The 57,671-nt window shown below is 49.8% G+C and carries 42 protein-coding genes (1 of these 42 running past the window's edge); 19 read left to right on the top strand and 23 right to left on the bottom strand.

Annotation, left to right across the window (positions count from 1 at the left end; translation table 11 throughout):
• From M2133_RS00210 to M2133_RS00200, 3 genes are all read left to right on the top strand, one after another.
• Positions 1-1,243, top strand: partial view of a RagB/SusD family nutrient uptake outer membrane protein gene (locus tag M2133_RS00210; protein ID WP_277463928.1) — the 3' portion only. Its footprint begins 269 nt before the window's first position; only the last 1,243 of its 1,512 coding nucleotides appear in the window; its start codon lies off the left edge, out of view; it ends in the stop codon at positions 1,241-1,243.
• A gap of 148 nt (positions 1,244-1,391) precedes the next feature.
• Complete coding sequence (locus M2133_RS00205) at positions 1,392-4,502, top strand: glycoside hydrolase family 2 TIM barrel-domain containing protein (protein ID WP_277463927.1); 3,111 nt, start codon at positions 1,392-1,394, stop codon at positions 4,500-4,502.
• Between the two features lie 65 nt (positions 4,503-4,567).
• Positions 4,568-6,484 carry a trehalase family glycosidase gene (locus tag M2133_RS00200; protein ID WP_277463926.1) on the top strand — a complete coding sequence of 639 codons (1,917 nt, stop codon included), beginning with the start codon at positions 4,568-4,570 and terminating at the stop codon, positions 6,482-6,484.
• Positions 6,485-6,898: 414 nt separating this feature from the next.
• On the opposite strand, the gene M2133_RS00195 is transcribed toward M2133_RS00200, so the two are convergent.
• Genes M2133_RS00195 through M2133_RS00180 form a run of 4 tightly spaced genes read right to left on the bottom strand, consistent with a single transcriptional unit; the run spans position 6,899 to position 11,143 of the window.
• The gene (locus M2133_RS00195; protein ID WP_277463925.1) at positions 6,899-7,414 is read right to left on the bottom strand and encodes a low molecular weight protein-tyrosine-phosphatase; all 516 of its coding nucleotides are present in this window, start codon (positions 7,412-7,414) and stop codon (positions 6,899-6,901) included.
• A gap of 10 nt (positions 7,415-7,424) precedes the next feature.
• Complete coding sequence (locus tag M2133_RS00190; RefSeq protein WP_277463924.1) at positions 7,425-8,042, bottom strand: hypothetical protein; 618 nt, start codon at positions 8,040-8,042, stop codon at positions 7,425-7,427.
• A gap of 45 nt (positions 8,043-8,087) precedes the next feature.
• Positions 8,088-10,553, bottom strand: a complete 2,466-nt coding sequence (gene priA / locus M2133_RS00185) for a primosomal protein N' (RefSeq protein ID WP_277463923.1) — start codon at positions 10,551-10,553, stop codon at positions 8,088-8,090.
• Positions 10,553-11,143 (bottom strand): porin family protein, encoded by a 591-nt coding sequence (locus M2133_RS00180; protein WP_277463922.1) that lies wholly within the window; start codon positions 11,141-11,143, stop codon positions 10,553-10,555. Before M2133_RS00180 ends, priA begins: the two co-directional genes overlap by 1 nt.
• A 122-nt stretch (positions 11,144-11,265) precedes the next feature.
• On the opposite strand from M2133_RS00180, the gene M2133_RS00175 reads away from it, so the two are divergent.
• Positions 11,266-12,384, top strand: a complete 1,119-nt coding sequence (locus tag M2133_RS00175; RefSeq protein ID WP_277463921.1) for a DUF1887 family CARF protein — start codon at positions 11,266-11,268, stop codon at positions 12,382-12,384.
• A gap of 370 nt (positions 12,385-12,754) precedes the next feature.
• Here the strand turns inward: M2133_RS00175 and scpA are convergent, their stop codons facing one another.
• Together scpA and mutA are read right to left on the bottom strand one after the other, a co-directional pair.
• A complete protein-coding gene (gene scpA / locus M2133_RS00170) occupies positions 12,755-14,902 on the bottom strand; it encodes a methylmalonyl-CoA mutase (RefSeq protein WP_277463920.1) in 2,148 nt (715 codons plus the stop codon).
• 11 nt (positions 14,903-14,913) lie between these two features.
• The gene (gene mutA / locus M2133_RS00165; protein ID WP_277463919.1) at positions 14,914-16,767 is read right to left on the bottom strand and encodes a methylmalonyl-CoA mutase small subunit; all 1,854 of its coding nucleotides are present in this window, start codon (positions 16,765-16,767) and stop codon (positions 14,914-14,916) included.
• Between the two features lie 157 nt (positions 16,768-16,924).
• Between mutA and M2133_RS00160 the strand changes: the two genes are divergently transcribed.
• Both M2133_RS00160 and M2133_RS00155 read left to right on the top strand, forming a co-directional pair.
• Positions 16,925-19,843: an ATP-binding cassette domain-containing protein gene (locus M2133_RS00160; RefSeq protein WP_277463918.1), complete on the top strand. Its 2,919-nt coding sequence runs from the start codon at positions 16,925-16,927 to the stop codon at positions 19,841-19,843.
• A gap of 32 nt (positions 19,844-19,875) precedes the next feature.
• Complete coding sequence (locus M2133_RS00155; protein ID WP_277463917.1) at positions 19,876-20,706, top strand: hypothetical protein; 831 nt, start codon at positions 19,876-19,878, stop codon at positions 20,704-20,706.
• A gap of 287 nt (positions 20,707-20,993) precedes the next feature.
• Here the strand turns inward: M2133_RS00155 and M2133_RS00150 are convergent, their stop codons facing one another.
• The 5 genes from M2133_RS00150 to M2133_RS00130 are packed head-to-tail and all read right to left on the bottom strand — an operon-like array spanning position 20,994 to position 24,876.
• The gene (locus M2133_RS00150) at positions 20,994-22,160 is read right to left on the bottom strand and encodes a SpoIIE family protein phosphatase (RefSeq protein WP_277464308.1); all 1,167 of its coding nucleotides are present in this window, start codon (positions 22,158-22,160) and stop codon (positions 20,994-20,996) included.
• 14 nt (positions 22,161-22,174) lie between these two features.
• The gene (locus M2133_RS00145) at positions 22,175-23,008 is read right to left on the bottom strand and encodes a HAMP domain-containing sensor histidine kinase (RefSeq protein WP_277463916.1); all 834 of its coding nucleotides are present in this window, start codon (positions 23,006-23,008) and stop codon (positions 22,175-22,177) included.
• Entirely contained in the window at positions 22,998-24,140 is a 1,143-nt protein-coding gene (locus M2133_RS00140; protein WP_277463914.1) for an ATP-binding protein, read from the bottom strand. Before M2133_RS00140 ends, M2133_RS00145 begins: the two co-directional genes overlap by 11 nt.
• Before the next feature lie 2 nt (positions 24,141-24,142).
• Positions 24,143-24,562: an ATP-binding protein gene (locus M2133_RS00135; RefSeq protein WP_277463913.1), complete on the bottom strand. Its 420-nt coding sequence runs from the start codon at positions 24,560-24,562 to the stop codon at positions 24,143-24,145.
• 14 nt (positions 24,563-24,576) lie between these two features.
• Entirely contained in the window at positions 24,577-24,876 is a 300-nt protein-coding gene (locus M2133_RS00130; RefSeq protein ID WP_277463911.1) for an STAS domain-containing protein, read from the bottom strand.
• Between the two features lie 522 nt (positions 24,877-25,398).
• On the opposite strand from M2133_RS00130, the gene dapA reads away from it, so the two are divergent.
• A complete protein-coding gene (gene dapA / locus M2133_RS00125; protein ID WP_277463910.1) occupies positions 25,399-26,292 on the top strand; it encodes a 4-hydroxy-tetrahydrodipicolinate synthase in 894 nt (297 codons plus the stop codon).
• 8 nt (positions 26,293-26,300) lie between these two features.
• Here the strand turns inward: dapA and M2133_RS00120 are convergent, their stop codons facing one another.
• Complete coding sequence (locus tag M2133_RS00120) at positions 26,301-26,504, bottom strand: hypothetical protein (RefSeq protein WP_277463908.1); 204 nt, start codon at positions 26,502-26,504, stop codon at positions 26,301-26,303.
• Between the two features lie 86 nt (positions 26,505-26,590).
• Between M2133_RS00120 and clpB the strand changes: the two genes are divergently transcribed.
• From clpB to M2133_RS00105, 3 genes are all read left to right on the top strand, one after another.
• Positions 26,591-29,179, top strand: coding sequence for an ATP-dependent chaperone ClpB (gene clpB, locus M2133_RS00115; RefSeq protein ID WP_277463907.1), 2,589 nt, complete (start codon positions 26,591-26,593; stop codon positions 29,177-29,179).
• A gap of 362 nt (positions 29,180-29,541) precedes the next feature.
• Positions 29,542-29,865 carry a hypothetical protein gene (locus M2133_RS00110; RefSeq protein WP_277463906.1) on the top strand — a complete coding sequence of 108 codons (324 nt, stop codon included), beginning with the start codon at positions 29,542-29,544 and terminating at the stop codon, positions 29,863-29,865.
• 76 nt (positions 29,866-29,941) lie between these two features.
• Positions 29,942-30,619 (top strand): OmpA family protein, encoded by a 678-nt coding sequence (locus M2133_RS00105; RefSeq protein WP_277463904.1) that lies wholly within the window; start codon positions 29,942-29,944, stop codon positions 30,617-30,619.
• Here M2133_RS00105 and M2133_RS00100 read toward each other — a convergent pair.
• The 4 genes from M2133_RS00100 to M2133_RS00085 all read right to left on the bottom strand — a co-directional run bounded on the left by M2133_RS00100 (position 30,616) and on the right by M2133_RS00085 (position 37,254).
• Positions 30,616-31,719, bottom strand: a complete 1,104-nt coding sequence (locus M2133_RS00100) for a helix-turn-helix domain-containing protein (protein ID WP_277463903.1) — start codon at positions 31,717-31,719, stop codon at positions 30,616-30,618. The two genes, M2133_RS00105 and M2133_RS00100, sit on opposite strands and share 4 nt — an antisense overlap.
• 7 nt (positions 31,720-31,726) lie before the next feature.
• Positions 31,727-32,536, bottom strand: coding sequence for a hypothetical protein (locus M2133_RS00095; protein WP_277463902.1), 810 nt, complete (start codon positions 32,534-32,536; stop codon positions 31,727-31,729).
• 378 nt (positions 32,537-32,914) lie between these two features.
• A complete protein-coding gene (locus tag M2133_RS00090; RefSeq protein ID WP_277463901.1) occupies positions 32,915-35,446 on the bottom strand; it encodes a GLUG motif-containing protein in 2,532 nt (843 codons plus the stop codon).
• A gap of 1,436 nt (positions 35,447-36,882) precedes the next feature.
• On the bottom strand, positions 36,883-37,254 hold the full coding sequence (locus M2133_RS00085) for an MmcQ/YjbR family DNA-binding protein (protein WP_277463900.1): 372 nt from the start codon (positions 37,252-37,254) through the stop codon (positions 36,883-36,885).
• A gap of 84 nt (positions 37,255-37,338) precedes the next feature.
• On the opposite strand from M2133_RS00085, the gene M2133_RS00080 reads away from it, so the two are divergent.
• A complete protein-coding gene (locus M2133_RS00080) occupies positions 37,339-39,033 on the top strand; it encodes a DUF6377 domain-containing protein (protein ID WP_277463899.1) in 1,695 nt (564 codons plus the stop codon).
• 310 nt (positions 39,034-39,343) lie between these two features.
• Here the strand turns inward: M2133_RS00080 and tsaB are convergent, their stop codons facing one another.
• Positions 39,344-40,057 (bottom strand): tRNA (adenosine(37)-N6)-threonylcarbamoyltransferase complex dimerization subunit type 1 TsaB, encoded by a 714-nt coding sequence (tsaB, locus tag M2133_RS00075; RefSeq protein ID WP_277463898.1) that lies wholly within the window; start codon positions 40,055-40,057, stop codon positions 39,344-39,346.
• 160 nt (positions 40,058-40,217) lie between these two features.
• On the opposite strand from tsaB, the gene M2133_RS00070 reads away from it, so the two are divergent.
• From M2133_RS00070 to nadD, 3 genes are read left to right on the top strand one after another with little or no spacing between them, the layout of a single operon-like run.
• Positions 40,218-41,090 carry a YicC/YloC family endoribonuclease gene (locus M2133_RS00070; protein WP_277463897.1) on the top strand — a complete coding sequence of 291 codons (873 nt, stop codon included), beginning with the start codon at positions 40,218-40,220 and terminating at the stop codon, positions 41,088-41,090.
• The gene (gene gmk, locus M2133_RS00065; RefSeq protein WP_277463896.1) at positions 41,080-41,649 is read left to right on the top strand and encodes a guanylate kinase; all 570 of its coding nucleotides are present in this window, start codon (positions 41,080-41,082) and stop codon (positions 41,647-41,649) included. Before M2133_RS00070 ends, gmk begins: the two co-directional genes overlap by 11 nt.
• Complete coding sequence (nadD, locus tag M2133_RS00060) at positions 41,646-42,209, top strand: nicotinate (nicotinamide) nucleotide adenylyltransferase (protein WP_277463895.1); 564 nt, start codon at positions 41,646-41,648, stop codon at positions 42,207-42,209. Before gmk ends, nadD begins: the two co-directional genes overlap by 4 nt.
• Before the next feature lie 182 nt (positions 42,210-42,391).
• Here nadD and M2133_RS00055 read toward each other — a convergent pair whose 3' ends face one another.
• The 5 genes from M2133_RS00055 to M2133_RS00035 are packed head-to-tail and all read right to left on the bottom strand — an operon-like array spanning position 42,392 to position 49,920.
• Entirely contained in the window at positions 42,392-44,071 is a 1,680-nt protein-coding gene (locus tag M2133_RS00055) for a hypothetical protein (protein WP_277463894.1), read from the bottom strand.
• Positions 44,072-44,099: 28 nt separating this feature from the next.
• Positions 44,100-45,239, bottom strand: a complete 1,140-nt coding sequence (locus tag M2133_RS00050; protein ID WP_277463893.1) for a DUF4249 domain-containing protein — start codon at positions 45,237-45,239, stop codon at positions 44,100-44,102.
• Positions 45,240-45,264: 25 nt separating this feature from the next.
• Positions 45,265-46,401, bottom strand: a complete 1,137-nt coding sequence (locus M2133_RS00045) for a DUF4249 domain-containing protein (RefSeq protein WP_277463892.1) — start codon at positions 46,399-46,401, stop codon at positions 45,265-45,267.
• A 41-nt stretch (positions 46,402-46,442) separates the two neighbouring features.
• Entirely contained in the window at positions 46,443-49,193 is a 2,751-nt protein-coding gene (locus M2133_RS00040) for a TonB-dependent receptor (RefSeq protein ID WP_277463891.1), read from the bottom strand.
• Positions 49,194-49,197: 4 nt separating this feature from the next.
• Positions 49,198-49,920, bottom strand: a complete 723-nt coding sequence (locus M2133_RS00035; protein WP_277463890.1) for a hypothetical protein — start codon at positions 49,918-49,920, stop codon at positions 49,198-49,200.
• Between the two features lie 316 nt (positions 49,921-50,236).
• Between M2133_RS00035 and lysS the strand changes: the two genes are divergently transcribed.
• The 5 genes from lysS to M2133_RS00010 all read left to right on the top strand — a co-directional run bounded on the left by lysS (position 50,237) and on the right by M2133_RS00010 (position 56,039).
• A complete protein-coding gene (lysS, locus tag M2133_RS00030) occupies positions 50,237-51,967 on the top strand; it encodes a lysine--tRNA ligase (protein ID WP_277463889.1) in 1,731 nt (576 codons plus the stop codon).
• An 11-nt stretch (positions 51,968-51,978) separates the two neighbouring features.
• Positions 51,979-52,974 carry an NAD(P)H-dependent glycerol-3-phosphate dehydrogenase gene (locus tag M2133_RS00025; protein ID WP_277463888.1) on the top strand — a complete coding sequence of 332 codons (996 nt, stop codon included), beginning with the start codon at positions 51,979-51,981 and terminating at the stop codon, positions 52,972-52,974.
• A 30-nt stretch (positions 52,975-53,004) separates the two neighbouring features.
• Complete coding sequence (locus tag M2133_RS00020) at positions 53,005-54,348, top strand: glucose-6-phosphate isomerase (protein WP_277463886.1); 1,344 nt, start codon at positions 53,005-53,007, stop codon at positions 54,346-54,348.
• 83 nt (positions 54,349-54,431) lie between these two features.
• Entirely contained in the window at positions 54,432-55,112 is a 681-nt protein-coding gene (locus M2133_RS00015; RefSeq protein ID WP_277463885.1) for an HAD-IA family hydrolase, read from the top strand.
• A 15-nt stretch (positions 55,113-55,127) separates the two neighbouring features.
• Positions 55,128-56,039 (top strand): type II CAAX endopeptidase family protein, encoded by a 912-nt coding sequence (locus tag M2133_RS00010; protein WP_277463883.1) that lies wholly within the window; start codon positions 55,128-55,130, stop codon positions 56,037-56,039.
• A 439-nt stretch (positions 56,040-56,478) separates the two neighbouring features.
• Here the strand turns inward: M2133_RS00010 and M2133_RS00005 are convergent, their stop codons facing one another.
• Positions 56,479-57,060 (bottom strand): ORF6N domain-containing protein, encoded by a 582-nt coding sequence (locus tag M2133_RS00005; RefSeq protein ID WP_277463882.1) that lies wholly within the window; start codon positions 57,058-57,060, stop codon positions 56,479-56,481.
• Positions 57,061-57,671 lie beyond the last annotated feature (611 nt).

The raw sequence follows: 57,671 nt of genomic DNA, 5'->3' as shown, positions 1-57,671 counted from the left end.
CTGGATCGAACTGGCCAACTTCACCTATACCAACGGGAACTCCCAGTTCTCGGCCTACTGGCGCGATAATTACTACGGCATCAACTACAGCAACCAGGTGATCGAAAACGTGCCCCTGATTCCTGCCGGTAAGATATCCGAAGAAGACCGTACCACCTTCCAGAGCGAAGGCTATTTCCTGCGGGGATACTACCACATGAAGCTCTTATTGAACTGGGAAAGAATCGTGATCCGCGACAAATACATCACCTCGACGGACGAACTCGACAAAGCCCTGGCCAGCCGCTCGGAAGCCTGGGATTTTATCATCGACAACTTCACGAAAGCCACCCAACTGCCCGTTACCCGCAGCGCTGAAGCGACCGGGCGTGCCACCCGTGGCGCCGCGTATGCCTTCCTGGGCTGGGCACACCTGACCCGCGCCTACGAAGAAGCCGACAAGAAAGACGCCGAACTGAACGCGGCGCTCAATGCCCTCAACAATGTGACCGGATATTCATTGGTCAAAGAACTCCGTTCCCTGTTCGACGCCACGAATAAGAACTCTTCCGAAGGCATCTTCGAACTGCAACTGACGCTGGACACCTCCAACGGCGCACGCTACCGTACGCAGTTGCACCGCTTTATCGGTTGTGGTGAATTATGGGGCTGGGAAGAGATCCTGCCGACCGACCGCCTGGTGGAAGAATACAAAAAAGAAGGTAAGATCGCCACGACCGGACGCTACGACAGCCGCCTGTACGAGACCTTATTCATCCGCGATGAGTATTTCAACGATCCCGAAGCCGGACGGGTCTACGGTTATACCTACGACGATTGGTTCGACGGTGCCGACAAACCTGCTTTCCGCAAATACATGCCGGCCGACTTCGCAGGGATGAACAACAACTACTTCGGTCCGAACATCGTATTGATGCGTTATGCCAATGTCTTGTTGATGAAAGCGGAAGTCCTGAACGAACTCGGACGCCCGGCCGAAGCTATTCCGTTGATCAACGAAGTACGCGCCCGTGCCGATATGCCGGCGATGACCGGAACCGCACAGGCCGAAGTGCGCGCCCAGATCGAACACGAACGCATGATCGAATTCCCGTTGGAGAATATGCGTTTCTACGACCTGCGCCGCTGGGGTAAGGTGAAAGAAGCATTGAATGCCGTCGGACGTACCGGCTTCGATCCGGCGAAAAACAACTTCTACCCCATACCTATCCAGGAAGTGAATACGAATAATGCGATCGATTAAGTAGTATTTGACACGCCATGCGGTTGAATGATTAATAATTACCGGGAATATTCTATCTTTGGCAGCTGTGAGACTTACAGTTGGCAGCTGTCAACGATAGAATAGTTCCATATATCATCTGAGTAAAACGAATTAAAACACCTAAAACATGAGACAACTTATCCTTGCCGCATCCCTCCTGATCCTGTCTGCCTCTGCGTTCGCGCAAAACAAAGAATGGGAAAACGAACGGGTCAACCAGATCAATCGCGAACCGATGCATGCCCACTTCGTACCCTATGCTTCGGAGAAAGCCGCGCTGCGCAAAGATCTTTCGCAGGAAAGGCGCCATTCTCTGAACGGCACCTGGAAATTTCAGTTTTCTAAAAACCCAGAGGCACGGCCGGCTTCGTTTTACGAGGTGAATTACAATGTATCCACCTGGGCAGATATCCAGGTTCCCGGCAGTTGGGAACTGCAGGGCTTCGACGCGCCGATCTATACGGACACGCGTTATCCTTTCCCACCCGAACCGCCCCATGTACCGAAAGATTATAATCCTGTCGGTTCGTATGTGACCACCTTTACCGTACCGGAAAACATGAAAGAGATGGATCTCTTCTTGCATTTCGGCGGAGTGGAATCAGCTTTCTATTGCTGGATCAACGGCGAACAGGTCGGATACAGCGAAGACAGCCGCCTGCCGGCAGAGTTCCGGATCGGGAAATACCTCAAACCGGGTGAGAACCGCCTGGCTGTCGAGGTCTACCGTTACAGCGACGGGTCGTATCTCGAAGCGCAGGACTACTGGCGGTATAGCGGGATCGAACGTAACGTTTGGCTGATCGCCCGCCCGCAAACCCATATCAAAGACTTTGAAGTCATAGCCGACCTCTGCGAAGACTACCGCAACGGTCTGTTGGACCTCTCTTTCACACTCGACAACCGTCAGAACCTTAAAGGCACTTCCGTCCAGATAAAGATCATGGACGGTGAAAAAGAATTAATCTCCTCCCGACTAAATGCTACATCAAACAAAGACACCCTTTTACGTTTCCATAAAGAATTTCCGGATGTCAAGACCTGGACAGCCGAAACGCCCCACCTGTACACCTTGGTGGTGAATACCCTGAATCGCAGTGGAAAAGTAACCGAATCATTCGTGCACCGCTTCGGATTCCGCAAAGTAGAGATCCGCAACGGTATGTTATTGGTCAACGGCACACCGATCCTGATCAAAGGTGTGAACCGGCACGAACACGATCAACACAACGGACGCACGGTCACTACCGAGGGTATGATCGAAGATATTCGCCTGATGAAACAGTTCAATATCAATGCCGTTCGTTGCTCGCATTACCCGAACTACGAAGAATGGTATGAGCTCTGCGATGCCTATGGCATCTACCTGGTGGACGAAGCCAATATCGAATCGCACGGCATGACCGATCATCCGACCACCCGCACCCTGGCCAACTGGGACGGTTGGGAGATTCCCTATATGGAACGTATGCAACGCATGGTCGAGCGCGACAAGAACTTCACGTCGATCATCACCTGGAGCATGGGTAACGAATCGGGCTACGGCAAGCATTTCGAAACGATCTATCACTGGACCAAAGAACGTGACCCGCGCCGTCCGGTGCAATATGAAGGCGAACGTGGACGCGGCCTGTCGGACATCTACTGCCCGATGTACGCCCGTGTCTGGGCCTTGCGCCAATGGGTCAACCAGCGACAGCCCAAACCCCTGATCCTGTGCGAATATGCCCATGCGATGGGGAACAGCGTGGGTAACCTCAAAGATTATTGGGACCTGATCTATAAGTACGACAACCTGCAAGGAGGCTTTATCTGGGACTGGGTCGACCAGACCTTTGCCCGCCAGGACGAAAACGGACGCGACATCTGGGCGTACGGTGGCGATATGGGCTTTGTGGGTGTGGTGAACGACTCGAACTTCTGTGCCAACGGACTCGTTGCCGCCGACCGCAGCCTGCATCCGCACATCTGGGAGGTGAAGAAGGTATATCAATACCTGCACTTCGAAGCTGTGCCTTTCTCGCAGAACACCATCCGCATCACCAACCGGCACGACTTTATCCGTACCGATGCCTATACCTTCCACTGGATGATCAAATCCGAAGGAGAGGTATTGTACGAAGGCGATCTGCAGGTGCCCGCCTTGCTGCCGCACGCTTCGACCGAGGTGTTATTGCCCCTGCCCGCCCTGGCCGGCAAGTCGGAAACGGAATACTTCCTGCATCTGCAGGCACGCACGAAAGAGGAGCAGCCGCTCGTTCCCCAAGGCCATCTGGCTGCTTCGGAACAATGGCAATTGCCCGTAAAGGCAAGGACACTGATCGGACAACTGCCCGTCACCGCGAAAGTGAACCGCACGGAGACCGATCAGGAGATCCGGTTGGCAGCCGACCGGGTGGAACTGACCTTCTCCAAAATCAACGGGGAGATTACCAGCTACCGCGTGGCGGGAAAAGAATACCTGTTGGAAGGGCTGCGTCCGAACTTCTGGCGACCGATGACCGATAACGATGTGGCCAACAAGACCGGTGACCGGTGTCGCACGTGGAAGACCGCCGGTGACGACCTGCAACTGCAGGCACTGACCGTCAACGGCAAAGACAACGCGAGCCGGATGGAAGTGATCGCGCAATACGATATGCCCGAACAGGAATCAGCTTGCCGCGTGACCTATACCTTCGATGGCAATGGTGCGTTGGAGGTGGACTTCACCTTTACGCCCGGCAACAAACCGCTGCCGGAGATGCCTCGCCTGGGTATGCGCATGATCCTTCGGAGCGAATACGACCGGATGACCTGGTTCGGACGCGGACCGCACGAAAACTACTGGGACCGCCACACGAGCGCCGATATCGACCGCTACAGCGCCACCGTCTGGGAACAGTTCCATCCCTACGTCAGGGCTCAGGAGACGGGCAACAAGACCGATGTACGCTGGGTAACCCTGCAAAATGCGGAAGGCCAAGGCATAATGATCCGTACCACCTCCGAGCCGATGCACATCAGTGCCTGGAACTTCCCGATGCAGGATATTATGTATATCCCTTCGACCGTGAAGAATATCCACGGCGGCAGCATCACGAAGAAAGATATGGTCTGGCTCAATATCGACCACAAACAGATGGGAGTCGGTGGCGACAATACCTGGGGCGCGCAAACGCATCCTGAATATACGCTCACGCCGGTAAAGACAAACTATGGGTTTCGGATTTTGCCGGTGAGTGATAAGGAGCTTTAAGTCTTTTAGGGCTTTTAGGGCTTTTAGGTCTTTTAGGAGCTAAAAGGGATAAAAACAGAATAATCATGAAATACTTTTCTTTTTTCCTGGCCTGCCTGGCAGGCTGGGTATGCTTTGCTTGTGGGGTAGATTCCCGACAGGAAACCGGTCGCTTGGCGCATCAGTTCGGCAATGTATTGGATATCCATTATACGCCGACGTCCGGCAAACGATGCACCGGCTGGTTTACCGATGCCGGGGCGTGGTATGGATTCACCCCGCCGGCAGCCGACCGATGGATCAATGGCTTCTGCGGTCCTTATCACCTGGATATGAACCGGCGGCAGTGGATCTCGGATGCCCTGGTCCAGGTTTGTTTCGAAGACGAAGAGACCTCGACGGTGTATCAACCGGATACCGTGATCTACTATCCGGGCGAATTATACCTGGCGGCCTCGTCCGACAAAGGCAAGATCGAGCAGCAATTGATCTTTATCAATGCCTCGACAGCCCTGTTGACCTGCCGCTCCGATCGGAAAAGCCGGTTTCAGTTCTTTGGCGAGACACGGTTGGAAGGGATGCGGAGTGAGACCGTCAAGAACTCGTTCCTCTTGACCGATGCCAACGGCGAAGGCATCGCATTGACCTTCCCGCCCGAGACCGGCATCCTCTCGAACGGGAAAGGCTACCAAACGCTTTCGCCACAAACGGGCGAGACACATGTGGTGATCTCTTTCTTTACCGATCAGGCGTCGCAACGCACGGCTTTGCAAAAGGCAACCAACGTACTCGTTTCGACAGCAAGTTACAAAGAACGTACGGCCCGGCGCTGGGAAGAGTATTTGCAGAAATCGCTTCGCCCGGAGATGCCGCAGGAATATAACCGGCTGGCGGTGAAAGCGGTGATGACCCTGATCGCCAACTGGAAAAGCGCGCGCGGGGATCTCTTCCATGACGGCGTGGTGCCCAGCCATGCGGTGGGTTACTTTATGGGTTTCTGGGGCTGGGACTCGTGGAAGCATGCCGTCGCCTTGGCGCGTTTCGCTCCCGAGCTGGCAAAGGATCAGGTGCGTACGATGTTCGACTACCAAACGCCGGAAGGCATGATTATCGATTGTATCTATAGCGATGCTGCCGAGAATAACGACAGAGACAGCAAACCACCCCTGGCGGCCTGGGCGGTCGACGCGATCTATGAAACAACGCGTGATACGGCCTTCGTACGCGAGCTCTATCCCAAACTATTGGCGTATCATCGCTGGTGGTATGAATTTCGGGATCACGATGGTAACGGCATCTGTGAGTTCGGCTCGTGCGACGGTAGCCTCGAAGCGGCAGCTTGGGAGAGCGGTATGGACAATGCTATTCGTTTCGACCAAACCGTTATGGTGAAAAACAAACCCGGCGCCTGGAGCATGAACCAGGAGTCGGTCGATCTCAATAGCTTCCTGGCCCTTGAATACCGCCTGTTAAAGAAATTGGCAGCCATCGCCGGGCAGGCTTTCGACGCGCCTGACCGGACCGATCTGATCCGGGATTATTTCTTTGTGGAAGACCCCGGTTTTTATTTCGACAAACGCTTGGACGGCACATTGGTGCGGGAAGAAGGCACCGAAGCCTGCATCCCTTTGTGGGCGGAGCTGGCCAGCCGGGAGCAAGCGGCGGCCTGTCATAAACTCTTTACGGACACGACGAAGTTTGCCACCTACATTCCTTTCCCCACCATCGCAGCGGATAACCCGAAGTTCATGCCCGCCGGCTACTGGCGTGGCCCGATCTGGCTCGATCAGGTCTATTTCGGCATCTCCGGCTTACGCAAACAGGGATACACCGAGGAGGCCGACCACTTCACCCGCCAGGTCTTCGACCGCCTGCAAGGCCTCACCGGCACCGGCCCGATCCACGAGAACTACGCCACCCACAACGGCGCGCCCCTCAAAGCCCCCCACTTCAGCTGGAGCTCCGCGCATTTGTTGATGTTGTATTGGGAGTTAGGGGAGTAGAAGAAAATTTGAACCCCACCACCCCCCTTTTTTAAAACATTGCACTTTGGGCGGAAAAACATTGCGCTTTGGTTGAGCAAAGTGCAATGTTTTTTGGGGAAGGCCTACACATAAAAGTTTCACACCTCCTTTCACCTTTCACCCAGTCGCCAGATCCCTGTATTGATCAGCGTTTCGGGTGAAGGCTGGAGGCTCCCCAAAAAAGGCCGGCAGGGTTTTCCAAAAGGCTGCCGGCCTTTTCTAAAAGGCTGCCGGAGTTTTCCAAAAGGCTGCCGGCCTTTTTCGGGAAGGTCTGTCGTTTTTTAAGGTATGCCTTTACCTTTCACCCGAAACGCTGATCAATACGGGGATCTGGTGACCGGGTGAAAGGTGAAGACCGGACTAAAAACTTTTATGTGGTAAGGCTACCGGTACTTAAAACCCCTCCCCTATCTCTGGATCTTGATCCGGGTCCGGATTCAGGCAATAGTCCAATAAGCCCTGGCAGGCATCTTCCAAAAGGTCGAGCACCAGTTCGAAGCCCGACGCGCCACCATAATAGGGGTCGGGCACATGGTCGTAAGTCTTTTTTCGGGAGAAATCGGTCATCTTATGGATTTTCCGTACCGATTCCCACTCGGGCGCTTTGCGTTTGAGCGCGTCGATATTCTGATTGTCCATGCCGATGATCAGGTCGAAGTCGTAGAAATCATCCATTGTCACCGGGCGGGAGATGGAATCCAGGACGATGCCCCGGCGTTCGGCATGGGTACGCATACGCGCATCCGCCCGCTGCCCGGCATGGTGGCCGATCGTGCCCGCCGAATCGATCACGAAACGATCTTCCAACCCTTTATCTTTCACTAATTTCTTCATCACGGCCTCTGCCGACGGCGATCGACAGATATTTCCAAGGCAGACAAAAAGCAGCCTGATCTTTTCTTGCTTCATTCTTTCGTTTTTACTTTATTAGGTCCGTATCGAATACGTAGTTGGTATATTCTCTTTTACGTCCTTCCCATTTCCCCTCGACAATCAGCTGCGTCTTGGTGTTCTCACCGATAAAATACGCATGGAAAGAGGTTCTGATAATATGGGTAATAATCTTACGTGCCACGACTGTCTCGCATTTAGGACCTATAGACCATTCATACGCATGAAATCCACCGGTAAAAAGTTCTTCTTCTTTATTATTCTGGAACGACCATAGTTCATCCTCCCCCATATAAAGGATATTGTTTTTCAACAAAGCCGGAACCTGGATCTTCTGTTCCGGATCAAAAGCCAGAGTATAGGATTGCTCGTCTTCAAAACGAAAGACTGAAGCAAACGTATCTTCATCTTTAAAACCCACCTTGATTGTTCCGGAAGTTTCATTAACATAAGTCCCTCGCCTTACTCCCGGTAGTTCTTCCACCGAAAGGCCATCCTGATCACTAAGGAAAAACTCCACTTTATCCAGGTGGTACGTATCATCCAAACGCGCTTGTTCTTCTAATTCCTCCCGGTCAATACCGCTATCGCAGGCGGCAAACGAAAATAAAACTGCCAGACAAATAAAAACTGTATACCTATTCATATCGCTTAATTATCTTGGTTAGACATCGTCCACAAAAGTAATAAATCAAACCGGATCCACATCGTAATGCAGAATCAATTGTTTGAATGTGGGGTATTGCCGTTGCATTTCTTTATGGGTTTGATCCAATAACTCCCGCACCGGACTGATGGAAGCAGAGGTCTCGATCTTCAAGAGGATCTGACGAATATACAAGGTTTGGATGCGGGTGATCACCGGCGTGACCGGACCCAGGACGCGATCGCCCAGGTGTTGTTCCAGTTTGCGGGCATAGACTTCGGACAACTCCCGCAACACCGTTTCATTGCGGCTGCGCAACACCATAACGATCAGGCGGTAATAAGGCGGATAGCGGAACATGCTGCGCTCGCTAAGCTGCAGGCTGACCATTCCTTTGTAATCGAGTTGCCCGACCATCTGAATCAACGGGTGCTCGGGCTGCGACGTTTGCAGGATCACCGTGCCCTGCTTATCGCGCCGTCCGGCACGGCCACTCACCTGCACCATCAGTTGAAACGCCCGCTCGTGTGCCCGGAAGTCCGGGAAGTTCATCAGGCTATCGGCATTGAGGATACCCACCACACTGACATTCTCGAAGTCCAGGCCTTTGGTCAGCATCTGTGTACCGATCAAAATATTCGTTTTCCCCTTTTCATAATCCGAAAGGATACGCTCGTAGGCCGAACGCGTGCGCGCCGTATCCATATCGAGCCGTTCCACCCGCGCCGAAGGGAAGAGGGCATTGATCTCCTCCTCCACCTTCTCCGTGCCAAAGCCCAACATCCGCAGTTCCTGCCCTTCGCAGGCGGGACACTGATACGGCACATACTGGGTATAGCCGCAATAATGGCAAACCAATTGATTCTTAAACTTATGGTAAGTCAGGCTCACATCACAATGTACACAATGCGGAATCCATCCGCAATGGCGGCATTCCATCACCGGAGCAAAGCCGCGGCGGTTCTGAAACAAGATCACCTGCTCGCCCCCATCCAATGCCTCTTGCATCTTCCGGATCAACAAGGGAGAGAACAACGTATCTTTCATGATCTTCTTGCGCTTCAGTTCTTTGACATCCACCGGAATAATCTCCGGCATCAGGCAGTTGCCATAGCGGGTCTTGAGCTCCACCAAGCCGTATTTGCCATTGGTGGCATTGAAATACGAATCGATCGACGGGGTAGCCGAGCCCAACAGGGTCTTCGCCCCATGCATATTCGCCAATACCGTAGCCGCCGAGCGGGCATGGTAGCGGGGTGACGGGTCTTGTTGTTTGTAACTCGTTTCATGTTCCTCGTCGACAATGACCAGGCCGAGGTTCTTAAAAGGAAGGAAAAGCGACGAACGCACGCCGAGCACCACCAGGGGTTCGCCTTCATGAAGCAGTTTGTTCCAGATCTCCACCCGCTCGTTGTCTGAGAACTTGGAGTGATAGACCACCAGTTTATCGCCAAACAGGCGTGCCAACCGCTCGGTGATCTGTGTCGTAATGGCAATCTCGGGAAGCATATACAATGCCTGGCGCCCCGAACGCAGGGCGTCGGCGATCATGCGCACATAGATCTCCGTCTTGCCGCTCGACGTAACGCCGTGCAACAGGCAAATATCTTTACTCTTAAACGCTTCGTGGATCTCATCGTACGCCTTTTCCTGCGCCTCGGTCAGGGGCGACAAAGGACGCAAGCGGGAGACGGGCACCTGCAAGCGCCCCACTTCTTTTTCATAGCTTTCCACGATACCACGCGACAAAAGTCCCGTCAGTACCGCCGGAGCCATCTGGCTATATTCCAATAATTCTTTTTTGGAGACTTCACGCGCCAACGCCGGATTGAGCGCATGGCTGAGTTCCAGGAAAGTCATCAGTAAGGTCTCCTGCTTTTTCGCCCGGCGGAGTTCGTCAAAGGCAGCGTGCAAGACCTTTTCGTCCTGATATTCCGGTGCCAACCGGATAAACGTTTGCATCTTGGGCACAAATCCTTTTTTGATCTCTTCATTGATCACCACCGCTCCCCGACTCATCAACGAAGTAACCACCGGCATCACATTGCGCAGGCCGGTCTTCCGTTCGATCTCCGACACGGTCAGGCGAACCGTTCCGGCGAAAGCGTCCAATACCGATTGTTCATTGGGGCGCAAGGGACCGTCGGCTTCAAACGCTTCGTTATAGGTTACCGCCGTTTCGCTCTCCAGTTTCAAGCCCGAAGGCAATGCCGCCTTATACACATCGCCCAAGGCACAGAGATAATAAGAAGCAATCCACCGCCAGAAACGCAGTTGCGGCCGCCGCAGGATCGGCGCGGCATCCAACAGGGCAAAGATCTCCTTGGTGGCATAGTCGGACTGCGGCGCACGCGTATGCACCTCCGCCACAATCGCCGTATAATACCGTTTCTTTCCGAAATGAACAATCACCCGGCACCCTACCGTCACCGCCTTCTCCATATCCGGCGGTATCCGATAAGTATAAGTCTCTTCCAACGGAAGGGGGAGAATTACCTCTGCATATGTCATCAGAAAAGTATCGCCGCCGTCACATACCAGCCGCGGTTCTTGCCGGATTCGTAGCCGTCGAATTCATAGTTGTTAGTGAAGCCGAAGCCATAGTTGACACCGACCTGCAGGTGGTTCAATAGCTCCGCTCCCGCACCGATATCCCAGCCGGAGCTGAAGGATTTGGCTTTGATCTGACCCGAAACACTACTATAAACATCAGAGATATTCCATAGTTTATCGCCACTGACCCGAAAGCCGAAATAAGGGCCGGTAGCCAGGTAGACCTTGACGATCGGCAAGCCGAACTTCCATTTCAGGTGGAGCGGCACATCGAGGTAATCCACTTTCATGGTCTCATTCTGATATTCCAATCCTCTTTGGGTATACAGGATAGCCGTCTCAAAGCCGACACCCAACAAAGGCACCGTAGCCTCGAGCATCGGACCGATATGAAAACCGGTGACATTATCCGGCTTGATTATATCTTCACTGAAATGAACCGTCGAAATATTCAAACCACCCTTCACCCCAAAACGCAACTGCGCCTGAGCCGGGGATACGGCAAAACATAAGATGCCGATAAAAACCAAACCTACAATCTTCTTCATAATCTCATCCTTTTTTAATAGTCATACAAATTAAGAGCATTTCTAAGAAATAAACAAATCCGAAGCCCGGTCTGTTCACGGATAAGAAGTATATTTGCCCTACTTGTAATTCAAAGAGACGTATGAAACATCAAATCATTCTACTGGGGAAAGATATCACCTCAGTCTATCACGCCATCAAGGAGTTCGCGCCCGACTACATCCACCTGTTGTACACGGAAGCCACCCAGGGCATTGCCGACACCATGTTTCCACTCCTGCCCGCCTCCATCTGCCGGTGCGCCTACCTGACGGATCCCTACGATGGCAATCAGGTGATGGAGATCTGCCGCGTGATCCATAAGGAATACAAAGGGGAGTTTATCTATCACCTCTCCGAAGGCACCAAACCGATGGCGCTGGCGGCTTATCAGGTGGCAAAAGCAAACAATAGCCGTGCTTTCTACCTCACCCAACTGGGCGAACTGGTCTGGCTGGATACGTTTGAGAAGGTATCCATGCACAGCACACTGGATAATGAAGAGATCATCAAACTGAGCGGAAACGTACTGTCGACCTACCACGACATCAAAGACCTGCGCGACGACGATATCACCACCTCCAAACAAATCAAACGTTTCATCGAGAATTATCCGCAGGAGCATGCCCGCATCATGAAGTTTTTCGGGGTGATCTGCCACCGTCAGGTCTCCCGCCTGCCGGCGTCGAAGTTATTAACCAACGAACTGCGCTTTAAGATTATCAACGGAGGCCTGCTCTTCACCCAAAAGGGGCAGATCCTTTTGCGCACCTCCAATCGCAACGCGCTCTATCTCTATTTCAAAGGCAGTTGGTGGGAAACACTCGTGGCACATCAGGTACGTGTCTGGACCGAGCGCCAACCCAACCCGCCCGAAGCCTGGCAGAATGTATTGTTTCAGACCGATTCGGAGAATACGCAGTCGAAGAACGAAATCGATGTGTTGGTCAACAGCCGGCAGAAGCTGATTTTTATCGAATGTAAGTCGGGCCATGTCACACAGAACGACGTCTATAAGATCGACGGCGTCCGGGAAACCTACGGCGGAGATATCTCCCGCGCCGTATTGGCGAGTTATTATCCGGTGGAACACTACCTGTTGGAGAAATGCAAAGACGTGCAGATCAATGTCTTTGCTCCGACCTTCTTCGAAGATCGCCTGAATCACCTGAACGAATTGCCCAACTGGCTGGATCAGGTCGTTTCAGAGCTGCAGCTCTGAAGCAATTATGAATTATGAATTATGAGAACCACTTAGTCTCTTTTTCTCATAATTCATAATTCATAATTACGCTTTGCTCTGCAAAGCGTTAAGGTTTTTGGTTAAACCTTTTATAATGAAGAAAAATTACTTTATAAGAGTTATCTTCAACTCTTGCCAACAAAAGTAAGAAGAGCCCGGACATCAAAAGCGAGGTATTCCGTTCAACTATTTAAGAATTCGTCTATTTTTCTTGACAATTCATCAAAAAGAGGGCCAAATTGTCAAATTGTCAAGAAATTCTTACCACTTTATCCGCTCCTTCGTATGAATAGACACAAAAAAAGCGAACCTTTCGGTCCGCTTTTTTTTGTATCATTCGGAATGTGTATTATTCATCCAAAAGGATTTCCAACATCTGAACGGCTGCCTTGGCTACGGAAGTACCGGGGCCAAAGATAGCGGCAACGCCAGCTTTGTACAGGTAGTCATAGTCCTGTGCCGGGATTACCCCACCGGCGATCACGATGATATCCGGGCGACCAAGCTTCTTCAGTTCTTCGATCACCTGCGGCACCAACGTCTTATGACCGGCAGCCAATGAAGAGACACCCATCACATGCACGTCGTTCTCAACCGCTTGACGGGCTGCTTCGGCCGGCGTCTGGAACAAGGGTCCCATATCCACGTCGAATCCACAGTCGGCATAACCGGTTGCTACTACTTTCGCGCCACGGTCGTGTCCGTCCTGACCCATCTTGGCGATCATGATACGGGGCTGGCGACCTTCTTTCTTGGCAAACTTCTCGGCCAATTCCGTCGCTTTCTGGAAGTCGGCATCTTTACCTGTTTCTGATGAATACACGCCTGATATTGTTCTGATGATTGCTTTATAACGTCCTGCCACTTCTTCGCAGGCATCGGAGATCTCACCCAGGGAAGCACGCAAGCCGGCGGCTTTGACAGCCAGTTCCAAGAGGTTGCCTTTCTTCGTGCGGGCACATTCGGTGATGGCAGCCAATGCTTCTTTCACGGCTGCTTCGTCGCGTTTGCCACGCAGGTCTTCCAAACGTTCGATCTGTTGCAGGCGAACGGCTGTATTGTCGATCTCGAGGATATCGATCGGGTCTTCTTTCGCCAAGCGGTATTTGTTGATACCGACGATGGTCTGCGCCTGTGAGTCGATGCGTGCCTGTGTACGGGCAGCAGCTTCTTCGATACGCATTTTGGGAATACCGGTCTCGATAGCTTTCGCCATACCACCCATGCTTTCGATCTCCTGAATCAACGCCCAGCCTTTGTGTACCAGTTCGTTGGTCAGTGTTTCCACGTAGTAGGAACCGGCCCATGGGTCGATCTCTTTACAGATCTGGGTTTCTTCCTGGATATAGATCTGGGTGTTACGGGCAATACGGGCAGAGAAGTCGGTCGGCAAAGCGATCGCTTCGTCCAAAGCGTTGGTATGCAGTGACTGGGTATGTCCCAATGCAGCAGCCATCGCTTCGATACAGGTACGTCCCACGTTGTTGAACGGATCCTGCTCGGTCAGCGACCAACCGGAAGTCTGACAGTGCGTACGCAAAGCCAATGATTTCGGGTTTTTACCTCCGAAGCTCTTCACAATCTTCGCCCACAACATACGGGCAGCGCGCATCTTGGCGATTTCCATAAAGTGGTTCATGCCGATCGCCCAGAAGAACGACAAGCGCGGAGCGAACGCATCCACATCGATACCGGCATTGATCCCGGCGCGCAGGTATTCCATCCCGTCGCAAAGGGTATAAGCCATCTCGATATCGGCAGTCGCACCGGCTTCCTGCATGTGGTAACCGGAGATAGAGATCGAGTTGAACTTCGGCATCTTCTGTGAAGTATATTCGAAGATATCAGCGATGATCTTCATGGAGAATTCGGGCGGATAGATATAGGTATTACGCACCATGAATTCTTTCAGGATATCGTTCTGGATCGTTCCTGCCATCTCTTCCAGTTTAGCACCTTGCTCCAAACCGGCATTGATATAGAACGCCAGTACGGGAAGAACGGCACCGTTCATGGTCATGGAGACAGACATCTGGTTCAAAGGAATTCCATCGAACAAGACTTTCATATCTTCCAGTGAACAGATGGAAACACCGGCTTTCCCTACGTCACCTACCACACGGTCGTGGTCGGCATCGTATCCGCGGTGTGTTGCCAAGTCGAATGCCACCGACAGCCCTTTCTGACCGGCTGCCAGGTTACGGCGATAGAAAGCATTTGATTCTTCTGCGGTAGAGAAACCGGCATACTGACGCACCGTCCAGGGACGCATCGCGTACATACCGCTATACGGTCCACGCAGGTAAGGAGGTAAACCGGAAGCGTAGTTCAGGTGCTCCATGCCTTCCAGGTCTTCTTTTGTATAAACGGATTTCACATCGATCAACTCGGGTGTCTTCCAATCCGCTTTAATTCCATTTTCTTTTGCCCATTGCGCGCCATCGGTAGCCACAAATCCGGCATTTTTGATATCTATGTTCTTAAAAACTGGTCTCATAATTCTTCTACTTAAGCGATTCCTAATTTAACGTTGAAAGCTTTCAATGTTTCGAGCACGTTGCTCTTGACATTTACAAATTCAGTAATACCCTGAGCTTTCAGGTCGTCCATGCAGGCAGGTGCGCCGGCTACTACCAATTCAGCCTTGCCATTCAAAGCTTTCAAAGCAGCAGGAGCGTATTCTGCGTATTCGTCGTCGCTTGAGCAAAGAACCACAATACTGGCTCCTGCTTTCAAGGCAGCATCTACACCGGCTTCTACCGTTTCGAATCCCAGGTTGTCGATGATCTGGTATCCGGCACAGCCGAAGAAGTTTCCGGAGAACTGTGAACGGGCCAGGCGCATCGCCAGGTTACCGATCGTCAGCATAAATACCTTCGGAGTCTTGCCACTCTTTTCAGTAGCCAAACGGAGCGTTTCGAAGTCGGAAGCACCACGAGAGAAGTCTAATTTCTCGATCTCAGCATTCGCGCCACATCCGCAGCCGCATTCGCTTTCATTCTTGATCTTTCCGGCAGCCACTTCGGTGATGTTCGGATATTGGTTGGTTCCCAACAGGATTTCCCGGCGGGTAGCCACGGCTTTGCGGCGAGCAACGGAAGAAGCGTTCACCGCTTTCTGTACTTCACCGGCTTTGACTGCGGCGTAGAAACCACCCATTTCTTCCACCGCGAGGAAGAGTTTCCATCCTTCGTCGGCGATCGAGTTGGTCAATACTTCAATATAATAAGATCCGGCAGACGGGTCGGCTACCTTATCGAAATGACATTCTTCTTTCAATAACAACTGCTGGTTGCGGGCGATACGTTCAGAGAAATCGTCCGAATCCTGGTAAGTCACATCAAACGGAGCAACCGTAATTGAATCCACCCCGGCAATAGCGGCCGACATGGCTTCGGTCTGTGTACGCAGCAGGTTCACATGCGCATCGTAAACCGTCAGGTTCCATTGCGAAGACTGAGCCTGTGCTACCATCTTGCAAGCACAGTTGCAATCGGGTTGATAGGCTGCGACAATCTCTGCCCACAACCAACGGGCTGCGCGGAACTTTGCGATCTCCATAAAGTAATTGGCAGTCGTGCCGAAGTTGAATTTGATACTCTTGGCTACTTCCGTTGCTGTGAAACCGGCTTCGGTCAATTTGGCCACGATCTCGTTACCCCAAGCCAAAGCGTATCCCAGTTCCTGTGCGATATAAGCACCCGCATCGTTCAACTGACAAGCGTCAACAGCCAATACGCGGTAAGCCGGTAAAGCTTTTCCGGCACGCAATACGGCAGCTGCCTGTTCTACCCAACCGTCAAAGGCTACACCTTTCACCAACGGTTTCTTGAACGGATTGTAATCTACCGATCCTTCGCATTTCGCCAGGTCGGCGCCTTTGCCTTTGAAGTAGTCTGCCAACAGGCCGATCAATGTTTCTGCTTTGTTGTTGCAAGTCTTGAAGTTCAGTTCTACACATTCCGGACAAATACCTTCCAACAGCGTAGCGATGTTTTCTGCCTTCACATCGTCGCCACAGAAATGGAAACCCAAAGAGGTGATACCCTTACTTAAGATATCCCGCGCTTTGGCATTCGCTGCTTTGAAATCCTTTACATCAATGTTTTGGCGCACCTTCCAGTCGTTGTCCTTCTTTGTTCCGCGAACATAAGGAAATTCACCCGGAAGGGATGTCGTCGTCTTCAAACCTTCGATGTCTTCTGCCCGATAAAATGGATTGACGTTAAATCCTTCGCTTGTTCTCCAAACAAGCTTTTTCTCAAACGGTGCCCCTTTCAGGTCGGCCGTGATCTTTGCCATCCATTCCTCAGTCGTAATGGGTGGAAATTCTGAGAAAAGTTTCTCTTTTAATTCTGCCATAATATTTTTTGTTTATAATACTGGTATTAGTATATCATTAAATAACAGGGGGCAAAGGTAGGACAAATAAATAGTTCAGGCAACGGAAAAATCCCGAAATTGGTGTGGATTTTCATTATATTTGCACCGTAAAACACTACAAACACCTATTCGTCTTATGAATGAGAGTATTCTCAACGGACTTTTGAATCTGTTTGCTATTTTCGCCTCTATGGTTAAGATTGAGAACGGACAGGCGATCCGGGCTATTCACTCTTATCTCTCCAGCCACTTCGGGGTACGCGCTCACGATCAGTACATCCAGTTATACAATGAGTTGCGCAGCATGTACGACGACGAAATGATTCCGATCAATAAAGAGGAAGTCGTGCGCAACATCTGTATGCAGATGAAAGTCAAACTGACGCTTGAAGAACAATTCCTTCTGTTGGTCCGTTTTGTGGAGTTCGCGCATAACAACAGTGAAGAGCTGAACAACCATATCCATATCTTCCGGATCGTTGCCGAGATCTTCCATATCCTGCCGACGGAGTTCGAAGATATATTCGCGTTCGTCACCGGAGGGTTCTCGCCCAACCTGTTGACGATCGACGCCCAGCCGGTCGAACACGAGACCGACAATCATATCTGCCGTGAAGGCCTCGAAGGCTATCTGACGGTGTATTCTATCAAACGGTTCGAGCAGTTTATCTTCACCTATCACGGGGCGGCCCAGGTGTTTATGAATGATATCCCGCTGGCGCCGGATATTTTCTACGGCTGGCAGCCCAGCAGTGTGGTGAAAAGCCCGCTCTTCCAACCGATCTACCATAGCGACCTGCAGGCAATCTTCTCCAACCGGGAGAAAAAAGAAATCATCCGTCTGGCGGGGAGGGATATTGATTTTACCTTTAAGAAAAGTACGAACGGCTTGCACAACTTCTCGTTCGACCTCGAATCGGGGCAACTGGTTGCCATTATGGGCGGCAGCGGCGTGGGGAAGTCCACCCTGTTAAGCCTGATGAACGGTAATCTGCGTCCGGACTCCGGAACGATCACGATCAACGGTCATTCGATCCATACACCGGAAGGCAAGCAACTGATCGGCTTTGTGCCGCAGGATGATTTGTTGATCGAGGAATTGACGGTGTATGAGAACCTGTGGTTCACCGCCCGTTTCTCGTTCGACGGTCTGACGCCGGAGAAATTGGAAGAGAAAGTCGATAACGTCTTGAATGAGTTGGACCTGTCAGAGATCAAATCGCTCGAAGTGGGTTCGCCTCTGCGGAAAACCATCAGCGGCGGGCAACGGAAACGCTTGAATATCGCCCTCGAATTGATACGTGAGCCGGCGATCCTCTACCTGGACGAACCGACCAGTGGATTGTCGTCGACCGATTCCGAGAAAGTGATGATGCTGCTCAAAGAACAAACCCACCGGGGACGGCTGGTCGTGGTCAATATCCACCAACCTTCTTCCGAAATCTATAAACTGTTCGACCGCCTTTGGCTGCTCGACAAAGGAGGATACCCGATCTACGACGGTAACCCCATCGAGGCGATCACTTATTTCAAACATATCGCCAAATACACCGACCAGGATATCAGCGTTTGCAGTACATGCGGGAATGTCAATCCGGAATTGATCTTGAATATCATCGATTCGAAGATGATCGATGATACGGGTAACCAGACCGGTATCCGTAAGTTTACTCCCGAGGAATGGCACGAGCGTTACCTGCTTTCGCGTCCCGCGCTTAAGCCGGTCAAGCAGGCCCGGCTACCGGATAATAAGATACAAAAACCACCCTGGTGGAAGCAGTTCTTTATCTTCTCGGAACGCAATATCCGCACGAAACTCACCAATAAACAATACCTGACTATGGCGCTTGCCGTGGCTCCGCTGTTGGCGATTATCGTGGCATCGATCACCCGTTATGTCGACAATGGGGTGTATTCACTTTATACGAACAAAAACTTTGTCTCGTATATCTTTATGGCGGTGATCGTGGTTACTTTTATTGGGTTGAGCATCAGCGCCGAAGAGATAATCAAAGACCGGATCATCATCAAGCGGGAACGTTTCCTACAGTTGAGTCGCAGCAGCTATCTGGTATCCAAGATGATCTACCTTTGTGCGCTCTCCGGTTTGCAGACTTTGTTTTTCATTCTGATCGGGAATACGATCCTGGGGGTAAATATAAATATGTTTGCCGTCTGGTGGAGTATTCTCTGGATGACGGCGTTCGTGGCCAACCTGACGGGGCTATGGCTGTCGCAGACCTTAAGTTCGATCGTCTCTATCTATATCTCCATCCCGATACTGCTCATCCCGCAGATCCTGCTTTGTGGGCTGGTGATCCATTTCGATGACCTGAATACGCGGGCGGCTCAGAAGAATATCGTGCCCCTTGTTGGCGAATTGATCCCTTCGCGTTGGGCCTTCGAAGCCTTGGTGGTGGAAGAATATATCGACAATGCCTACAATCAGCCTTTCTTTTATATTGAAAAGGAGAAGTTTCTGGCTCAGTATTATGAAAGTGTGCATCTGCCGGAAGTCAGAAGCCTGGCAGAACAGCTTCGGGAGAATGATGCGGATAATCGGCAAACGATCGACAATGAGATCGCCGTCTTGAGCCGTGCCGCGCGGATCGAACCGAAGACAGCCGATGAGTCCTACCTTTCTTATCTGGATAAAGTGGAGAAAGCTTTGCATCAACGCGCCCATAACTTCACCGCTTTGTTGGATAAAGAAAGGGAAGCAATCATTCAATCGCATAGTGAAGTCTGGTTTAACAACCTCAAGCAAGACAATCATAATCTGGCCATCGAAGAGTTGGTCTTGAATACGCAAACCACCCGTTTTTTCAAGGAAACGAACCACCGGCTCTATCCGCAAATCGGTATTATCTATGTAGAACCGGATAATCAATGGGGGCGTTCTCACTTCTATTCTCACGTAAAGAATGTGGGCGGGAATAAGATTTCTACCTATAAATTTAATTTATTGGTTCTCGGTTTTTTTGCAGTATTCGTCATAATAACTATCTTCGCAGAGTTTCCCGGGCGTCATTTCCGTGATCCGAAAGAATATTAAAAAGAGAATAATATAACATTAAATGAATCATTATGAAAAGAAGTATTGTTAGTCTGCTTACCGCATCCGCCCTTATCGTAGGGATGGTCTCCTGCTCCGGTGGCAAAAAAGCGAAAGAAGATGCCGCGAAAGAAGAAGCTGCTGTGATCGCCGGTAACGTACCCAAAAGTTTGTTGACAGAAGAATTAAAAACGGAAACCATCCGCTTATTGAATGATATGCCGGAGTCGGATCTGCCTTACCGTATTTCATCAGGTGAGGTGACGATCGGTGTGGGTAACTTGAAATATATGTTGCCTGTCGCAAAAGCCGGTGAGCTGACTACGCCCTCACAAAAGGCACGTGCCTGCGGGATGTATTTCTCCGACTACAATGTATTGATTATAACCGGTCAGCCGACTACTGAGGTAGAAGCGGTTCTGACGAAGCTGACTGCCGATCTGAATATTTCTTATGTAATGAATACCTTGAAAGAGGCTGCTCCGGCAAAGAATGCAACGAAAGAAGACGTGCAAAAGTTCTATGCCGATCAGGAAAACAAGATCGTCAAAGCGTTGGCTGATGACGACAAATTGAACCTGGTGATCGAACTGCTTGCCGGTGCTTCTGCTGAATATGCTTGCCTGATGGCTAATCCTTCTTTAGTGGTTAAAGGGGATGCGACTACTGCCGGCTTGTCTGAGAATATGGAAAGACGCGTAGTTGTTTTGGGCGAGATCACGGCTGACCTTTCGGAATACTATCCGGAACTGGGCGCTTTGGGAACTTCCATCGCTCCGTTGAAAGAAAAGACTGCTACGATCCAGACTGCCCGCGATGCCAATGCGGACATCATGGCCATCCGTGATGGGTTATTGAAATAAGAAAAAGGCCTTATAAAAGGAAAGCCGGCGCTATCATTGGGTGGTGCCGGCTTTTCTTTTTTCTATTTAGGAACTCATAAGAACTCATAAGAACTCATAGGAATTCATAAGAGAAAGGAGCCCTAGGATTTCCTAGGAGTCCTAGGGTTCCTATGAGTTCTTATGAGTTCCTATGAGTTCTTATGAGTTCCTATGAGTTCTTATGAGCTCCTATGAGTTCCTATGAGTTCTTATGAGTTCTTATGAGTTCCTAATTTCCCTTAAGCCCCTTAAGCCCTTTAAGCCCCTTACTCCCCCTTATAAGAAATCGTCAACAGCGTAATATCATCCGACTGAACCGCCCCAAGCACGAAATCACCTACCGTCTCGGTAATGCTATCCACAATCTCCTGCGAGGTCTTGCCTGTCAGTTCGCGGCAACGCTCCATCAGGCGCTTGTCGCCGAAGAGTTCGTTGTTTTTATTCCGGGCTTCGGTGATGCCGTCGGTATAGAGAAACAGGCTGTCGCCCGGCATCAGCTGCAGTTCTTTCTCGTGGAACGTGGCGTTGGGGATGGCGCCCAGGATATGGTCGCCGGTCATCTCGATAAAGGATGCCTGGTTGCCCTCGGTCATGCGTACCGGTGGATTATGTCCGGCATTGGAATAGGTGATCCGTCCCGTATGGATATCCAGGATACCGTAGAACACGGTCACAAACATATCATTCACACTTTCTTTACACAGGAGCTCGTTGGCTCGTTTCATGCATTGGGCTGCCGAGTTCTCCGTCAGGGCAATCGCGCGGATCACCGTGCGGCTGATTGCCATAAAGATGGCGGCTGGCACGCCTTTGCCTGATACGTCGGCAATGACAAAACCCAAACGGTCCTGATCGATGGTAAAGAAATCGTAAAAGTCGCCCCCCACATACTTGGCGGCGCTCATATAGGCATAGATATCAAACGACTTCGCTTCGGGGAAAGGATTGAATTCCTTCGGCAGGATCGTCTCCTGAATCTCCCGGGCGATCTTCAGGTCGGATTGGATCGACTTGAGTTGCAGGTGTTCATGTTGCGCGTTCTTGATGAAGCGGATCTGCTCGATCGCCTTCTCGATCGTGCGATCCAGGTCTTCCAGATTGATTGGCTTGGTGGTGAAGTCGAAAGCGCCCCGGTTCATCGCCGTACGGATATTGTCCATATCGCCATAGGCCGACACCATAATGCATTTCATCGCCGGATTGCGCAGCTCGTTGATCTTGGTCAACAAGGTAAGCCCATCCATCTCCGGCATATTGATATCGCTGAGGATAATATCGAAATCGGGCTGGGTCAGGATCGCCTGAAGCGCTTCCAACCCATTATGTACAAAGGTGAATTCGTATTCCCCCTTTTTAATCTTCCGCCGGAAATACTGTGTCAGTAATATCTCCAGGTCTTGTTCATCGTCTACGCTGAGTATTTTTATGGGTATCATTGTTCTCCTTCTTATAATGTAACCGGCAGAGAGATCACAAAGCGAGTATATGCATTCTCCCGCGTTTCCATCTCTATTTTGCCTTTATGTTTTCCTTCTACGATTGATTTGGTCAGCGACAAGCCCAGTCCGGTGCCTTCGCCGACGGGTTTGGTCGTAAAGAACGGCGTGTAGAGTTGCTCCACAACAGCCTCGGGCATGCCCACCCCGTTGTCTTCGACGCTCAGCTTCACCCAGTCGCCTTCGCGCCACAGGTTGATCTTGATCACCGGCGTATAGGGTGCCTCCGCAGCCATCTTCGAACGGCTGAACACGGCATAACAGGCATTGTTGACCAGATTGATCACCGCCCGGCTCAGGTCTTGCGGGATCACTTTCAATACCGGCACATCCTCGGCGTAGTTCTCCTGGATCGTCACGTTGAAACTCTTATTGTTTGCCCGCACGGCATGATACGACAGCCAGACATATTCGTGGATCAGGTGCTGCAGATCCGTTTCCAGGAAGTCATCTTTGCCGCGCGAATAGAGCAGGATCCCACGTACGATGCTCGAAGCGCGGTTGCCATTCTCTTCGATCTTCAGCATATTGCCTTCCAGGTCGTTCATCAATTCGCGAAACTCTTCGCGCGTCTCTTCCGACAGTAGCGAGTCGGTTTCCGACAACAGCTCTTCCATATCTTTCAACAATTTGGCTGAGAGCTTGCTGAAATTGATAACAAAGTTAAGCGGATTCTGTATCTCATGGGCAATGCCCGCGCTTAACATGCCCAGCGACGCCAGTTTATCTTGCCGGCTGAGCTGCTTCTCGAGGTATTCGATTCTTTCTTTCGGATCAGTCTTCATCTTCTTCTTCCGCTTCTTTGGGTGGTTCTATATATTGATGTATCGGAACGGACAGGACAAATTCCGTATAATTATTCTTCTCGCCGGTCACCGTCAGTGAACCCCGGTGGTTCAACACCACTTCACGGCTCAGGTACAATCCCGTGCCGGAGGCTTCCGAGGTCGGCTTGGTGGTAAAGAACGGTTCGAAGATCCTTTCTTTGATATTCTCTTCGATGCCGATGCCGTTGTCGTGGATATAAATCACGATATACTGTCCTTCCCGACGCAGGCGCACCAGCAAGGTCGGGTCGTACGTTTCTTTCTCCGCCTTTTTCAGTAGGGCATAGATCGCGTTCTGGTAGATGCTCTGCAACACCTTTCCCATCTGTTCGATATGCACATCGATCATAATGGGCAACGCCAGGCCTTCGAAAACCAATTCGATCTGCTTGTTTTGAATCTCTTTTTCGTAGCTCTTGGCGATAATATCCAGGTTGATCTTGCAGAGGTGATTGATATCGGCCGGGGTGAAATTGCCCCGATGGTCTTTCAAGAGCTCTTCCATGGCTTTGACGATGCGCACCGTATTGGCGCCATGCTCGGTGATCTTCTGCAGGTTGCCGGTAATCATTGCGATGATCTCCAGCGAGTCCTCGTAGTTCTCCTTACTCACCGCGGTTTCTTCATTGCGCAGATTCTTCTGCAGGTCGGAAACCAGCTCGAGCGACAAGCCGGCGAAGTTATTAATGTAATTCAAGGGGTTGAGAATCCGGTCGACCAGCCCTTTGGTCAGTTGCCCGACGGTAGCCAGGCGTTCGCTGCGCACCAGTTCATCCTGCGCGTCGGCCAGGTCGTCCAAGGCTTTCGACAGTTTCTCCGATTCCTGCAAGACCTGGTCGCGCTGCACCCGCAACTCGATCGTACGTTCCTCGACCACCTTAGCCAGATACTCTTTCTGCCGCAACTGCTTTTTCCAGCGCGACTTCACGATCTGAAGCACGATCAATCCGAGGATCAACAGCCCGAAGGCAGTGTCCCAGTTATAATAAATCGCAAAGCCGGTGACTACCGCGCCGACCAGAAAGGTCTTCTCGGCAATCTGTATCTTCAGCTTCAGCCGTTGTATATCTTTCACATTAAAATCTGCCATATTCAGTGTAAATCCTTAATGAGGGTAAGTCTGTTTCTGTCTCTCCGGCGGCAATAGCTCACTTCGGTCATGATCTCCCGGATCAGGTGAATGCCCAATCCGCCGATCGGCCGGTCGTTGGCCGGTTGTGCAAGATCGGGCTGCTCTTTGGCGGTCGGATCGAACGCCATACCCGCGTCGATCAGTGTAATCACCAGTTTATCGTCCATTTTCTCCATGCGCACCGTAATCCGTTTCGGCTCCATGCCTTCCGGGTAAGCATACATAATCACATTGGTCACCGCCTCTTCCAACGCCAGATTGAGCCGCAGGCATAGTTTCTGATCCAGATTAAAGTCGGTAGACTTCTCCGAGACAAACGCGCTGAGCCGCCTCAACTGGCTCAGTTCATTCTTCAATCGTATCTCTTTCGGCTTTCCCACAGCGCAGATCGGGGCTATTCGATCGTCAGGATCGAAGAGAATCCGGTGATATTAAAGATATCCATGATATCAGCATTGATCCGGCGCAGGCGGAAACTGCCTTTCTTCACTGTCATGCCCTTCTGCAGGGTAAGCAATAGGCGCAATCCGGCACTGCTCACATAAGTCCACTCCGCGCCATCCAATACAACGGCTTTTGTGTCCGTATTCAATATCTTGTGTATCTCTTTCTCAAAATCTATCGCCGTCAGCGTATCCAGCTGGCCCGACAAATAGATCAGGGTTTCCTCACCCGGTTCGATCTTTATCTTCATACTTGTTTCGTTTTCTTCTCTGATTGAGTAAATGCTTCTCTAATTGATTGAATCTTTCTCAAATTGAGCAAATGTAATGATTCTGCCGGGTTCTATCACGTAATGAGGTAAAAAAATTCAACTCCTGCAGGAACAAAACCATTCATTTATGCCTCTTATCGCTTTCTTGCGGACTGTTTTGTTCGCATACGCAAGCGTTTTAGTTCGTTTCTCGGTATTTTTAGATCGTTCCACAGCTGTGAAACAATCGGCCCACAGCTGTGAAGCAACCGGCCCACAGGTGTGGAACAACCGGCCCACAGCTGTGAAACGATCTAATGTTAAGGAGAAAAGCAAAAAAAGAACGGGCGAAGAGCCATTAATTCCTTAGGTTATAGCTCTTACGCACAAACAAAAAGAGTAAAAAGAAAAGTATTAGCGATCATTTAGACTTAATAAACGAATATTTTCAGTCGTTTCTGTCAGCCGCATGGGTTATTTGTTTATTTTTGCATGGCAAACTACAAAAGGAAGAATTTCTCCATGGCGGATATTAATTTACGAGGGATGGGAGTGGCGCTTCTGACTCCTTTCAATGAAGATGACAGCGTAGACTATGAGGCTTTAGGCAAGTTGGTGGACTATCAATTGCAGAATGGCACGGATTATTTGGTCGTGTTAGGCACAACGGCCGAAACGCCGACACTGACGGAAGAAGAGAAGAAACAGATAGTCAACCTGGTCGTCACCCGGGTGCGCGGACGTATTCCGATTGTATTAGGTGTGGGTGGCAACTGCACCCGCGCGATTGTGGAGCAATTGAAAGCAAATGATTTTGAAGGGATAGACGCGATATTATCCGTCGTTCCTTATTATAATAAACCCTCTCAGGAAGGGATCTACCAGCATTATCGCGCCATCGCTATGGCCACCCGCTTGCCGATCGTACTCTACAACGTGCCGGGAAGAACCGGTGTGAATATGACGGCGGAAACCACCCTGCGCATTGCCCGGGAATTCAAGAATGTCATTGCCGTCAAAGAGGCATCGGGCAATATCACCCAGATGGATGATATCATCAAAAACAAACCGGCGAACTTCAATGTGATCTCCGGCGACGACGGCATCACCTTCCCATTGGTCACCTTGGGTGCTATCGGTGTGATTTCGGTGATCGGCAATGCTTTCCCCCGGGAATTCAGCCGTATGGTCCGCCTTTCCCTTTCCGGTGATTATGCCAGCGCGCGTACCATCCATCATAGCTTTACCGAACTATTCGATCTGCTCTTTGTCGACGGCAACCCCGCCGGCGTCAAATGTATGTTGCACATGATGGGCTTCATCCAGAACAAACTCCGCCTGCCGCTTGTCCCCACGCGCATCGGCACCTTCGAGAAGATCCGGGACGTGTTGCATCAGTTGAATATTAAGTGTTGAAATAACGATTAGGGGTTAAGAGGCCTAAGGGGTTTAAGGGATTTAAGGAGTTTAAAGGGCTTAAGGAACTTTGGACTCCTTAATTTTTTAGGCCCTTTAAACCCCTTAAGCCCCTTAGCCCCCTTAAACCCCTTAGCCCCTTCCCCCTTAACCTCTTCCCTCCCTTCAACCAACCCCCTCTCTTTATTGTTATTAATAAGAAAAGCCTTCAAGATATGCCATTTTGGCATTTCTTTGTTCTGGCATTTGTTTTGCAGAATAATAGATAAAAGGACAAAAGATAAAACCGAATAAACAAATGAATTTGAACAATTTTACAATCAAAGCACAAGAAGCCGTACAGCAGGCTGTATCCTTGGCTTCTGCCCAAAACCAACAGGTGATTGAACCGGCGCACCTGCTCAAAGCAGTCATTCTGACAGGTGAGACGGTAACCAATTTCCTCTTTCAGAAGTTGGGCGTAAACATTTCGAATATAAACCTGGTTCTGGACCGGCAGATCGAATCGTACCCGAAGGTATCGGGTGGTGATCCTTATCTGTCGCGCGAGGCGAATGCCGTTTTGCAGAAAGCGATTGACTATTCCGGCAAGATGGGCGACCAATATGTCTCGTTGGAACCGATTATCCTGGCGCTATTGACGGAGAAAAGTACAGCCTCCCAGATCCTGAAAGATGCCGGCGTGACGGAAAAAGAACTGCGTCAGGCCATCGAAGAATTGCGCAAAGGCAATACGGTGAACAGCCAGTCGGCGGAAGATACCTACGATGCCTTGGGGCGTTACGCGATCAACCTGAACGAACGCGCGCGCAGCGGCAAGCTCGACCCGGTGATCGGACGCGACGATGAGATCCGGCGCGTCTTGCAGATCCTTAGCCGCCGCACGAAGAACAACCCGATCCTGATCGGCGAGCCCGGCGTGGGTAAGACAGCGATCGCCGAAGGCCTGGCGCACCGGATCATCCGGGGTGACGTGCCGGAGAACCTGAAATCCAAACAGATCTTCTCACTCGATATGGGCGCCCTGATTGCCGGTGCCAAATACAAAGGGGAGTTCGAGGAACGCCTGAAGTCGGTGGTCAACGAGGTGGTCCAATCGGACGGCGAGATTATTCTCTTTATTGATGAGATCCATACCCTGGTCGGAGCCGGCAAAGGGGAAGGCGCGATGGATGCGGCGAATATCCTCAAACCGGCGCTTGCCCGCGGCGAACTGCGTTCGATCGGTGCGACAACGCTGGATGAATACCAGAAGTACTTCGAGAAAGACAAAGCGTTGGAACGTCGTTTCCAGACCGTAATGGTGGAAGAACCCGACGAGCTGGATACCATTTCGATCCTGAGGGGATTGAAGGAGAAGTATGAAAATCATCATAAGGTGCGGATCAAAGACGATGCGATCATCGCCGCCGTGCAGTTGTCGTCGCGTTATATCTCCGATCGTTTCCTTCCGGATAAAGCGATCGACCTGATGGATGAGGCGGCTGCCCGCCTGCGTATCCAGGTCGACTCCGTGCCCGAATCGCTCGACGAGGTATCGCGCCGCATCAAACAATTGGAGATCGAACGCGAGGCCATCAAACGCGAGAACGATAAAGCGAAGCTGGAGTCGCTCGGCCAGGAGATTGCCAACCTGAAAGAAGAAGAGAAAAAGCAGAAAGCCCAGTGGCAGAGCGAGAAAGACCGGATCAATCAGATCCAACAGAATAAGATCGACATCGAACACCTGAAGTTCGAAGCCGACAAAGCCGAGCGCGAAGGCGATTACGGCAAGGTGGCCGAGTTGCGCTACGGCAAGATCAAAGCCAAAGAGGAAGAGATCGAAGAGATACAGGCCAAGCTGCATGAAATGCAAGGCAGCGAAGCGATGATCAAAGAAGAGGTCGACAGCGAAGATATCGCCGATGTGGTATCGCGCTGGACGGGCATCCCGGTCAATAAGATGTTGCAGAGCGAGAGAGAGAAGTTGTTGAACCTCGAAGACGAGTTGCACACCCGCGTGGTCGGACAGGAAGAAGGCATTCGCGCGATCTCCGATGCCGTACGCCGCAGCCGTGCCGGACTGCAGGACCCCAAACGCCCGATCGGCTCGTTTATCTTCCTGGGAACCACCGGTGTAGGGAAGACCGAACTGGCCAAAGCCCTGGCGGAATATCTCTTCGACGATGAGAATATGATGACGCGTATCGATATGAGCGAGTACCAGGAGAAGTTCAGCGCCACCCGCCTGATCGGCGCCCCTCCGGGATATGTCGGTTACGACGAAGGCGGTCAATTGACCGAAGCCATCCGCCGCAAGCCCTATTCCGTCGTGCTCTTCGACGAGATCGAGAAGGCGCATCCCGATGTGTTCAATATCCTCTTGCAGGTGTTGGACGACGGACGCCTGACCGACAACAAAGGGCGCGTGGTCAACTTCAAGAACACCATCATTATCATGACCAGCAATATGGGCTCCTCCCTGATCCGGGAGAATTTCGAGCGAATCACGCCCGACAACCGGGAAGAGGTCGTTGACGAAACCAAAGTGCAGGTATTGGAATTGCTCAAAAAGACCATCCGGCCGGAGTTTCTGAACCGTATCGATGAGATCGTGATGTTCTCGCCGCTCGATGAAGACGAGATCCGCCAGATCGTTAGCCTGCAGCTCACGGGCGTGAAGCGTATGCTGGCGAAGAACGGTTTCACCCTTGAATTTACGGACGCGGCGGTCGCTTTTATCTCGACCGAAGGCTTCGACCCGCAGTTCGGTGCCCGCCCCGTCAAACGCGTGATCCAGAAGTACGTACTGAACGAACTCTCGAAAGCCCTATTGGCCGGAACCGTGCAGCGCGACAATCCGATCCGCATTGACAGGGAAGGCAATGAGCTGGTGTTTAGGAATTAAGTAGTACCCTTTGAATCGAAAATCGGCCTTAGCCAAAGTAGATATCTCCGATGATAGTCCTGAAAGGACAGTGAGCGCTGAAAGTGCGTTAGCTCCTAGCCCAGGGTGAATAGGCCGTCAGGTCTATGAAACCCTGGGGCGGACACACCACGCACACAACGGAGCGCTGAAGGCGCGAAAGCAAATCTTTCGCGCCTTCAGCGCTCACTGTCCTTTCAGGACGAGTGGCGCGACTACTTGGTACTTGTTTCACCACAAACCAACTCTCTCTATTTTCACCCCACCGAATTATCCATTATCAATTATCCATTATCAATTAAAACATTATCTTTGTCTCTGTATAACCCATAAAACAAAACATTATGAGTGAAAAAGAAGAATTCAACTACGACGAGGATGATTCCGTAAAATTTATCCGGAACTATCTGCCTCTGGAGCTAAAAGAAAAGTTTAGCGACGATGATATCAACTACATCGTAGACCTGATCTATGATTTCTATGACTCCAAAGGTTATCTGAGCGATGAAGACGAAGAAGGAGATATCGAAATCGATGAAGACGAACTGATTGCCTACGTGGTGAAAAACGCCAAGAAAGACGGGGTTGGCAAATTCGACGCGGAAGAGATCATGTTTATCGTACAAGGAGAGCTCGAATATTGCGATTCGATCGATATGTTTGAATAAGTATGTGAACGGGGTATAAACAAGTTCAAACGTTTTTCTGTTATAAGTAAAACAGTTATTAATAGAAAAAAAAGTGATGAAGAACGTAAAATTATTTTCAGTGGTGCTGCTTAGCGCGGCGTTGGTTTTCACCAGTTGTGGTACATGGAATAACACGGCCAAAGGAACGGCTATCGGTGTGGGCGGCGGAGCTGCCGTAGGAGCCGGTGTCGGAGCTATTGCCGGAAATACAGCCTTGGGCGCGGTGATCGGTGCGGCTGTCGGTGGCACTGCCGGTGCATTGATCGGCAAGAATATGGACAAGCAAAAACAACAGATCGAACAATCCGTACCCGAAGCGACCGTAGAAAAGGTGAACGACGGCGAAGGCCTGAAGATCACATTCGACTCCGGTATCCTGTTTGCCACCAACTCGAGCACAGTGAGCGACGCTTCCAAGAATGCCTTGTCCAATTTTGCTACGACATTGAAGAACAATCCGGACACCTACCTGCGTATCATCGGGCATACCGATAACACGGGCAAGGTCGACTACAACCAGACGCTCTCTGAAAAGCGCGCCAAGAGTGTGGAAGACTTCCTGTTGTACCAGGGTGTAAACAGTGGCCGCATGACTTTCGAAGGCAAAGGAATTCATCAGCCGGTGGCCGATAACAGTACCGCCGAAGGCCGTGCCTTGAACCGCCGGGTGGAGATCATCATCATGGCAAACGAAAAGATGATCCAGGAAGCACAGGCCGGAACGTTGAATTAATCGTCTTTCCGCTGCCACTCCCGGAAAGTCATTCCGGTATATTGTTTGATCGTTCGGCTGAACGTGGCACCGTGCAAAAAACCAGACTTGGCCGCGACCTGTTCCAGTGACAGCTCGCGGTCATTTTGTATCAATTCGCAAGCATATTCAATCCGCTTACGCGCCATAAATTCCGAGAAGCCACAACCGTATTCCTCATTCAACAGGCGCGACAGATACGTCCGGTTCGTATTCGCCTTAAGCGCCAATTCGTCCAACCGCAGGTGGGGCTGCAGAAAAACCTGCTCCTCCCCGATCAGCCGCGTAAAAGCAGGATGAAGCTTCTCTTTGATCCGCAGCCAGGCTTCAATTTCGCTATCGCCTGTTCCCGACTGAATAGTATCATCCGCCGGGCTTTCCGCCGCATTCTTTATCTGCAGAAGCTGATAGCCCAGGTAATACAAGGCTGCTCCCCAAAGACACATATTAAAGGCGATAAGTATATAAATCTTTAGAAAAACCAGATAATCCCAGGTCAACAGAAACAAAGCGAAGAAAAGCGTTGTCAAAAGGAAACGGAACACAAACCGGTGACGCGTCATAATCCTCCAGCCATAAACCAATAATCCGTTGACAAACAGCAACACAAATACCTTATAAACATAGATATACAATACGCCATACAAGCGGCTGAGGGAATCCGGATACACCTTCTCCTCATACGAATGAACCGTATCGCGAATCAAGATCGCCATCTCCTGCCGGCCGATCCACAGATAAACCGTCAGACACAATACGCTAAACAACAATCCGGGCAGGAATACCCCAAAGTCTTTCCACCCCAGCCTGTCCCCATGGCTCAACGCCCGGATCAGTAAAGCCAGGCACGACAAGAAACCAAAAACACAAAAGACCTCGACAATATCCCAGAACGGACTATACTGCCCCACGTCGTTCTCCTGCAAAAACAGGAAACGGATAAACGAAGCCACCGCCATAAACAGGAAGGCTCCAATGCCCGCCTTCAACGCCCGCCCGTTCCGCTTCCACTCAAACGACAAGGTCGTTATCCAGAAAAGACAACAAAAACAAGGCACCAAATAAAGTATATTGTATAACATCTCCTTTTTAACTACTTTGATTACTCTGACTACTCTGACTACTCTGACTACTCCTTTGATTCCTCTTCCTTCCCCTGAGCCGATACACCTGATAACTGATAAAATAGAAGAAACCACCCTGCACCGCAAAAAGCACATAGAAAGGAATATAATCTTCAATGAAATAGAGGTATTCACCCACCAGAAAGATAAACATAAACACCAACAGGATAAATAAAGCCCACACCATCTGGTTCGCATGCGCTTGGGAATAACCTTCCGGCAAAGCGAAAAACTGACGCGGATTCTCTTTCGTGCGGATCTTACGAACGATCAGAAGGACACACAACACATTGACCAACACCAAGGCCAACAGATTATTCAGATACGCCCCGATCAGGTATTGCACGATATTGGCAAAGCCGGCGAAAGCGAAAATCGCCTCCCGCCTTTTCACCTCACTCATCATATCTTCGAAATGCGCCGTGCCCAGGACAATCGTACAAAGCGTAAACACCACACCCATCAACAACGGAGGCAGTAATACCGCGTAGTCTTTCCACATGAAAGGGCGGCGGTCGGTCAGCGCCTGATAAAACAGAAACAACAAGGCATAAAAGCCGGCATGGGTATACGCCACCAAAACGGCCAGTTTGCTAAACAAATGGTGGTCCGTCCGGCCCATATACATCCAGTAAAACGAATTGATCATACCTACAACCAACACAATAATCCAAAGGTTTTGTACCCGCCAGTTCCTTTTCCAGTCCACCGCCAGGGTGATTGCCCAGAAGAAACAGATCAAAAAGGGAGATAGTAGTAATAATTCCTGAAACATGTACGCCCTGATTTATTTTCCTTCATCCATTAAATGCACACCAAACAAAGGTAAAGAAAAAAACAATACAAAAGAGGGCATGTCTATTTTGACACGCCCTCATTGCTTTTATTTGTAGTGACTGTAAGTATCTGGGTTGGGGCTGGATCAGAAGTTATCAAACCCAGCATCTTGGCTCCTCGCCTGGTCAGGCGAGGGGGACCGCCGCTTGCGGGGGTGGAGTGGTTGTGCAAAACCTAAGATATTGATATATAAATACATAAAAAAAGACAACCTCTCCACCACTGCAAGCAGCGGTCCCCCTCTCCTGTCCAGGAGAGGAGCTTTGATAGTATATCAGATACTTCTGAGTCACTCCCAACCCAAATAGCCTACCGTCTATTCGAATGAATCATTAATCATTACTTTCCACGTCTGCTTACCGGCTTTTACCAGGTAGATACCTGCCGGCAACGTAACGCTTTTCGAACCACGAAGTCCACGAAGTTGCACAAAGGTTTGGCCGGTAACAGTATAGACAGCCGCATCGATGGCATTAGCCGTTCCATTGTCAATTGTCAATTGTCCATTGTCAATTGCAATATTGATCTTGCCGAAGGCAATATCAATATTGCCCGTTGTTCCGCCTGCTCCTTCGATAACAACAACAATAGAAGTAATCACTTTATCAATCGTATAAGTCAGCACGGTTGAGCGCAGCTCGTTGGCTTTCACCTCGATACCATTCGCAAACACATGTACCTTCTCCGGATCAATGCCATCGGCAAGCGTCAGGCTGAAAGTAAACTTCTCGCCATAAGGCACCAGATGCGTACCCGCCCCTACATTATATATAATACCTTCCACCTCGGGCAGGGTCACGGGATATTCCTTCAGCGCAATCAAAATCGTATGATCGGCATCCACTGGGTTGAGGATATACGAGAAATAGTTACCCGCATCCGAAGCTGTAAAGGCCGTTTCGATGCCATCGATCAGGAACAGGATATCTTCAGCCCCCAATGTCCGGTCTTCCGGAAGGAACTGCAGGAACAGGTGATCGCCTTCAGCTACCGTATGATTCCCCGCCGTCAAGCCAGCGATATCGATACCATCGGCGACTTCAAGGTTGATGGTGTAGGTGGCACCGGTGCCGGGAGTTTCCGGTTGGTATTTCGGATTAAGTACATCCGGTTGATTGTCGCCAAAGATGGCCAGTTTAGGCATTAGTACTCCCGTAGGATCAATCAGCCATAGATCTTCAGTCCAGGACTCAGGCATTTCTCCCGACCAGTTGGCGCCGTTCATACCGTCGTGAACAAAGGTTTCGTCTGTTCCATCCGGGATATTGCCGACCCAGGCGTAGTTGTTGGAGAGGGTTACTTCTTCGCCAACACCTATAACCCTATTCGCAAAATTCGGGGCAGCCACAGATGGACTGGCAACCACACAACTTTCAATGGAAGATCCTCCGTTACATCCTCCTACTAATCCACCTGCGCCAAAAGTCGCAACAACTTCACAAGCAGCGTAAGAATTAGAGATCGTCGTTTCCTCCATTCCTCCGACTAATCCACCTGCGGCTGAACCAGCAGTAACTGAGCCATAAGCATAACTATTTATGATGACACCTCCATTCGTGTCCCCAATAAGAGCACCAGCATAATCACCTTTTGCCTCTATAGTTCCGGAAGCATAACAATTACTAACAGAAGTCTGATAAGTAGCTCCTATCAGCCCACCAACAAATTCTCCCCCTATAATCCCAGCAGTCGTAGTCTCCACACCCAGATTTTTAATGACAGCATTATTCACTCCACCAAAAAATCCGACTTGATTAACTTCTGGTTTATTAATCCATAGCCCGGTAATTTTATGACCATTACCGTCGAAGGTTCCTTTAAAAGGCTTTTTATCTATTCCAATCGACATCCAACCAGTTTCACCATCCATCCCAGGCTCTCCGTCTTTTAGTTCAATATCCGACATCATCGTAAAGGTATAATCGGCCAATGAATTTGCTTCTTCTTCATAATCCCCTGCCCCAGCCACAATCTCCGCCAGTACGGCTAAGCCGGCTTGGGAGTTGACAAGATAGCTCTCCACGCCAGGTTTTAGGCCATCTTCGATATTCGGGTTGATCTGCAGATATTTAACAGTTTCGTCACGGATCATATACGTACCAAGCCCTTGGTTCATCTCTCCTGTCTTTGCTTCATCTCCGTCATATGCGGTGGATGCAAAATATATAAAACTTTCAGGAGTAGGCAAATTAGTAGCATAGATCGCACCTATCTTCCCTTGTGAGAAAACACTACAAGTTGAGGCAAGCTCAAGTGTACCACTCATATAAATCCCTGAACCACCCGAGATGGCTTTCAATGTTCCACCGTCTTTAATCTCAATATCAGTAGCCCAAACTCCCGCACATCTGTTAGCCACATCCGATTCATAACTACCATCTTCTCCTGCTTTTGTGACTAAAGTAGCACCTTGTACACTTAGATTCCCACTTAAATAAACAGCTGTTGGCCTAATACTTGCAGGGACTGTTACATTCAAACGGCCCTTCCCGGTAATCGTTAAATTTCCTCTTTCTACATAAATGCCAAAATTTCCTTTCCCAATTAGCGTGCTTTCTAATGTATTAACACTACCGTCAGTCAATATAAGTTTGGCATCCGTACTTACTACTTGCAAGGCAATATCTGCACTTGTTATAAACTCAAAGCCATCAAGCGTCAGCGTATTTTCTGAGACACTCCATTTCCCAACATTTCCGGTATATTCAGTTCCTGTATCGGAGTTCGTGGTGCGCAATGTACCGTTGCGAAAAAAAAGCGTATGGTTTACAGTCTCCGCCAGCGCATTGCCCGTAAACACCAAAAGCGCCAAGGCGCTTAATAATAACGTGTAAAATTTTTGTTTCATCTTTTGATTTTTTTTTGTGTAAATTATTATATGATATTGAGTAATTCCAATTGAGTAATTTTTCGGATTGCCGAGTGCGATAAACGGTTACTTGATGCCCCGACGAGAGGGGGCGTCCTTTCAACAGGGCAAAGGTACGGCAGCGATTGAAAAAGAATGGTTTATATAATAGGCAAATATTTAGCAGACAAACAACAGAACTTGACGGATTCACAAAAAGATTTAGCAGAATGAAAAAAACGACCCTACACATAAAAGTTTTCACCTCCCCTTGCACCTTGCGGCGAGATCTCTGTGGCGGGGTTTCAAATCTTGTGAAACTTGAAGATTTTCCGGGGTAGCAAGTGGACTATCTCAGTTCCTCTTCTTGGATAAGAAGAGGGGGACCACAGCTTGCCGTGGTGGAGCAGTTTGATCTTCTGACAAATCATAAATACCTATCTCATACAAAATTAGGATCAAACTACCCCACCATCGCCTACGGCTCTGGTCCACCCCAATTCCCCTCCTGCCCGAGGAGGGGTGGCACGCCAGAGGCGTGACGGGGTGGTGGGAGCTAAGAAGGGGAGCCAGAAATGTCCATCTGCTATTATCCTGCACCTTCACATTTCCTTCGATTTACCGCTTCGCGCCTACCAACTACTAACTACCAACTACCAACTACTGAAGAAAATCGGAAGATTTTCTTCGATGCGATTTCTAAACCATTGAAAATAAGACATTAATATCCCCTTCGCAAACTTCCGGTAGTTTGCGCACCAACTACCGGTAGTTTGGCGATAAAGTATTAGTAGTTTGCGCGCAAACTACCGGAAGTTTCTCACATAAAAGTTTTTAGTCCGGTATTCACCTTTCACCCGGCCGCCAGATCCCTGTGTTGATCAGCGTTTCGGGTGAAAGGTAAAGGCATACTTAAAAAAACGTCAGACCTTGCCGAAAAGGCCGCCGGCCTTTTATAAAACCCTGCCGGCCTTTTAGAAAACTCCGGCGGCCTTTTGGAAAACTCCGGCGGCCTTTTTCGGTAAAGGAGGTGCTTTTGTAGTCGAATGGAAGATGTTAATAAATGTAAGCGACAAATAGTGGTAAACCGATCATTCCGAACAGCGTTTTTCGTTTTTTTACTACCATCATACAGCCGGGACAGGCGACAATGTTAAACCGATCACTGTTGGGGCTCTCCAACAGGTACCAGAAAGTTACTTACAGGATTTTCATTGCTTTTTCTGCCATCCGAAATAGCTATACAATTGATATACAGAGGCAAAAGAAAATCCTGTATGATGTAAGTAAAAAAACGAAAAACTTTGTTCGGAGGTTTTTTTTTGGGTTTTAGCCACGGATCACACGGATTTAATATGTTCGTAAACTGCGCGCGAAGCGCGCTTTCAAGTATTGTGAAATTGGAAGATTTGCGACTGTACTTCACCAGCAAGTGACTAACCGGGCATGTTCGCGTATTCCGCCTGTTTCTTTTTTGGCAGTTTCTTCACGACCTCTTCTACCGCGTGGTTGATCAAAGAGCGGATCAGGGCGTCCGGCACATCACTGGCCAATACGATCCGGTTCCACAACAGGGTGGTCTTTATATGGCTCGGGCCAATGCCTTCGTACCGCTCGCGCAGCTCCAGCGTGTAGTCGGGATCGCATTTCAGGTCGGCCTTGTGGATCCCGTCTTTCGGTGTCAATGCCAGCATGGCGAACATCTTGTCCATCACCTTGAAAACCACCACGTCGGGATCGATAAAAGGTGTGCTCTCGGTCGCGCCTTTCACCGCCATACAGTGTTCACGGAATGCTTCGATATGCATACTTGTCGTTTTTATCGGATAAAGATAAGAAAGAGTGGATGACTTTTAATACTTTTGTAACAAACAATCACAACACAAAGAGCGGTGGGATCAAAAAACAGGAACAGATCATTCTTTCGGACATACTTTTTTCTCTTTCTCTTTTGCCTGGCAAACGCCGTTTGGGCACACGCGAAAGATGAACTGAAAGCGATGTCCGACGATCTGACGTATATCATCAACAACAAAGAGATATTCAACCGGCAGAAAGAACAACGGATCAACAGCCTCAAGAAGCTATTGGAAGCGAAAGATGCCTCGCGGGAATATGTGTACGAGATCAACCGCCAACTCACCGACGAATACAAGAAATTCAAACTGGACTCGGCCATCTGTTATGCCGAAAAGAATATAGAGATCAGCCGGGCGCTGAACGATTCCGACCGCAGATACCTGACGGAAATCAAACTGGCGACCTTGTATTCCTACGCCGGACGGTTCTTCGAATCGAAAAAGATATTGGATGGCATGCATGCGCGGGAATTGCCGGAAAAGCTGTTGCCCGACTACTACGAGGCCTACTCCCGTTTCCATGAACATTACGGGGCGATGAGCAACCAGTCGAAATACCGGGAGGTGGAGCTCTACCGCGATTCCCTCTTGGCGGTCTTGGATACAGCCTCTTTCGCTTATAAGATCAATATCGCACACCGCTACCTCGATCAGCGGAAAACCATTGAAGCCCAACGGCTATTGACCGGACTGCTTGAAACGGAAGAGGCCGACACGCCCGAGTATGCCCTGATCACCCATTATCTCGGCGCCGTAGCCGGCCGGTTGGGCCAACGCGATGCGGAGAAGAAATATTTTATCCTCTCGGCCATCACCGATGCCCGCAACTCCATCAGGGAGAATACCTCCTACCACCGGCTGGCGCGTATCTATTACAATAGCGGGGATATCTCGAAAGCGTTTCTTTATGCCCAGTCGGCGATCGAAGATGCGGTGTCCTCCGGCGTGCAGTTCCGCACGGCACAGATGTCGGAGTTCTATTCCATCATCAACGCCTCCTACCAGTTGAAGGAGGCCAAAACCAATGCGACCCTAAAACGCTATCTATCACTGATCAGCATACTCTCGGTCTTCCTGATCCTGTTGGTGCTCTACATCTATAAACAGATGAAAAAGCTCTCCCGCGTGAAAGAAGAATTATCGCAGACCAACCAGAAACTATTGGAATTGAACCTCGAACTGAACGAGGCCAACAGTCAGTTGAATGATAAGAACGTGGAACTGTCGGAATCGAATTACATCAAAGAGCAATATATCGCGCAGTTCTTCGATCTCTGTTCCGCCTATATCGATAAGATGGAAGAGAACCGCAAAACACTCTATCGCTTGGGAATCAACCGGCAATACGAAGAATTGATGAAAAGGTTGAAGTCCACCTCCGCTGTCGATAAAGAACTGGATGAGTTGTATATGCATTTCGACAGTATCTTCTTGAGCCTCTACCCTACCTTCGTTGCCGACTTCAACGCCTTACTGGCGGCGGAAGAGCAGATCAACCTGAAGAACGACGACCTGTTGAACAAAGAACTGCGCATCTACGCCCTGTTGCGGTTGGGCATTACGGACAGCACCAAGATCGCCGGTTTCCTGCGCTGCTCGATGAGTACGGTTTACAACTACCGGACGAAAATGCGTAACAAAGCGGCCATCAACCGGGAAGCGTTCGAAGACAGGGTGATGAAGATCGGTATGACCAACCGCCAGAACGCACCGGATTCGCTATCCTGAACGGGCATTCTCCATTCCAAAGCATCTACATAATTCCGGTTCTCAAATAAATTAACCGGCTAATCATCAACGCTTTTACCTTTACACCTATCTACAAAATCGCCTTTACCTTTTTAAGGCTATTCCTTTTCCGTTTAGTTTTGTGGTATAGCGAAAAAAGTAAAAGAAAAAAAGCGATGTGAATCGTTCGAAGATATAAGACCATTTAAAAATACAATTGTTTAGAACTATTGCGGATTGTTTAGGAAAAATCCCCGAAGAGTACTATCTCTCCGGGGATTTCTATTTTATAAGTATAATGTTTTGCGCTTTATTTCGCGTGCGGTGTGGGAAGGTCGCCCAAGACTTTATTCTTTGCGATCGTTGCCTGAAATTCTTTCAGGTAGAAAGGTTCGTAATAGGCGGCATCGACAAAGGTGCCGGTTTGGTAAAGCTTTTCGGCCAGGGGAATCATATTGGCGGCCAGAGGATGAATATCATCGAGGAAATAAGCGTTATCCGATGAAATAAGTGCGCGGCATTTCGCCGCTCCGTTGCCCAGGAAGCAGACTTCGGTTTTGTCCAGGTAAGCGGCATAGCTCTCCGCCGTGATAATCTCGGCTTCGGCGGGGCGGACCGTTTCCAGTTTTGCATCGTAAAGGGCGGAATAGACTTCCATCCGGCGGGCATCGATCATCGCGCAATAGAGCGCGCCGGAGCCAACCACATGTTTTTGAATGGCTGTATAGGCCAATAATTCGAGCGTAGGCAGAGCGATCAATGGCACATTATACCCGAAACAAAGCCCTTTCGCCAGGGATACGCCAATGCGCAATCCGGTATACGAGCCGGGACCGCTGCTGACCGCCACGGCATCGAGCGTACCGCCCTGTATTTTCATCTGCTGCAAGGCTTCTTCGGCAAACACACCGGCCAAAGCCGCATGGGAAGGTCCTTCGTAAGAGACGCGTTCGAAAACCAATCGACCCTGATCAGATAAAGCAACCGAACATACGGTGGTAGAAGTTTCTATATGTAAAAGCATAGTTGTAAGAAGTTGGAGATTAGACGGCAAAAGTACAAAAACAAATTCATTCGTATCCGAACTCTGCAGGGAATAATGTACCTTTGCGGCAAATATGGCTTAGGAGTGATTGTTATAAGCTTATGACTTCCAACTTCTGCCTACTAACTTCATTAAATATATGATACAATCGATGACCGGCTTCGGTAAGGTTACTGCCGAATTACCCGCGAAAAAAGTAACTGTTGAGATCAAAGCATTAAACAGTAAGCAATTAGATATATCCACCCGCATCCCGCCCGTGTATAAAGAAAAAGAGATGGAACTGCGCTCTCTCCTGCTCCAGACCGTCGAAAGAGGAAAGATCGAGCTCAATATCCAGGTCGAGAATATCGGCAAAGATATCCCGACGCAGATCAACGTGGCCGCCGTAGAAAGCTATTACAACCAGATCAAAACGATTGCCGACGGCATGAAGATGGAGCTGCCGCAAGACTGGTTCCAGGTATTGCTGCGCCTGCCGGATGTGATCAAAGCCGAAGTGGCCGAACTGGAAGAGTCGGAATGGATTGTGGTGCGTACCACAGTCGAAGACGCGATCAAGCAGTTGCAGGACTTCCGCCGCCAGGAAGGCGAAATGCTCTTTCACCTGTTCGAAAAGAAGATTGCCAATATCGACCACCTGCTCACCGAAGTGGAGCAATACGAAGGCGAGCGCATCGAGAAGATCAAAGCCCGCATCATCGATAACCTCGAGAAGGTGGCCGAAAAGGATTACGACAAAAACCGCTTCGAGCAGGAGATGATCTACTATATCGAGAAGCTGGATATCAACGAAGAGAAGAGCCGGTTGAAAAACCATCTGACCTACTTCCTGACTACGATCAAAGACGAAACCAGTCCGGGCAAGAAGTTAGGCTTTATCGCCCAGGAGATCGGACGCGAGGTGAATACGCTCGGCTCCAAAAGCAATCATGTGGAAATGCAAAAGATCGTCGTGCAGATGAAAGACGAACTGGAACAAATCAAAGAACAAGTGCTCAATGTCCTCTAAACTGATTATCTTCTCCGCCCCTTCCGGTTCCGGCAAATCAACGGTGATCAATCACCTGTTGCAACAAAAGGAATTGAACCTGCACTTCTCGATCTCCGCCACCAGCCGGGCGCCGCGGGGAACGGAGAAAGACGGGGTGGAATACTATTTCCTTTCGCCCGAAGCCTTTCGCCGGCGGATCGAAGCCGGCGAGTTCCTCGAATACGAAGAAGTCTATACGGATAAATTCTACGGCACGCTCAAGAGCGAGGTCGAGCGCCGATTGCAGAACGGCGACAATGTGATCTTCGATGTCGATGTGGTCGGCGGCTGCCGCATCAAAGAATATTATGGCGACCGGGCATTGGCCGTCTTCATCCGGCCACCTCACCTCGAGGAACTGCGGCGGCGGCTCGAGAGCCGGGGTACCGACGCGCCGGAACTGATCGAACAGCGCTTGGCAAAAGCGGAATACGAATTGAGTTTCAGTCCCCGCTTCGATGTGGTGATTGTGAACGACAACCTGGAGCAAGCCCAGGAGGAAGCCTATCAAACCATCCGCCATTTCCTCTCCCAATGAAACAGATCGGCATCTACTCCGGCTCTTTCAATCCGGTGCATATCGGACATCTGGCGTTGGCCAACTGGATCTGCGTATATGAGAAGCTCGACGAAGTCTGGTTTCTGATCACCCCGCAGAATCCGTTGAAAGAAGCCGATAGCCTGATGGACAACCGGTTGCGGTTGGAGATGATGGAGGCGGCGATCGACGGTGATCCCCGCTTCAAAGCCAGCGATTTTGAGTTTCATCTGCCTCAGCCCACCTATACGATAGATACATTGCGTGCGCTCCGGCAGGCCTATCCGGACTACCGGTTCGTGTTTATTATGGGCGCCGACAATTGGGCGCGCATCGAGCGATGGAAAGACCACGAGCAGTTGATCGCCAACTACCCCATACGCATCTATCCCCGGGCGGGCTATACGATGCATATTCCCGAAGGCTATGCGGATGTTAAGTTGATGGAGGCGCCGATCATTGAGATTTCTTCGACGTTTATTCGGGAGTCTTTCCGGCAAGGGGAGGATGTTCGCTTTTTTTTGCCGGAGAAAGTGAGGGCTTTCTTTAAGAATTCATAAGAGCTCATAGGAACTCATAGGAACTCATAGGAACTCATAAGAATTCATAGGAACTCATAGGAACTCATAAGAACTCATAAGAACTCATAAGAACTCATAGGAACTCATAAGAGAAAGGAGTCCTAGGATTCTTATGAATTCTTATGAGTTCTTATGCTCTTATGAGTTCCTAAGGCCCTTTCCTACTCTTTCACCTCAAAAATACAAGAAGCACTCACCACTGTGCCATCCGCCCCAATCCCTTCGACCGTTGCGCGATAAATGCCCGGCAGGTCGGAGGTGTAAAAAGGAATGACCCGTTCTTTTTCCCCTCTATTTTCCAGGGCGGGTTCCCAGAGCAGCGTATGCCGGAAGTCGGGCATCCGCGTAGAAGCCTCTCCGTCATAGACCGGGGAATAGAAATAGCGGTATCTCTGCGTCCCTTCATAATCAAACAACTGCGTATCTTGCCCGAAGGTGATCGAAGGATAATCATTATTATAGGTAGTAAAAGATACCATCCCCTCGAAAAGCTGTTCCCCGAAAAGGTAACGTCCCAGAAACACTTCGATCTTCCGCACCAACAACGGGTTATAGGCGGCCATCAACTCATGATTCATCACCGGCACATTATCGAGCAAAACCAAGGTCTGCCCCATCGCGAATCCGTCCATTCGTTCATTCAGGGTATTGAACACTCTTCCGGTATTCGTTTTACGCAGACGGACAGGGGTGACAAACTCCAGAAAGACCTCATCCATACGTCCAAAGCGGGTATATTCATCCAGGATATATGATTTGTACGGCTTATAATTGAAATAAGGCGATAGCGGCTTCACCCGGCTCAGCGAGTCGGAAGTATAGGCTTCAACGATCTGCACACCCAGGTTTCGCTGTTCCAGGTAGTTATGCCATCCACTGTCGATCTTCAAAGGAGGCAACGCCTGTGTCGCATGGGTAACAAAAGGGGAGGATAAATCCAACCGGAACGATTCCTCATAAGGGGTATAAGCGACCGTCACCGCCTCTTTTTTCCCGCTGATCTGGTGCGTAAAGAAAGTGACTTGTCCGTTCTCCCCGGGCTGTCCGCCAAAAAGCTGGATATCGTTTCCGGGGAAAGACAATAACGCGTTGGCATACTGATCCTGCTTCGCTTCACCCGTCTTGTTATCTATGATTACGCCTTCAATAATCGCTCCTTCGTATTCCGGCAGATAACGATCGGTCCGCGGCACGGCTTCGCGTGCAGACAAACCTTTTTTCCAGTTTACGACCGAAGCTTCCGGTGCGGCCAACGGATCGGCGCCGGCAACCGAAACGGCCAGAGAGAGGTATGTGGCGGGCAGGTCTTTCAAACGGATCTCCCCCCGGCTTCGGTTGGTGTACACCGTACGATCCGTCGATATCATCGTAGGGTTTATCGCCTCCCGCGAGAAGGAACCAAAATGCTTGGTATCGGCATCTTTCTGATCTCCGATAGAGCCTTCATCACCCACATACGGATTGATGATACTCACGGTCTTCTCGAAAAAGACATCTGCCGGTTCGTTCCTCATCGCGCGGGTATAGGCTACCAAGCGGTAATGGCCGGTCGGAAGCATCGGGGAGAGTTCCATACAGCCCACGCCTGTGCCTCCGGTGATATCCAGCTTCACCTGTGCCTCCGCGATCGAATCGGAAAGCAACTCGACATAACCGATCTTACTGAAAGCGGTCAGTTTCCCTTTTTCATCCGTCGTATAGAGCTTCATCCACAACAGTTCGCCGGAGATATAAAGCTGTTTATCGGTCTGCAGATAAACCCTTTCGCGTTGAGTCGTTTGGGCACAGACATCCGCTACAATAAACAAAACACAAATAAAAAGAATACAATACTTTTTCATATACATGATTCTTATGGATCGTTTTTCTTTAATAATGATCAGTCTTCCACCAGGCCGGCCGGTTCTTCGTTCCGCCCTTACGGGTGCAATCGACACAGCGCATGGGCATATATTCGGTCTCGATCTCCGGGTTGGGATCGAAAAGAGAGATAAAATATCCCGCATCATAGGCCGTCAGATGATCGCTGAATTTCACGGGATCATCCAAACAGTCGAACGACCGTTCTTTCATCTCGGGCACCTCCGCCGCTTCGATATAAGTCGCCCGGGAAGCCTCGGTCGTCGCCACAAAATAGCCGATCACCGCCTCCTTCAGGTTGTCCACACAGGTGATATTCCCTTTCATCTCCGTGGGCTGAGCGCCAAAAAGGCTACCGGTTGTCTCCACGTTATCCTGCAAATTGCGGAAATAATTATACGCTTCCTTGGGGATGGCGTGTTGCTTGACATCGATATGATAGAGGTACCTGAATTTGGGGGAACCCAAAGGGATTGTCTGCACCACCTTATCCCGCAGGCTGGTGGTCGTCTTTTTCTCGGAAGAGCCGAGGATAAAATGGGTCGAGCTGTCTCTCGACCAACAATAATAGCTGTTATCGGAACTGAACGGATCGTTCACGCTGAGAAACCGGGTCACCGGATCCCAACGGTGGGTAGCGAAATGGGACGCCATAAACTCCCAGTTCTCTTTGAAGCTCCACCGGTAATACGCCACATCCACATCCGGATTATCTACCGACACCATGATCTCCAGCTGTTCATACTTCTCGTTATAGGCCCACCTGAAACTCATATCCGGCGTCAGCGAAGGAATGACGTATGCCGAACGATAGTGTTTCCCACTCCATTCGATATCCAACGCATACTTCACCTGATCGCGGTAGGTAAACTCCTGTTCCAACGTATAGGTTCCTGTTTGCGTCTCCGTCATCCGGTATTCCACGCCATCGTCGGAAAGGATCTTCACCGTGGCGCTGACCGGTTCATAGGTCAGCTTGTCCAGCGCTATCGTCCGGCTCAGTTTGACCTCCGTCCCGACAGGCGCTAACAAGGTAGCCTCGACCACCAACAGCCCTTCCGTAGGCGTAATGCCCTGCGGTTCGTACGGAGTGATACAACCAATCATCACCACCAAAAACGTGATCCCATATATCAGTTTCTCTCTCATGAATCCATCTATTGCTCACGGATGATTATTGATGATCATTCGGCCACCATTCGGGTTTCTTTTTTGTCCCCCCTCTCCGGGTGCAATCGACACAACGCATTAGCATATACTCAGGAGGTGCACCGATACCGTAAGTCAGGATACCATACCCTTGGTCATACGCGTCTTGAGGGCCTTTAAAGTCTTTTAAAACCTCCAGACAATCAGATCCTCTAACTTGCATTTCCGGCACTTCATTTGCTTCGATATACATCTCGATCGTTATTTCCGTTGTTGCCACAAAAAAACCGATGACCGTTTCTTTCGGATTATCCAGGTTGTTGATATTGCCTTTCATTTCCGTCGGTTGCGGAGCAAATATACTTCCGGTTGTTTCCACATTATTCTGCAAATTCCGAAAGTATGAATAAGCCTCTCCATCCAGTTCGTATTGCTTGACGGAGATATGATACAAATTACTTAAACGCGATCCGCCGTAAGCGATCTCATTTATCACCTTGTCTTTTATCGTTGTAGAAATAAATTTCTCCGAAGATCCCAGGATGAAATGACGCGAACTATCTTTTGCCCAACAGTAATACCGGTTATTTGGAGTATCTAGTTCATTCGTTATCACACGTCTGGCATCCGGATCCCATCGATGGGTACCGAAATTAGGGGCTCTCACTTCCCAATTTTCTTTGAACTTCCATTGATAATAGGCCACATCCACATCCGGATTACTCACTGTGACCATGATATCTACCTGTTCATATTTTTCGTTATACTTCCATGTCAGCGCATCCACTTCGGGCGTGCGCAAAGGCTCTACATACTCCGAACGATAATGCTTCCCGTCCAAGATCATATCCAGCGCATACTTCACATTCTCGCGGTAGACAAACTCCTGCTCCAGCGTATAGGTTCCCTTTTCCGTTTCCGTCAGACGATAGGCCACGCCATCGTCCGAAAGAATCTTCACCTCCCCACTGACCGGTTCGTATGTCATATCATTCAACGAAATCGTCCGGCTCAATTTAACCTCAGTCCCATAAGGGGCCAGCAGGGTGGCCTCCACCACCAGCAAACCTTCGGTCGACTCAATGCCCTGCGGTTCGTAAGGACTGATACAACTTATCGCTATGGCTAAAAAAACGATCCAATATATTAGTTTCTTTTTCATCTTCTTATCTTGTTTTGCTAATCAAAATAAAACTTCCTCCCTCAAAACTTAATATTATAAGACACATAAGGTATCGGCGAACCGAAGATCGCCATCTTGTAGCCTTTCAGCCTTCCTCCTTCCGCCACATAATAGACGGAATAGGCATTCTTCCTGCCGGTCAGGTTGTACACCCCGATAGAGATCATGCTGTGAGTCAAGAGAGTCAAGTGATGGCTCGGCTCGATATTGAAAGAGAGGTCCATACGGAAGAAGTCCGGGATACGGTATTGATTGCGTTCGGAATAATACACATACTCCCCACCCGCGTATTGATATTTCGAGGTCGGCACCGTAATCGGCCGCCCGGTGCTATAGTCGCAGTTCATCGAGAGGCTATAGCGCTGGGTAAATTTATAATTCCCCGCGAACTTAAACTCATGGGGTTTGTCGTAATCGGCATTGTACCAGTCGCCGTTATTGATCGGATCGTCCACCCGCGGGTCGTCCTGCCGCAACTGGGTCTTGGAATAGGCATAGCTGATCCAGCCGTTGAGCTTGCCCTGCGTCTTCTTGAGCATCAATTCAACGCCATAGGCGCGTCCGGTGGTACTGATCACATCCGTTTCGATATGGTGATTCATGATCAACTGGGCGCCCGAGCGGTAATCCAGGTAATCCTCCATCGTTTTATAATACCCTTCGATAGATGTTTCGATCGTATTGTCGAGGAAGTTCTTATAGATACCGGCAGCCACCTGCAGTCCCTTCTGCGGTTTGATATTCGCATCACTCAATTTCCAGGTATCGGTGGGCGACATAACCGTGGTATTCGAGATCTTATGGATATACTGCCGCAAGGTATTCGCTCCGGCTTTGATCGAGAAATCACTGCTGAACGCGTACCGGGCAGACAGGCGGAACTCCGGTGCGTGGTAGGTCTTGAACGATTTCCAGTCGCCGGCTTCTTCGGTCGAGATTCCGTTCGTCTCGTCGGGCAATTGGTTCGGATCGTATAAGGTATAGGTACGCGGGCCTAAAGCGTTGAACATCGTATAGCGCACGCCCAGGTCGATCGACAGTTTGGGTGTGATCTCCCAACGGTCGGCCAGGTAAACGGAGGTTTCCAATGCGCGCTCATCCTGGATCTGATCGCGTGCCACCAGCGAAGAGTCCGAATTGGGCGTATAGGTGCCGGGCGAAAGCATATATAAGGTAGAGTTGAGCCCGAAATCCAGGGTATGCTTATCCGTAATATAAGAGGTGAAATCGAACTTACCGTACACCTGGTTGATACCGAACTTCAATTTATAGGCATCCGACGGATTCTCACGCGTCTCCGTATGGTAGCTGTAATGGTCGTATCCGCCGGTCATCGTACTGGTCAACCGGTTATTGTATATATGCCGCCACTTGGCCGAAGCGTTCGCGTTGGTATAGCCGTAGCGCTCATCCGAGTCGAAACGGAAACGGTCATTGCTGTAATAGCCGCTGATATAGAGGTTATCTTTATCGGAGAACTTATGATCGAGGATCGCGTTCAAGTCGTAGAAGCCGGCTTTCCCGTCTTTGTATCCGCTGTCTTCGGGCAACATGCCCAGGATCCAGTCCGAATAGGTAGTACGTCCCCCGAGGATAAACGAGGTCTTCTCGCCGATCGGTCCTTCCAGGGTGACGCGGCTGGTCAACAGCCCGATACTGACCTGTCCGGTAAATTCTTTTTTATTCCCTTCGCGGGCATTGATCTCCAATACGGAAGAGATACGTCCGCCGTATTTGGAAGGGATACTGCTCTTATACAACTCGATCTCTTTGACCAGGTCGGGATTGAAAGCGGAGAAGAACCCGAACAGGTGGGTCGGGTTGTAAATCGTTCCGTTATTATACAGGATCAGGTTCTGGTCGGTAGAGCCGCCGCGCACGTTAAACCCGCTCGAGGCTTCGCCTACGGACTTTACGCCGGGCAACATCATCACCACCTTGATCACATCCATCTCGCCAAAGGCCGTCGGTATATTCTTGATATCTTTGATCTGCATCCGCTCGACACCCAATGCCGTGCTCTGCACACGCGCCAGGCGCTCGGAAGTGACCGTCACCTCTTTCAGCGAATAGACCTCCTCTTCCAGTTCGATATCCAGCTTGCCATTGCCATAGAGCTGCACCTGCCGTTGCGTATCTTTCAGTCCGAGCCCCCGGATCAACAGACGCTGGCGACCGGAAGGCAACGACAAGGAATAATAACCGTAGGCATCGGTGGTCGCACCGGCCATGGTCGTTTCTTCATAAATCACAGCGCCCACAATCGGTTCGCCCGTGCGGAAGTCGCTGATCACCCCGGTCAGTTGCACTTTATCCGGCAAGGTCGTTGCCGTTTCATCGCCGATCGTATAGACTTTATTCTCCGACGTCGCTTTCTGTTCCATCGGATTGAGCAAATAATAATCCGATGATCCCCGTTCGAGTTCTTTCCGCTGATAGAAATAATCATCGGAGATACTGGTCACCAACGACCGCTCTTTCAAGACAAAGAGCTGCTGTTTGCCTTCGTACACGGAGACCTGAAAAGCGGTTCCTTCAAAAGCCTTGGCCAAAGCCTGTGGCGCCAACTCGTCGACACATTGCACCGAGAACAACAAAGAATCCATATCGGCGGGATTACAATAGATCGTGTATCCGCTCTGCTGTTCGATCTGGCGGAAAAGCTCTTCGGCAGTGACCTGATTCAGATTCAGGGATATCTTTTGTTGCGCAAAACCGACAAACGTAAATGTCAATAAAATCAATGACAGGTATAGTTTTTTCACTTCCATCTGTTTAGTGTTTCAAATGTTCATAATATTCAACAATAGCCACGATCGACTGCTCCCGTTGTTTCCGGAAATTCAGCTTTTGCTGCTTCATATAAGCGGAAAGCTCTTTCTTTTTATCCGGGAAAAGTTTAAGTATGGATCCTTTGTTCGAAACCGGGTGACATACCTTATCTTTATACACATAGAAACGTTCCCGTATCTGAAACGTATAATCTACATTCTGATCCACAATCTTCTGATCCAACGTCACCTGGTACTTCTTGACGATCGGATAGGCGCCGTCGCTCAACAAAACCAGGTAATTGCCTTTGGGGATATTGGGCCATCGCTTTTCATCATGACGAATAATATGATAACCGGAAATCAACGCTTCCGTTACCTTTTCTTTCTCAAGCACTATATTATAAGGGGTATTGGGCATGGTGGTGATGATCTCATCGCGGTAAAGATCCAGACGCAAAGGAATCTCCGTATAGAAGATATCGTTATGTAATAACTTGCCCTGCACATAGTCCGGAGTGAGCAGATACGGATGATTCGTGAAAACCTGATCGTAAGGCGTTTGCTCTTTCCCATTGAAGACAACCGCCTGGTTTTTAGCTGAATTAAGATATTCAACGATAACTTTATCGGGTACGATATTCACCCCTTCAGTAGCTTCCTGCGCCTTCAATTGCATCCCTAAACTTAAGGCCGCAACGACCACTATAATTGCCTTATATTTCATAATACTATTTAGATTTAGCAAACATGCGAGCAAATATAACGCTTTTCCCGAAACAGCAACCTCTTTTTTCCCTGGGAAATAAAGAATTATACCCCCTTGAATTTAGCAAATTACAGGGAGCATTCACTTGTTGATAATTATCAACAAATGTGTTGACGGTTATCAACAAGTAAATACTCCTGCCATGCGGCAGAAATTCTTTGCCGCAAGGTTTTCGTTTCCCCGGAAGGACAAAAACGGATTTATTCCTATATTACTCACGCAATAGCCGGTTTTTTTGTACTTTTGCGCCGTATTATAACAAATTCATATCATAATGAGTCATTTAGAACTGAGTGAACAGGAAATTTTCCGGCGTAACAGCATGGAGCAATTACGCGCCATGGGTATCGAACCCTATCCAGCCGCAGAGTATAAAACCAATGCATATTCTACTGAAATAAAACAATCGTTCCAAGACGAGGCTGAACGGCGTCCCGTGCAGGTAGCCGGACGAATCATGAGCCGCCGCATTATGGGGAAGGCTTCATTCGTTGAATTGCAAGACTCGGAAGGACGTATTCAGGTTTATATCTCACGGGATGACTTATGTCCGGGAGAGGATAAAGAATTATATAATACTGTATTCAAGAAACTATTGGATATCGGTGACTTTATCGGAATCAAAGGTTTTGTGTTCCGTACGCAGATGGGCGAGATCTCCATCCACGCCGAGGAACTGACGGTATTGTCGAAATCGCTGCGCGTATTACCGATTGTCAAAATGAAAGACGGGGTCGTGTACGACGGTTTTACGGATCCGGAGCAACGCTATCGCCAACGCTATGTCGACCTGATCGTGAACGAAGGCGTGAAAGAAGTATTCCTCAAACGCACCAAGGTGTTCAACTCCATGCGTGAGTTCTTGAACAATCACGGCTATATCGAAGTAGATACCCCCGTACTGCAGAGCATTCCCGGAGGAGCAAGCGCCCGTCCGTTCATCACGCACCATAACGCGTTGGATATTCCTTTGTATCTGCGTATCGCCAACGAGCTTTATCTGAAGCGACTGATTGTCGGTGGGTTCGAAGGGGTTTATGAGTTCAGCCGTAACTTCCGCAACGAAGGCATGGACCGTACACATAATCCGGAGTTCACCGTGATGGAGTTCTATGCTTCGTATAAGGACTACAACTGGATGATGGACTTCACCGAACGGATGCTGGAAAAGATCTGTATGGATGTCAACGGCACGACCAAGGTGATGATGGGCGACAAAGAAATCGACTACAAAGCGCCTTACCCCCGGGTAACGATGATCGACTCGATCAAAGAGTTCACCGGCATCGATATCAATGGCATGGACGAAGCGCAGTTGCGTGAAGTCTGCAAACAAATCGGTGTCGAGCAAGACGAAACCATGGGTAAAGGCAAACTGATCGACGAGATCTTCGGTGCCAAATGCGAAGGCAATTACATCCAGCCGACGTTCATCATCGACTACCCGGTCGAGATGTCTCCGCTGACCAAGAAACACCGCTCGAACCCGGAACTGACCGAGCGTTTCGAACTGATGGTCAACGGCAAGGAACTGGCCAATGCCTATTCGGAACTCAACGACCCGATCGACCAGCGTATCCGTTTCGAAGACCAGCTTAAGCTCTCGGAAAAAGGAGACGACGAAGCGATGTTTATCGATCAGGACTTCCTGCGCGCTTTGGAATACGGTATGCCTCCGACGAGTGGTATCGGTATCGGCATGGACCGCCTAACGATGTTCATGACCGGTCAGGAAAGCATCCAGGAAGTATTGCTCTTCCCGCAGATGCGTCCGGAGAAGACGGTCAAACGCGACGCGTCGGATAAATATGAAGCCTTGGGCATCCCGGCCGAGTGGGTTGCGGCGATTCAGAAAGCCGGCTATCTGACGGTAGATCAATTGAAAGAGCTCAAAGCGGGCAAGTTCCACCAGGAGCTCTGCGGCTTGAATAAAAAACATAAACTGGAACTCCAGAACCCCACGCTCCAGGAGGTGGAAAACTGGATCGCTCAGGCGCAACACTAAATCGGCGAGACATGGCATTGCCCGGGAAAATAGCAATTATGGGTGGCGGTAGCTGGGCTACGGCGCTGGCCAAGATCGTTTTGTCGACGCAGGAACATATCCATTGGTATATGCGGCGTCCGGAACTGATCGAATCGTTCAAGCAGGTGGGGCATAATCCCAATTACCTCACTTCGGTTGCGTTCGACACCCAACGGATCACCTTCTATTCCGATATCAACCAGGTGATCCGCGACTCCGACACCTTGATATTCGCCATCCCTTCCCCTTTTCTCAAACAACATCTGAAAAAGGTGAAAGCCTCGTTGAAAGACAAACTGATCATCTCCGCCATCAAAGGCTTGGTGCCGGAAGAGAATATGCTGATCACCGATTATTTCGCGGAATACTATCAAGTGCCGCACGAGAATATCGCCGTGATCGGCGGTCCCTGTCATGCGGAAGAGATCGCGTTGGAACGTTTGTCGTACCTCACATTGGGCTGTACGGACAGTGGGAAAGCCGAGATGTTATCGCGGATATTCAACAACCACTATCTCCGCAACGCCCCGTCGCAGGATGTGACCGGCATTGAATATGCTTCGGTCTTGAAGAATGTCTATTCGGTTGTGGCCGGGATATGCCACGGCATGAAATACGGTGATAACTTCCAGGCTTTATTCCTGACGAACGCGATCAAAGAGATGCGCCGGTTTATCGATACGGTGCACCCGATCGAGCGCGACATCACCGACTCGGTCTACCTGGGCGACCTCTTGGTGACCGCCTATTCGCGCTTCAGCCGCAACCGCACGTTCGGCACGATGATCGGCAAAGGCTATTCGGTGAAAACCGCCCAACTGGAAATGGAGATGATTGCCGAAGGCTATTTCGGCACGAAATGTATATACGAGATCAACGAGAAATACAAGGTAGAGATGCCGATCCTCGATACCCTCTACCGGATCCTCTACGAAAAAGTATCGGCAACAGCCGAGATTCGGGAACTGACGAAAACATTTGTGTAATATATATAGTAGTTAGAAGGAAAAAAAAATATGAAAACAATTGGTTTAGACATCAACAAGGCGCTGGGCGCCATCACCAAAGAACAGGTATATGCCTGGGAAGGGAAAGCAAACGCGTGCAATGCGTTATTGGAAAACGGCAACGGTGCCGGTAATGATTTCCTGGGCTGGATGCACCTGCCCTCTTCCATTACCGAGGCTGAACTGGCGGATATTGAAGACACTGCCCGTATCCTCCGCTCGCAATGCGAAGTGATCGTCACCATCGGTATCGGTGGCAGCTACCTGGGCACCAAAGCGGTGATCGAAGCCCTGAACAATAGCTTCGACTGGCTGCAAGCCAAACGCGAGAATCCGGTCCTGGTTTATGCCGGACATAATATCGGTGAAGATTACCTGTATGAACTGACCGAATACCTCAAAGGCAAACGCTTCGGTATCATCAATATCTCCAAATCGGGCACGACCACCGAGCCGGCCCTGGCTTTCCGTATCCTCAAAAAGCAACTCGAAGATACGTTGGGCAAAGAGGAGGCGAAGCAGCGCATCGTGGCTATTACCGATGCCCGCAAAGGTGCCCTGCGCACCCTGGCGGATCAGGAAGGCTATAAGACTTTTATCATTCCCGACAATGTGGGCGGACGATTCTCCGTCCTGACACCGGTCGGCCTGTTGCCCATCGCCGTAGCGGGTATCTCCATCCGCGAGCTGGTGGCCGGTGCCGTATCGATGGAAAAAGCAACCGATGTCAGTGTGCCTTTCGCGGAAAACCTGGCAGCGATCTATGCCGCTACGCGCAATGAACTGTATAAGAGTGGGAAGAAGATCGAGATCCTGGCGAACTTCCATCCAAAACTGCATTATATCGCCGAATGGTGGAAACAACTCTACGGCGAGAGCGAAGGGAAAGACGGCAAAGGCATCTTCCCGGCATCGGTCGACCTGACCACCGACCTGCATTCCATGGGTCAATGGATCCAGGATGGCGAACGCACGATCTTCGAAACGGTGATCTCCGTAGAAACACCCGATCACAAAGTGGAAGTACCGATGGACGAAGCTGATCTCGACGGCTTGAACTTCCTTGCCGGCAAACGCGTGGATGAAGTCAATAAGATGGCGGAGTTAGGTACCCAACTGGCACATGTCGACGGTGGTGTGCCCAATATCAAGATCACCCTGCCGGAAGTCAATCCGTATTATATCGGCCAATTGTTCTATTTCTTTGAGAGAGGTTGCGGCATCAGCGGTTATATGCTCGAAGTCAATCCTTTCGATCAACCGGGAGTAGAAGCCTACAAAAAGAATATGTTCGCCCTGTTGAACAAACCCGGCTTTGAGAAGGAGTCGGAGGCGATCCGGGCGAAGCTTTAAGACAATTACGAATTAAGAATTACGAATTACGAATGAAAAGACCATTCGTAGTTCGTATTTTTTTATCAAAAATGTATAAAAAGATGAATACAACAATGCCCAAAGCCGTTCTTTTCGATATGGATGGCGTGCTCTACGACTCCATGCCTTTCCATGCCCGCGCCTGGAAAGAGATAGCCAACAGGTATCACTTGATTTCCAGTCTGGAAGACTTTTACCTACTCGAAGGACGCACGGGCGAGAGTACAATCAACCTGCTTTTCCAACGCACATTCCAACGCGACGCGACCGAACAAGAAAAACAAACGATCTACCAGGAAAAAGCCGATCTTTTCAATCAGTATAACTCCGGAACGGTTATGCAAGGGGCCTTGGATGTATTAAACGCTGTCAAAGCTTCTCATCTGCAGACGTTGATTGTGACGGGATCAGGACAACATAGCCTTTTCGATAAAGTAAAACATGACTTCCCCGGTTACTTCGAACGGGAGAAGATGGTCACCGCATACGATGTGACTCACGGCAAACCGCATCCCGAACCTTATCTGATGGGATTGGAAAAGGCTGGCGTCGAAGCCCATGAAGCCATAGTCGTTGAAAATGCTCCGTTGGGCGTGCAGGCCGCCGTCGCTGCCGGTATCTTTACCATTGCCGTCAATACCGGCCCCCTACCCGATCAGTTATTGCTCGATGCCGGTGCCAGCCTTCTTTTTCATGATATGGCGACATTGGCCAGTCAATGGCAAAGTATTGTTAATCAGTAAATAGAAATCAGACACATGGAACCACAGGAAACACCCACCATCGAAAAGAAAGAACCCGTCATCGACAAAGGCTGGGTACGTGTGTTATTGATTATCCTGCCTTGGATGATTCTGCTCGCCATCTTCCAGGCGATCGGCATGTGGGTGGCAGGTATCCCTTTCGATTCGGAGAATAACCAGGCGACCCTGTGGCAGGAGGTGATTATGTTGGTCTTTAGCCTGATCGCCACGCTGGGTGTGGTCTGGCTCTTTGTCCGGAAGGTCGATGAAGAACCGTTCAAACACATCGGACTGCAACTCAAAGGGCAGGCGAAGAATATCGGTATCGGACTACTGACGGGCTTCCTGATTATCGGCGTCGGATTCTTTATCCTTTGGCAAACCGGGCAAGTACGGATCACGGAGATCTCTTTTGATATACAAAGTTTCATGCTCTCCATTCTCTTGTTTCTTTTGGTCTCCGTAAACGAAGAGATTATCTTTCGTGGCTATGTGCAGCGTAACCTGATGGCGTCGATGAATAAATATGTCGCCTTATTGGTCAGCTCCTTCTTCTTCTCCCTGGCTCACTTCGCCAATCCCGCTTTCGGCGGCATCCCCTTATTGACCATCTTCCTGTCGGGCATACTGATCGGGCTGCCTTACCTCTTCAACCGCAACCTACTCTACCCCATCGCCCTGCATTTCAGTTGGAACTTCATGCAAGCCATCGCCGGCTTCAATGTCAGCGGACAAGAACTATACGCCTTGACCCACCTCTCCATCGACAAAGAAAACCATTGGAACGGCGGCGCCTTCGGCTTCGAAGGATCCCTACTCTGTGTGATCCTGTCGGTCATTGCTATTGGATTGATCTGGGGCTATTACGCCCGCCCCGTTTCGGCAGTAAAAGGAGCCTCCACACCCCCTTCGTCAAACTACCGGTAGTTTGCGCACAAAATATGTGAAGATTTCTGAACTCTGATTCTACTGATTAAATGATTGACTATGAACCTGAATATATCTCACTTACAAACTCATAGACTATCATTTAATCCGTATAATCCAAGTTCAGACAATCCTCAAATCCCAAAAGATTTGCAGACAAATACAACGACTGACAACAGACGCCAAACGGGAGATAGAAGAAAATGGGAAGATTTTCTTCGGTAGTTAGTAGTTGGTAGGCGCGGAGCGGTCAATCGAAGGAAATTTGAAACCCGCCAGCCCCCCTTTTCCAAAACATCGCACTTTGGGCGAAAAAACATTACACTTTGGTAAAAAAAACATTGCGCTTTGGTCGACCAAAGTGCGATGTTTTATTTGGCAGGGGTAAAACGGAGAGAAGTAGAAGGTGGCGCTGCGCGCGCAATGTTTACGCAATGGACTAACGAGATGTATAGCCTATCGGGCGTCGAGAGGTGGCGGTAAGCTTCCGGTCGGCCTGTAGCTCGGCGAGGGATTCGTTGATCAGTTCTAGCTGCATCCGGGTATCTTCGTTGATATCATTGTAGTCGGTAAAGACCTCTTCGATATAGGCTTTGAGTGCCATAAGATCGGCCTGTAGCTCGGTGTATCGATCGACCGGCGGGGTCGCAAGCTGTTGGCGCACAGCGACAAAGGCGCGGATAATCCCTCTATTTATTTCAATAGCAGCCGGCGAATGGAGCACACTGCTCAGCATCGCTACGCCATGTTCCGTAAAGGCGAAAGGAGCGTATCGACTTCCGCCCCAGCTTGAGGAGCCAAATTGGCACCTCAAGTTAGCCCATTCTTCGCGCGTCAGTTCAAACATAAAATCTTCTCCTTCGAAGCGCTCGGGATTTCTCCGCACGGAACGTTTGAGTTGTTTGGTCTCTATGCCGTAGATCGCCGCCAGATCAAAATCAAGCATCACCCGCTGATCACGGATTTCATAAATCTGCTGTTGAATCGAAGAGTTTCCGGAGCTGGGGTATAGCGATTTCATAGTTTTATCGTTTGCGTGTGGGCTAAAGATAGGGAATAAAAGCCTAACGTCCAAGGGATTCGATAGGTTTCTCCGTAAAGAAATGTGCACGGGTTGAAGTTCAAAAGGTGGAGAAACTAAATTATCGAATATCAAACGATTTAAAAGCACGCTGCGCGCGTGGCCGAAGGTCTCTCTCTCTTACCTGCGGCACGCGCTGCGCGCGCAGTTTACGAACGGAATCCCCCCAAAATACCCTCCAAACAAAGTTTTTCGTTTTTTTACTTACATCATACAGGATTTTCTTTCACCTCTGTATATCAGCCACATAACCATTTCAAACAGCAAAAAAAGCCGCAAATTTCCTGTAAGTAACTTTCCGACACCTGTTGGGGAGCCCCAATAGTGATTCGTTTAACATTGTCGCCTATTCCGGCTGTATGATGTAAGTAAAAAAATGAAAAACTCTGTTCGGAATGATCGGTTTACCACTATTCACAGTTTACATTCATTGACATTCACCATTCGACTACAAAATGTCTTCTACTGAAAAAAGTTTACAGTTTGCAAAACTTAAAAAAGATGCGAACAGTAAAAGGAATGGATGACTCTCTTCGCTTACAAATCATCGA

The sequence above is a fragment of the Parabacteroides sp. PF5-6 genome, assembly GCF_029504695.1.
Classification (GTDB): domain Bacteria; phylum Bacteroidota; class Bacteroidia; order Bacteroidales; family Tannerellaceae; genus QVMG01.
The sequence above is the reverse complement of the archived record's forward strand: the minus strand, read 5'-3'. Positions and strand labels throughout refer to the sequence as shown.

Excerpts from the sequence above, each read along its gene's own strand:
- M2133_RS00205 (WP_277463927.1), top strand. The coding sequence starts at position 1,392 with ATGAGACAACTTATCCTTGCCGCATCCCTCCTGATCCTGTCTGCCTCT.
- M2133_RS00200 (WP_277463926.1), top strand. The coding sequence starts at position 4,568 with ATGAAATACTTTTCTTTTTTCCTGGCCTGCCTGGCAGGCTGGGTATGC.
- M2133_RS00195 (WP_277463925.1), bottom strand. The coding sequence starts at position 7,414 with ATGAAGCAAGAAAAGATCAGGCTGCTTTTTGTCTGCCTTGGAAATATC.
- M2133_RS00190 (WP_277463924.1), bottom strand. The coding sequence starts at position 8,042 with ATGAATAGGTATACAGTTTTTATTTGTCTGGCAGTTTTATTTTCGTTT.
- priA (WP_277463923.1), bottom strand. The coding sequence starts at position 10,553 with ATGACATATGCAGAGGTAATTCTCCCCCTTCCGTTGGAAGAGACTTAT.
- M2133_RS00180 (WP_277463922.1), bottom strand. The coding sequence starts at position 11,143 with ATGAAGAAGATTGTAGGTTTGGTTTTTATCGGCATCTTATGTTTTGCC.
- M2133_RS00175 (WP_277463921.1), top strand. The coding sequence starts at position 11,266 with ATGAAACATCAAATCATTCTACTGGGGAAAGATATCACCTCAGTCTAT.
- scpA (WP_277463920.1), bottom strand. The coding sequence starts at position 14,902 with ATGAGACCAGTTTTTAAGAACATAGATATCAAAAATGCCGGATTTGTG.
- mutA (WP_277463919.1), bottom strand. The coding sequence starts at position 16,767 with ATGGCAGAATTAAAAGAGAAACTTTTCTCAGAATTTCCACCCATTACG.
- M2133_RS00160 (WP_277463918.1), top strand. The coding sequence starts at position 16,925 with ATGAATGAGAGTATTCTCAACGGACTTTTGAATCTGTTTGCTATTTTC.
- M2133_RS00155 (WP_277463917.1), top strand. The coding sequence starts at position 19,876 with ATGAAAAGAAGTATTGTTAGTCTGCTTACCGCATCCGCCCTTATCGTA.
- M2133_RS00145 (WP_277463916.1), bottom strand. The coding sequence starts at position 23,008 with ATGAAGACTGATCCGAAAGAAAGAATCGAATACCTCGAGAAGCAGCTC.
- M2133_RS00140 (WP_277463914.1), bottom strand. The coding sequence starts at position 24,140 with ATGGCAGATTTTAATGTGAAAGATATACAACGGCTGAAGCTGAAGATA.
- M2133_RS00130 (WP_277463911.1), bottom strand. The coding sequence starts at position 24,876 with ATGAAGATAAAGATCGAACCGGGTGAGGAAACCCTGATCTATTTGTCG.
- dapA (WP_277463910.1), top strand. The coding sequence starts at position 25,399 with ATGGCGGATATTAATTTACGAGGGATGGGAGTGGCGCTTCTGACTCCT.
- clpB (WP_277463907.1), top strand. The coding sequence starts at position 26,591 with ATGAATTTGAACAATTTTACAATCAAAGCACAAGAAGCCGTACAGCAG.
- M2133_RS00110 (WP_277463906.1), top strand. The coding sequence starts at position 29,542 with ATGAGTGAAAAAGAAGAATTCAACTACGACGAGGATGATTCCGTAAAA.
- M2133_RS00105 (WP_277463904.1), top strand. The coding sequence starts at position 29,942 with ATGAAGAACGTAAAATTATTTTCAGTGGTGCTGCTTAGCGCGGCGTTG.
- M2133_RS00100 (WP_277463903.1), bottom strand. The coding sequence starts at position 31,719 with ATGTTATACAATATACTTTATTTGGTGCCTTGTTTTTGTTGTCTTTTC.
- M2133_RS00095 (WP_277463902.1), bottom strand. The coding sequence starts at position 32,536 with ATGTTTCAGGAATTATTACTACTATCTCCCTTTTTGATCTGTTTCTTC.
- M2133_RS00090 (WP_277463901.1), bottom strand. The coding sequence starts at position 35,446 with ATGAAACAAAAATTTTACACGTTATTATTAAGCGCCTTGGCGCTTTTG.
- M2133_RS00085 (WP_277463900.1), bottom strand. The coding sequence starts at position 37,254 with ATGCATATCGAAGCATTCCGTGAACACTGTATGGCGGTGAAAGGCGCG.
- tsaB (WP_277463898.1), bottom strand. The coding sequence starts at position 40,057 with ATGCTTTTACATATAGAAACTTCTACCACCGTATGTTCGGTTGCTTTA.
- M2133_RS00070 (WP_277463897.1), top strand. The coding sequence starts at position 40,218 with ATGATACAATCGATGACCGGCTTCGGTAAGGTTACTGCCGAATTACCC.
- gmk (WP_277463896.1), top strand. The coding sequence starts at position 41,080 with ATGTCCTCTAAACTGATTATCTTCTCCGCCCCTTCCGGTTCCGGCAAA.
- nadD (WP_277463895.1), top strand. The coding sequence starts at position 41,646 with ATGAAACAGATCGGCATCTACTCCGGCTCTTTCAATCCGGTGCATATC.
- M2133_RS00055 (WP_277463894.1), bottom strand. The coding sequence starts at position 44,071 with ATGAAAAAGTATTGTATTCTTTTTATTTGTGTTTTGTTTATTGTAGCG.
- M2133_RS00050 (WP_277463893.1), bottom strand. The coding sequence starts at position 45,239 with ATGAGAGAGAAACTGATATATGGGATCACGTTTTTGGTGGTGATGATT.
- M2133_RS00045 (WP_277463892.1), bottom strand. The coding sequence starts at position 46,401 with ATGAAAAAGAAACTAATATATTGGATCGTTTTTTTAGCCATAGCGATA.
- M2133_RS00040 (WP_277463891.1), bottom strand. The coding sequence starts at position 49,193 with ATGGAAGTGAAAAAACTATACCTGTCATTGATTTTATTGACATTTACG.
- M2133_RS00035 (WP_277463890.1), bottom strand. The coding sequence starts at position 49,920 with ATGAAATATAAGGCAATTATAGTGGTCGTTGCGGCCTTAAGTTTAGGG.
- lysS (WP_277463889.1), top strand. The coding sequence starts at position 50,237 with ATGAGTCATTTAGAACTGAGTGAACAGGAAATTTTCCGGCGTAACAGC.
- M2133_RS00025 (WP_277463888.1), top strand. The coding sequence starts at position 51,979 with ATGGCATTGCCCGGGAAAATAGCAATTATGGGTGGCGGTAGCTGGGCT.
- M2133_RS00020 (WP_277463886.1), top strand. The coding sequence starts at position 53,005 with ATGAAAACAATTGGTTTAGACATCAACAAGGCGCTGGGCGCCATCACC.
- M2133_RS00015 (WP_277463885.1), top strand. The coding sequence starts at position 54,432 with ATGAATACAACAATGCCCAAAGCCGTTCTTTTCGATATGGATGGCGTG.
- M2133_RS00010 (WP_277463883.1), top strand. The coding sequence starts at position 55,128 with ATGGAACCACAGGAAACACCCACCATCGAAAAGAAAGAACCCGTCATC.
- M2133_RS00005 (WP_277463882.1), bottom strand. The coding sequence starts at position 57,060 with ATGAAATCGCTATACCCCAGCTCCGGAAACTCTTCGATTCAACAGCAG.